The sequence below is a fragment of the Lentzea cavernae genome (genome assembly GCF_014653695.1).
GTDB classification, from domain to species: domain Bacteria; phylum Actinomycetota; class Actinomycetes; order Mycobacteriales; family Pseudonocardiaceae; genus Lentzea; species Lentzea cavernae.
This window is the reverse complement of the sequence record NZ_BNAR01000030.1, coordinates 1-55,061: the sequence shown is the minus strand read 5'-3', so window position 1 is coordinate 55,061 and position 55,061 is coordinate 1. Positions and strand designations below refer to the sequence as shown.

General features: G+C 69.1%; 61 protein-coding genes and 1 tRNA gene (1 of these 62 running past the window's edge). 26 read left to right on the top strand and 36 right to left on the bottom strand.

Annotated features, from left to right (window positions below; translation table 11 throughout):
- On the bottom strand, nucleotides 1-282 hold the 5' portion of the coding sequence (locus IE307_RS45630; RefSeq protein ID WP_191305752.1) for a HEAT repeat domain-containing protein. Its footprint begins 54 nt before the window's first position; only the first 282 of its 336 coding nucleotides appear in the window; it begins with the start codon at nucleotides 280-282; its stop codon lies beyond the left edge, outside the window.
- 72 nt (nucleotides 283-354) lie between these two features.
- Complete coding sequence (locus tag IE307_RS45625; RefSeq protein WP_191305751.1) at nucleotides 355-1,161, bottom strand: Bax inhibitor-1/YccA family protein; 807 nt, start codon at nucleotides 1,159-1,161, stop codon at nucleotides 355-357.
- A 318-nt stretch (nucleotides 1,162-1,479) separates the two neighbouring features.
- Between IE307_RS45625 and IE307_RS45620 the strand changes: the two genes are divergently transcribed.
- The 3 genes from IE307_RS45620 to IE307_RS45610 all read left to right on the top strand — a co-directional run bounded on the left by IE307_RS45620 (nucleotide 1,480) and on the right by IE307_RS45610 (nucleotide 4,797).
- Nucleotides 1,480-2,868, top strand: a complete 1,389-nt coding sequence (locus tag IE307_RS45620; protein ID WP_191305750.1) for an MSCRAMM family protein — start codon at nucleotides 1,480-1,482, stop codon at nucleotides 2,866-2,868.
- On the top strand, nucleotides 2,853-3,575 hold the full coding sequence (locus tag IE307_RS45615; RefSeq protein WP_229905678.1) for a class F sortase: 723 nt from the start codon (nucleotides 2,853-2,855) through the stop codon (nucleotides 3,573-3,575). Before IE307_RS45620 ends, IE307_RS45615 begins: the two co-directional genes overlap by 16 nt.
- Before the next feature lie 70 nt (nucleotides 3,576-3,645).
- Nucleotides 3,646-4,797, top strand: a complete 1,152-nt coding sequence (locus tag IE307_RS45610) for a polysaccharide deacetylase family protein (protein WP_229905677.1) — start codon at nucleotides 3,646-3,648, stop codon at nucleotides 4,795-4,797.
- 6 nt (nucleotides 4,798-4,803) lie between these two features.
- On the opposite strand, the gene IE307_RS45605 is transcribed toward IE307_RS45610, so the two are convergent.
- Nucleotides 4,804-5,796, bottom strand: coding sequence for a PQQ-dependent sugar dehydrogenase (locus tag IE307_RS45605; RefSeq protein ID WP_229905676.1), 993 nt, complete (start codon nucleotides 5,794-5,796; stop codon nucleotides 4,804-4,806).
- A gap of 331 nt (nucleotides 5,797-6,127) precedes the next feature.
- Here IE307_RS45605 and pqqA point away from each other — a divergent pair, with 331 nt between their 5' ends.
- From pqqA to IE307_RS45575, 6 genes are all read left to right on the top strand, one after another.
- Nucleotides 6,128-6,250 (top strand): pyrroloquinoline quinone precursor peptide PqqA, encoded by a 123-nt coding sequence (gene pqqA, locus IE307_RS45600; RefSeq protein ID WP_191305747.1) that lies wholly within the window; start codon nucleotides 6,128-6,130, stop codon nucleotides 6,248-6,250.
- 78 nt (nucleotides 6,251-6,328) lie between these two features.
- Nucleotides 6,329-7,024, top strand: a complete 696-nt coding sequence (pqqC, locus tag IE307_RS45595; protein ID WP_191305746.1) for a pyrroloquinoline-quinone synthase PqqC — start codon at nucleotides 6,329-6,331, stop codon at nucleotides 7,022-7,024.
- Nucleotides 7,021-7,293: a pyrroloquinoline quinone biosynthesis peptide chaperone PqqD gene (pqqD, locus tag IE307_RS45590; protein ID WP_229905675.1), complete on the top strand. Its 273-nt coding sequence runs from the start codon at nucleotides 7,021-7,023 to the stop codon at nucleotides 7,291-7,293. The genes pqqC and pqqD overlap by 4 nt, the downstream gene beginning before the upstream one ends.
- Nucleotides 7,286-8,365, top strand: a complete 1,080-nt coding sequence (pqqE, locus tag IE307_RS45585) for a pyrroloquinoline quinone biosynthesis protein PqqE (protein WP_191305745.1) — start codon at nucleotides 7,286-7,288, stop codon at nucleotides 8,363-8,365. Before pqqD ends, pqqE begins: the two co-directional genes overlap by 8 nt.
- A complete protein-coding gene (gene pqqB, locus IE307_RS45580; protein WP_191305744.1) occupies nucleotides 8,362-9,234 on the top strand; it encodes a pyrroloquinoline quinone biosynthesis protein PqqB in 873 nt (290 codons plus the stop codon). Before pqqE ends, pqqB begins: the two co-directional genes overlap by 4 nt.
- 18 nt (nucleotides 9,235-9,252) lie before the next feature.
- A complete protein-coding gene (locus IE307_RS45575; protein WP_191305743.1) occupies nucleotides 9,253-10,398 on the top strand; it encodes a PucR family transcriptional regulator in 1,146 nt (381 codons plus the stop codon).
- Nucleotides 10,399-10,888: 490 nt separating this feature from the next.
- Here the strand turns inward: IE307_RS45575 and IE307_RS45570 are convergent, their stop codons facing one another.
- Nucleotides 10,889-11,707 (bottom strand): SGNH/GDSL hydrolase family protein, encoded by an 819-nt coding sequence (locus tag IE307_RS45570; RefSeq protein WP_229905683.1) that lies wholly within the window; start codon nucleotides 11,705-11,707, stop codon nucleotides 10,889-10,891.
- A 149-nt stretch (nucleotides 11,708-11,856) separates the two neighbouring features.
- Here IE307_RS45570 and IE307_RS45565 point away from each other — a divergent pair, with 149 nt between their 5' ends.
- The 7 genes from IE307_RS45565 (at nucleotide 11,857) to IE307_RS45535 (ending at nucleotide 18,306) form a co-directional block, all read left to right on the top strand.
- On the top strand, nucleotides 11,857-12,597 hold the full coding sequence (locus tag IE307_RS45565) for an inositol monophosphatase family protein (protein ID WP_229905674.1): 741 nt from the start codon (nucleotides 11,857-11,859) through the stop codon (nucleotides 12,595-12,597).
- Nucleotides 12,594-13,277, top strand: coding sequence for an SDR family NAD(P)-dependent oxidoreductase (locus tag IE307_RS45560; protein ID WP_191305740.1), 684 nt, complete (start codon nucleotides 12,594-12,596; stop codon nucleotides 13,275-13,277). The genes IE307_RS45565 and IE307_RS45560 overlap by 4 nt, the downstream gene beginning before the upstream one ends.
- A 373-nt stretch (nucleotides 13,278-13,650) precedes the next feature.
- Complete coding sequence (locus IE307_RS45555; protein ID WP_191305739.1) at nucleotides 13,651-14,634, top strand: YncE family protein; 984 nt, start codon at nucleotides 13,651-13,653, stop codon at nucleotides 14,632-14,634.
- Nucleotides 14,635-14,653: 19 nt separating this feature from the next.
- Nucleotides 14,654-16,021, top strand: coding sequence for a hypothetical protein (locus tag IE307_RS45550; RefSeq protein WP_191305738.1), 1,368 nt, complete (start codon nucleotides 14,654-14,656; stop codon nucleotides 16,019-16,021).
- A 16-nt stretch (nucleotides 16,022-16,037) separates the two neighbouring features.
- The gene (locus IE307_RS45545) at nucleotides 16,038-16,898 is read left to right on the top strand and encodes a tachylectin-related carbohydrate-binding protein (RefSeq protein WP_191305737.1); all 861 of its coding nucleotides are present in this window, start codon (nucleotides 16,038-16,040) and stop codon (nucleotides 16,896-16,898) included.
- A 167-nt stretch (nucleotides 16,899-17,065) separates the two neighbouring features.
- Entirely contained in the window at nucleotides 17,066-17,563 is a 498-nt protein-coding gene (locus IE307_RS45540; RefSeq protein ID WP_191305736.1) for a SigE family RNA polymerase sigma factor, read from the top strand.
- The gene (locus tag IE307_RS45535) at nucleotides 17,560-18,306 is read left to right on the top strand and encodes a hypothetical protein (protein WP_191305735.1); all 747 of its coding nucleotides are present in this window, start codon (nucleotides 17,560-17,562) and stop codon (nucleotides 18,304-18,306) included. Before IE307_RS45540 ends, IE307_RS45535 begins: the two co-directional genes overlap by 4 nt.
- A gap of 226 nt (nucleotides 18,307-18,532) precedes the next feature.
- Here IE307_RS45535 and IE307_RS45530 read toward each other — a convergent pair.
- The 12 genes from IE307_RS45530 to IE307_RS45480 form a co-directional block, all read right to left on the bottom strand.
- A tRNA-Leu gene (locus IE307_RS45530) sits at nucleotides 18,533-18,609 on the bottom strand.
- Nucleotides 18,610-18,727: 118 nt separating this feature from the next.
- Entirely contained in the window at nucleotides 18,728-19,831 is a 1,104-nt protein-coding gene (locus tag IE307_RS45525) for an ATP-grasp domain-containing protein (RefSeq protein WP_229905673.1), read from the bottom strand.
- On the bottom strand, nucleotides 19,828-19,950 hold the full coding sequence (locus IE307_RS47385; RefSeq protein WP_256238980.1) for a hypothetical protein: 123 nt from the start codon (nucleotides 19,948-19,950) through the stop codon (nucleotides 19,828-19,830). The genes IE307_RS45525 and IE307_RS47385 overlap by 4 nt, the downstream gene beginning before the upstream one ends.
- Before the next feature lie 199 nt (nucleotides 19,951-20,149).
- Nucleotides 20,150-21,475, bottom strand: a complete 1,326-nt coding sequence (locus IE307_RS45520; RefSeq protein WP_191305734.1) for an NAD(P)/FAD-dependent oxidoreductase — start codon at nucleotides 21,473-21,475, stop codon at nucleotides 20,150-20,152.
- A gap of 142 nt (nucleotides 21,476-21,617) precedes the next feature.
- Nucleotides 21,618-22,079: a hypothetical protein gene (locus IE307_RS45515; RefSeq protein WP_191305733.1), complete on the bottom strand. Its 462-nt coding sequence runs from the start codon at nucleotides 22,077-22,079 to the stop codon at nucleotides 21,618-21,620.
- Nucleotides 22,073-23,302: a DUF58 domain-containing protein gene (locus IE307_RS45510; protein WP_191305732.1), complete on the bottom strand. Its 1,230-nt coding sequence runs from the start codon at nucleotides 23,300-23,302 to the stop codon at nucleotides 22,073-22,075. The genes IE307_RS45515 and IE307_RS45510 overlap by 7 nt, the downstream gene beginning before the upstream one ends.
- Nucleotides 23,299-24,240, bottom strand: a complete 942-nt coding sequence (locus tag IE307_RS45505) for an AAA family ATPase (protein WP_191305731.1) — start codon at nucleotides 24,238-24,240, stop codon at nucleotides 23,299-23,301. Before IE307_RS45505 ends, IE307_RS45510 begins: the two co-directional genes overlap by 4 nt.
- Entirely contained in the window at nucleotides 24,237-24,587 is a 351-nt protein-coding gene (locus IE307_RS45500) for a hypothetical protein (protein WP_191305730.1), read from the bottom strand. Before IE307_RS45500 ends, IE307_RS45505 begins: the two co-directional genes overlap by 4 nt.
- Nucleotides 24,584-25,183: a DUF4129 domain-containing protein gene (locus tag IE307_RS45495; protein ID WP_191305729.1), complete on the bottom strand. Its 600-nt coding sequence runs from the start codon at nucleotides 25,181-25,183 to the stop codon at nucleotides 24,584-24,586. The genes IE307_RS45500 and IE307_RS45495 overlap by 4 nt, the downstream gene beginning before the upstream one ends.
- 50 nt (nucleotides 25,184-25,233) lie before the next feature.
- The gene (locus tag IE307_RS45490; RefSeq protein WP_191305728.1) at nucleotides 25,234-25,698 is read right to left on the bottom strand and encodes an SMI1/KNR4 family protein; all 465 of its coding nucleotides are present in this window, start codon (nucleotides 25,696-25,698) and stop codon (nucleotides 25,234-25,236) included.
- Between the two features lie 10 nt (nucleotides 25,699-25,708).
- Nucleotides 25,709-26,488 (bottom strand): hypothetical protein, encoded by a 780-nt coding sequence (locus IE307_RS45485; RefSeq protein WP_191305727.1) that lies wholly within the window; start codon nucleotides 26,486-26,488, stop codon nucleotides 25,709-25,711.
- Entirely contained in the window at nucleotides 26,488-27,183 is a 696-nt protein-coding gene (locus tag IE307_RS45480; protein WP_191305777.1) for a uracil-DNA glycosylase, read from the bottom strand. Before IE307_RS45480 ends, IE307_RS45485 begins: the two co-directional genes overlap by 1 nt.
- Between IE307_RS45480 and IE307_RS45475 the strand changes: the two genes are divergently transcribed.
- From IE307_RS45475 to IE307_RS45465, 3 genes are read left to right on the top strand one after another with little or no spacing between them, the layout of a single operon-like run.
- A complete protein-coding gene (locus IE307_RS45475) occupies nucleotides 27,139-28,596 on the top strand; it encodes a S10 family peptidase (protein ID WP_191305726.1) in 1,458 nt (485 codons plus the stop codon). The two genes, IE307_RS45480 and IE307_RS45475, sit on opposite strands and share 45 nt — an antisense overlap.
- On the top strand, nucleotides 28,593-29,021 hold the full coding sequence (locus tag IE307_RS45470; protein WP_191305725.1) for a GNAT family N-acetyltransferase: 429 nt from the start codon (nucleotides 28,593-28,595) through the stop codon (nucleotides 29,019-29,021). Before IE307_RS45475 ends, IE307_RS45470 begins: the two co-directional genes overlap by 4 nt.
- On the top strand, nucleotides 29,018-29,584 hold the full coding sequence (locus IE307_RS45465; protein ID WP_191305724.1) for a chloramphenicol phosphotransferase CPT family protein: 567 nt from the start codon (nucleotides 29,018-29,020) through the stop codon (nucleotides 29,582-29,584). Before IE307_RS45470 ends, IE307_RS45465 begins: the two co-directional genes overlap by 4 nt.
- A 6-nt stretch (nucleotides 29,585-29,590) precedes the next feature.
- Here the strand turns inward: IE307_RS45465 and IE307_RS45460 are convergent, their stop codons facing one another.
- The 14 genes from IE307_RS45460 to IE307_RS45395 form a co-directional block, all read right to left on the bottom strand.
- Entirely contained in the window at nucleotides 29,591-30,586 is a 996-nt protein-coding gene (locus tag IE307_RS45460) for an ABC transporter ATP-binding protein (RefSeq protein WP_191305723.1), read from the bottom strand.
- Nucleotides 30,579-31,529 (bottom strand): ABC transporter ATP-binding protein, encoded by a 951-nt coding sequence (locus IE307_RS45455; protein ID WP_229905672.1) that lies wholly within the window; start codon nucleotides 31,527-31,529, stop codon nucleotides 30,579-30,581. The genes IE307_RS45460 and IE307_RS45455 overlap by 8 nt, the downstream gene beginning before the upstream one ends.
- A gap of 45 nt (nucleotides 31,530-31,574) precedes the next feature.
- The gene (locus IE307_RS45450; protein ID WP_191305721.1) at nucleotides 31,575-32,549 is read right to left on the bottom strand and encodes an ABC transporter permease; all 975 of its coding nucleotides are present in this window, start codon (nucleotides 32,547-32,549) and stop codon (nucleotides 31,575-31,577) included.
- Nucleotides 32,542-33,471, bottom strand: a complete 930-nt coding sequence (locus IE307_RS45445) for an ABC transporter permease (protein ID WP_191305720.1) — start codon at nucleotides 33,469-33,471, stop codon at nucleotides 32,542-32,544. The genes IE307_RS45450 and IE307_RS45445 overlap by 8 nt, the downstream gene beginning before the upstream one ends.
- A 120-nt stretch (nucleotides 33,472-33,591) precedes the next feature.
- On the bottom strand, nucleotides 33,592-35,217 hold the full coding sequence (locus IE307_RS45440; protein ID WP_191305719.1) for a peptide ABC transporter substrate-binding protein: 1,626 nt from the start codon (nucleotides 35,215-35,217) through the stop codon (nucleotides 33,592-33,594).
- A gap of 178 nt (nucleotides 35,218-35,395) precedes the next feature.
- Entirely contained in the window at nucleotides 35,396-36,337 is a 942-nt protein-coding gene (locus tag IE307_RS45435) for a Ppx/GppA phosphatase family protein (protein ID WP_229905671.1), read from the bottom strand.
- A 22-nt stretch (nucleotides 36,338-36,359) separates the two neighbouring features.
- Nucleotides 36,360-36,917 (bottom strand): GNAT family N-acetyltransferase, encoded by a 558-nt coding sequence (locus tag IE307_RS45430; protein ID WP_191305717.1) that lies wholly within the window; start codon nucleotides 36,915-36,917, stop codon nucleotides 36,360-36,362.
- 49 nt (nucleotides 36,918-36,966) lie between these two features.
- Complete coding sequence (locus tag IE307_RS45425) at nucleotides 36,967-37,410, bottom strand: SUKH-3 domain-containing protein (RefSeq protein ID WP_191305716.1); 444 nt, start codon at nucleotides 37,408-37,410, stop codon at nucleotides 36,967-36,969.
- Between the two features lie 79 nt (nucleotides 37,411-37,489).
- Nucleotides 37,490-38,770 (bottom strand): lytic transglycosylase domain-containing protein, encoded by a 1,281-nt coding sequence (locus IE307_RS45420; RefSeq protein WP_191305715.1) that lies wholly within the window; start codon nucleotides 38,768-38,770, stop codon nucleotides 37,490-37,492.
- A gap of 152 nt (nucleotides 38,771-38,922) precedes the next feature.
- Nucleotides 38,923-39,420: a DUF501 domain-containing protein gene (locus IE307_RS45415; RefSeq protein ID WP_191305776.1), complete on the bottom strand. Its 498-nt coding sequence runs from the start codon at nucleotides 39,418-39,420 to the stop codon at nucleotides 38,923-38,925.
- Nucleotides 39,402-39,767 (bottom strand): FtsB family cell division protein, encoded by a 366-nt coding sequence (locus IE307_RS45410; RefSeq protein WP_191305714.1) that lies wholly within the window; start codon nucleotides 39,765-39,767, stop codon nucleotides 39,402-39,404. The genes IE307_RS45415 and IE307_RS45410 overlap by 19 nt, the downstream gene beginning before the upstream one ends.
- A gap of 142 nt (nucleotides 39,768-39,909) precedes the next feature.
- Entirely contained in the window at nucleotides 39,910-41,196 is a 1,287-nt protein-coding gene (eno, locus tag IE307_RS45405; protein WP_191305713.1) for a phosphopyruvate hydratase, read from the bottom strand.
- A 168-nt stretch (nucleotides 41,197-41,364) separates the two neighbouring features.
- A complete protein-coding gene (locus tag IE307_RS45400; protein ID WP_191305712.1) occupies nucleotides 41,365-42,195 on the bottom strand; it encodes a hypothetical protein in 831 nt (276 codons plus the stop codon).
- 24 nt (nucleotides 42,196-42,219) lie between these two features.
- Complete coding sequence (locus IE307_RS45395; protein ID WP_191305775.1) at nucleotides 42,220-42,858, bottom strand: GntR family transcriptional regulator; 639 nt, start codon at nucleotides 42,856-42,858, stop codon at nucleotides 42,220-42,222.
- A gap of 74 nt (nucleotides 42,859-42,932) precedes the next feature.
- Here IE307_RS45395 and IE307_RS45390 point away from each other — a divergent pair, with 74 nt between their 5' ends.
- Entirely contained in the window at nucleotides 42,933-43,448 is a 516-nt protein-coding gene (locus IE307_RS45390) for a YbhB/YbcL family Raf kinase inhibitor-like protein (RefSeq protein WP_191305711.1), read from the top strand.
- Here IE307_RS45390 and IE307_RS45385 read toward each other — a convergent pair.
- On the bottom strand, nucleotides 43,445-44,662 hold the full coding sequence (locus IE307_RS45385) for a cytochrome P450 (RefSeq protein WP_191305710.1): 1,218 nt from the start codon (nucleotides 44,660-44,662) through the stop codon (nucleotides 43,445-43,447). The genes IE307_RS45390 and IE307_RS45385 overlap by 4 nt on opposite strands.
- A gap of 15 nt (nucleotides 44,663-44,677) precedes the next feature.
- On the opposite strand from IE307_RS45385, the gene IE307_RS45380 reads away from it, so the two are divergent.
- Nucleotides 44,678-45,367 carry an alpha/beta fold hydrolase gene (locus tag IE307_RS45380; RefSeq protein ID WP_191305709.1) on the top strand — a complete coding sequence of 230 codons (690 nt, stop codon included), beginning with the start codon at nucleotides 44,678-44,680 and terminating at the stop codon, nucleotides 45,365-45,367.
- On the opposite strand, the gene IE307_RS45375 is transcribed toward IE307_RS45380, so the two are convergent.
- Nucleotides 45,364-46,104, bottom strand: a complete 741-nt coding sequence (locus IE307_RS45375) for an SDR family NAD(P)-dependent oxidoreductase (RefSeq protein ID WP_191305708.1) — start codon at nucleotides 46,102-46,104, stop codon at nucleotides 45,364-45,366. The two genes, IE307_RS45380 and IE307_RS45375, sit on opposite strands and share 4 nt — an antisense overlap.
- Before the next feature lie 50 nt (nucleotides 46,105-46,154).
- On the bottom strand, nucleotides 46,155-47,672 hold the full coding sequence (locus IE307_RS45370) for an AfsR/SARP family transcriptional regulator (protein WP_191305707.1): 1,518 nt from the start codon (nucleotides 47,670-47,672) through the stop codon (nucleotides 46,155-46,157).
- A 108-nt stretch (nucleotides 47,673-47,780) separates the two neighbouring features.
- On the opposite strand from IE307_RS45370, the gene IE307_RS45365 reads away from it, so the two are divergent.
- From IE307_RS45365 to IE307_RS45350, 4 genes are all read left to right on the top strand, one after another.
- Nucleotides 47,781-48,416, top strand: a complete 636-nt coding sequence (locus tag IE307_RS45365) for a type IV toxin-antitoxin system AbiEi family antitoxin (RefSeq protein ID WP_191305706.1) — start codon at nucleotides 47,781-47,783, stop codon at nucleotides 48,414-48,416.
- On the top strand, nucleotides 48,409-49,170 hold the full coding sequence (locus IE307_RS45360; protein ID WP_191305705.1) for a nucleotidyl transferase AbiEii/AbiGii toxin family protein: 762 nt from the start codon (nucleotides 48,409-48,411) through the stop codon (nucleotides 49,168-49,170). The genes IE307_RS45365 and IE307_RS45360 overlap by 8 nt, the downstream gene beginning before the upstream one ends.
- Nucleotides 49,171-49,286: 116 nt before the next feature.
- Entirely contained in the window at nucleotides 49,287-50,180 is an 894-nt protein-coding gene (locus tag IE307_RS45355; protein ID WP_191305704.1) for a DMT family transporter, read from the top strand.
- Nucleotides 50,181-50,190: 10 nt separating this feature from the next.
- A complete protein-coding gene (locus IE307_RS45350) occupies nucleotides 50,191-50,562 on the top strand; it encodes a tetratricopeptide repeat protein (RefSeq protein ID WP_191305703.1) in 372 nt (123 codons plus the stop codon).
- Between the two features lies 1 nt (nucleotide 50,563).
- Here the strand turns inward: IE307_RS45350 and efeB are convergent, their stop codons facing one another.
- From efeB to efeU, 3 genes are read right to left on the bottom strand one after another with little or no spacing between them, the layout of a single operon-like run.
- A complete protein-coding gene (efeB, locus tag IE307_RS45345; protein ID WP_191305702.1) occupies nucleotides 50,564-51,808 on the bottom strand; it encodes an iron uptake transporter deferrochelatase/peroxidase subunit in 1,245 nt (414 codons plus the stop codon).
- Nucleotides 51,805-52,923, bottom strand: a complete 1,119-nt coding sequence (gene efeO / locus IE307_RS45340) for an iron uptake system protein EfeO (protein WP_229905670.1) — start codon at nucleotides 52,921-52,923, stop codon at nucleotides 51,805-51,807. The genes efeB and efeO overlap by 4 nt, the downstream gene beginning before the upstream one ends.
- 17 nt (nucleotides 52,924-52,940) lie before the next feature.
- A complete protein-coding gene (gene efeU, locus IE307_RS45335) occupies nucleotides 52,941-53,765 on the bottom strand; it encodes an iron uptake transporter permease EfeU (protein ID WP_191305701.1) in 825 nt (274 codons plus the stop codon).
- Nucleotides 53,766-53,894: 129 nt separating this feature from the next.
- On the opposite strand from efeU, the gene IE307_RS45330 reads away from it, so the two are divergent.
- On the top strand, nucleotides 53,895-54,713 hold the full coding sequence (locus IE307_RS45330) for a lysozyme family protein (protein WP_191305700.1): 819 nt from the start codon (nucleotides 53,895-53,897) through the stop codon (nucleotides 54,711-54,713).
- Nucleotides 54,714-55,061 lie beyond the last annotated feature (348 nt).

Below are 55,061 nucleotides of genomic sequence, written 5' to 3'. Positions count from 1 at the left end.
GTCGAGCTGTTCCAGACCGCTGACGGCCCAGCCCACCAGCGACTCGTCCTCGTGGTCCAGGTGCTCGACCAGGATCGGCAACGCCTCGGGCGCGCGGGCGTGACTGATGAGTTCGAGCAACCAGGCGCGGAGGCCGCGGTCGTCCTGCTCGGCCCTGAACGCCTCGATCAACTCGTCGAGGTGCTCCGCCGCGTGCGGTTTCAGCAGCCAGAAGCCGTCTTCGTTCTTCTGAGGATCGTGGCGGCGCATCAGCCACATGGCCTCGTCGAACCTCTTCGTCATCCCCCGTCTCCCCCCACAACGCCGAAGGGGCGTCCCGCCGCAGCGGAACGCCCCTCCAGCACACCCGATGCGTCAGTCCGAGTTGAAGTACGACAGCAGGCGCAGGATTTCGGTGTACAGCCACACCAGGGTGACCGTGAGACCGAACGCGATCTGCCACGCGAACTTGGCCGGCACGCCGGCGCGGATCGCCTGGTCGGCGGCGTCGAAGTCGATCAGGAAGCTGAACGCCGCGAGGCCGATGCAGACGAGGCTGAAGATGATCGCGAGCGGGCCGCCGTCGCGCAGGCCGAGGCCGCCGTCGGTGAAGAAGCTCATGATCAGGTTGAAGAGCATGAGGACGCCGACACCGATGATCGCGCCGACGATCCACTTGGTGAACTTCGGCGTGACGCGGATCGCGCCCGTCTTGTAGACCACGAGCATGCCGGCGAAGACGCCGATCGTGCCGATGATCGCCTGGCCGATGATCACCACGCCCTGACCGGGGGTGCCGGTCATGCGGTCGACCATGTTGCCGATGATGCCGCTGAACGCGCCGAGGAAGACGCCCTCGACGGCCGCGTAGGCGATGACGAGCGGCGGGCTGGGCATGCGCTTGAACGTGATGATCAGCGCGAGCACCAGGCCGATGATCGCGGCCGGGAACAGCAGGACCCACGCCTGCATGAGGTAGGTCACGACGGCGGTCGCGGCCACCACGGCGAGCGTGATGCCCGTCTTGGTGACGACGTCGTCGATCGTCATGGGCCGCTCGCTGGTCAGCGGCGGCGGGGCCTGCTGGTAGCCGGCCTGGTCTTGCTGGCCGAAGCCTGCGTAGCCTCCGTACCCGCCGCCGGTCGGCAGGTTACGGAAAGCCGGGTTGCTGCTCGAGCGCACCTGGTCCTCCTGGGGCGTTGCTTTACGCCGTCACGGGGTACAACGAGCACGCTCTGTGCCATGTTCCCCATCGGTAAAGGCGACTTTACCCCCGACGACGATCACACGTGCGCAAATACTGCGCTAACTCCGGAGCGTTATGAGACTGCGGCGTGTCGCGGCGTGTCCTTCCCGATCCGCGTAAGCCCCGTCACATTCCATTCACAGTCACACGCTCAGTGACGAGACACTTCCCCCTCGTGGCGGCTTGTCCCCGGTGTGGGGGAACGAGAAGCTCGCACACGGGATCTCACAGGTCAGAGGGGATGACAATTCACCATGGGCTGGAAACGTCTGGCCGCCGCGGCGATGGTTTCGGGGCTCGTGCTCCTGACCGTTCCCGCGACGGCGTCCGCTGTCGGCGTCAAGGGCATCGGGCACAACGCGACAGAGGTCCAGCCCAACGCCACACCGGGTAGCGAGTGGCACGGCTCCTACATCTGGCAGGACAAGCAGGTGTGGTGCGTGCAGTACGCGCTGCCCGCGCCGGACAGCAACGTCGGGTACAAGGAAGGCGACCTGCTGCGCACCAAGGCGGGCAAGGAACTCGCCCCCGACATCGCGGCGAACATCTCCTACCTGCTGCTGCGCTACTCGACGACCAAGTCCCCGGACGAGGCCGCGGCGCTCGCGCACCTGTTGCACAGCTGGACGTCGGCGCCCGACGGCGAGGTCAAGTACGACACGACCGACGCGAAGTACCTCGCCTACAACGCCGAGTTCTACGCCGCGCGCCTGCCGAAGTCCGTCCTGGACACCGTCACGCGCATCAAGGCCGACGCCGAGGCCAACCGCGGGCCGTGGGAGCTCACCGCGACCGCGCCGAAGGAACCGGTGATCGTCGACACCGAGTCCACCTGGACGCTGTCGCTGGTGAAGGCCGACAAGAAGGGCGTGACGAACGCCCCGATCAACTTCACGCTGACCGACGCGAAGCTCGCCGACGGCGCGACCAGCGGTACGGCCACCACGGGTGCGGACGGCAGCCCCGCCGCCGTCAAGCTCATCGCGACCGGCCCCAAGCCGTCGATCGCGGCCGTCGCGGACTCCCCCGCGCTCAAGCCGGTCGTGCACTTCCCGATCCAGACCGAGAACATGCAGCGCATGGTCACGACCGGTGGCGAGCTGAAGCTGAACGCCGCCGCGAACACCACCGCGAAGACCGCTCCCGGCGCCGTGAAGATCACGAAGATCGACTCCGAGACCAAGAAGTCCATCGCGGGTGTCGCGTTGCGCGTCACGGCCAAGGACCAGACGTCGGCGGCGAAGAAGCAGGACGACTCGGACCTCGTCGGCACGGACGGCAAGCCGCTGGTGCTGCAGACCGGTGCCGACGGCACGGTCGAGGTGCCGGACCTGCGCACCCCGCAGGAGATCTGCCTCGTCGAGGTGACCGCCCCCAAGGGGTACGAGGAGTTCTTCGACCCGAAGGCGCCGCCGTCCGCGTGCGGCACCGTCGCGGCAGGACAGACGCTCGCGCTCGAGCTGGTGAACAAGCCGAACAAGCCCGTCGTGCCGAGCACGATCCCCGCCGGTGCGGACGGCCAGACGCCGGTCGCGACGGCGTCGTTCGCCACGGAGCTGCGTCCGGGCCTGATGCTGGGAGCGGGCGGCCTCGTGCTGCTCGGCGCGGCGCTGGCAGGCTTCCTGGTGTGGCGCAGGCAGTGAGTGGCAGGGCTTTTCTGACCGGTGCGCTGGTGGCGGGTGTGGCCGCCGCCAGCGTGCTGGTCGGCACGTCCGAGACCGCGGTCGTCAAGGGACGCGCGGTCGCGGACGAGATCCCGGTCGTCGGACCGGGACCCGTGGCGGACAGCCTGAGCACCGGCCGCGGTCCCGACCTGACCGGTCTGGTCGGTGGTGCGAACACGGCCAACGCCAGGCCCGCCGACCCCTCCCCGCCGCAGCAGCAACCTCAGCAGCAGCCCGCGCCGCCCAAGGCCGGTCCGGGTTCCGTGCGGCTGCCCGCGGGCGGTTCGGCGACGTTGGTGCGCAAGGAGGTCAAGGACGGCGTGCTGCCCGTGCCCGACGGCATCGGCGAGGCGACCTGGTGGGGCACCGACCTCGGTGGCGCCGAGGGCGCGACCGTGCTGGCCGGGCACGTCGACTGGAAGGGCGCGAAGGGCCCGTTCGCGGAGCTGTGGCAGGCGCAGAACGGCCGTGAGGTCATGATCGCCGACAGTGCGGGCAAGGAGTTCAAGTTCCGCATCAAGCAGATCGAGACCGTGCGCAAGGAGGAACTCCCGGCGCGCGCGGTCGAGTTCTTCGGTCCGCGCGGCCCGCACCGGCTGGTCCTCGTCACCTGCGGCGGCACGTGGATCGGCGGTCAGCAGGGGTACGAGGCGAACAGAGTGGTCATCGCCGAACCCGTTCAGTGACCAATCGCGCACCTCACGCAACCCGTTCGGGTAACCAGTCGTCTCCTTTAGTGTGAAACGGTGGGGATGGTTGACCACGGGTGTGGCACTGGGGCTTGTTCTCGCGATGGTGATGACCCTCGGGCCGAACAACGATCAGGTGCCTCAGGCGGACTCCGGTCCCCTGCCCATGGCGCCCAGACTGCCCGCCGCCAAAGACGCGGGGCCGACGCCCACGGTGCCGATGCCCACGCCCGAGCAGGTCGCCAGGCAGCCGTGGATGCACAAGCTCGGGCCGACCGAGAAGCCGCCGCAGTTCGTGCTCTTCTCCTTCGACGGCGCGGTGTCGAAGAAGCACTGGGACAAGGTCCTGCCGATCGCGAAAGCCAAGAACGCGCACGTCACGGGCCTGTTGTCCGGCGTGTACATGCTGGCGGAGCAGGACGGCAACCAGTACCAGCCGCCGGCGGGGCTCAAGCGGGGCCTGTCCGACATCGACTTCGGCGGCACCAAGCAGGACGTCGCGTCCCGGATCGGCTACCTGAACCAGGTGATCGCCGACGGCCACGAGATCGGCACGCACTACAACGGCCACTTCTGCTCCAACGGCACCCAGCCGTCGGTCGACAAGTGGGACACCGCGGCCTGGAACGCGGAACTCGCCCAGTTCAAGCAGATCGTCGACAAGTCGCGCGCCGCCGGGCTGAACCTGCCGGCCGACGCCGTCCGGGGTGGACGGACGCCGTGCCTGGAGGGCAACTGGGACCAGGCCTTCCCGGCGATGGCCGCGAACGGACTCGTCTACGACACCAGCAAGGTCGCGCTCGGCGTGCAGTGGCCGACCGTCCAGAACGGACTGTACGAGTTCCCGATGCCCGAGGTGCGCGTTCCCGCGCTGGGCAAGCAGGTCGTCATGATGGACTTCAACCTCTGGTACTCGCTCAACAAGGCCGTCGAGGAACCGCACCGCGCCGCCGACTTCGCCCAGATCGTCCTCGACACCTACAAGTCGGTGCACCAGGCCGCCCTGAACGGCAACCGCGCGCCGATCGTCGTCGGCAACCACTTCAACGAGTGGAACGGCGACGCGTTCTCGACCGCGATGGAGCAGTTCATGGAGTTCGTGTGCGACAAGCCGGAGACGGTGTGCGCCACCTACACCGAGGTGATCCAGTGGATGCAGCTGCAGGACCCGGCGGTGCTGGACCAGCTCCGCCGGATGCCCGCTGCTCGCAACTGGTAGTGGTTCCTAGCCGTCGGTGGAGATGATCCGGTCGTCGTTCGCACCGGGTGAGCCGTTCGCGTCCTGGTTGGACGTTCCCAGCCACAGCGTGCCGTCCGGTGCCGGAGCCACCGAGCGCACCCGGCCGTAGCTCGTGAACACCGACTGCGCGGTGCCGAGCGCGGTGCCGTTGAACGGGATCTTCCACACGCGCTTGCCGGTGACCGCGCCGACGTACAGGGCGTTCTTGTAGAAGGCGATGCCGGACGGCCCGGCCTGGCTGTTGGGCCACGTCTTGACCGGGTTCGTCATGCCGGAGACGCTGCAGTTGCCCTCGCACGTGGGCCAGCCGTAGTTCTTGCCGGCCTCGATGCGGTTGATCTCGTCGGTCGTGTTGTTGCCGAACTCGGTGGCGTACGCGGTGGTGCCGTTCCAGGTGATGCCCTGGACGTTGCGGTGGCCGATCGAGTAGACGACGCTGCCGGCGCGCGGGTTGCCGGTGGCGGGCTTGCCCGCGGTGTCGAAGCGGAGGACCTTGCCGCCCAACGAGTTCCAGTTCTGGGCGTTCGCGGTGTTCTGGCCGTCGCCCGTGGTGGCCCACAGGAAGCCGTCCGGACCCCATTCGAGGCCGCCGCCGTTGTGGTAGCGGTTCTTGGGGATGCCGGTCACGATCGGCTGCGGCGTGCCGCCGAGCTGCAGCTTGGCGACGCGGTTGTCGCTCGCGGTCGAGTAGTAGATGAAGACCGAGTTGTCGGTCGCGAAGCTCTTGGAGACGGCGAGGCCGAGCAGTCCGCCCTCACCGCCCGTGGTCTGGGCCTGTTCCACCGTGTCCAGTTCGGTCACGGTCGTGCCCGAGATCTTCTTGATCTTGCGGGTGTCCCGCTCGGTGAAGACGCCGCTGCCGTCCGGCAGGAACTCGATGTCCCACGGGATGTCCAGCTTCGTGGCGAGGGTCCGTTCGGCCAGGGCTGAGGGATCGTCCTGGGCCGAGGCGGGCAGCACGCACAGGGAAGCGGCCATGGCAGTGCAGGCTGCCGCCGCTGCGATTCGACGAGCACGCATCTGTGCTCTCCTTCGGGTCCGCTCGGAGTTGGGTGCGGCGGCGGAGTTGCAGGGTGTGTTCACGCAATCACAGATCGAAAGCCCCCGCAACAGTCGTCGGAGGTCCCGGTATTCCCGGTTGTCGGGCAGGCGAAACGGCTGGCGATCCCTCCGATGACTTCAGGTCACCTTCTGTACGGTCTAGACCGCGGCGTCCGGACCACCTACCGTGTGGTTCGCCGCCGCGCCCCCACGGAAAGCGCTTGCACGCCCATCTCGGGCACGCAGGCAGGAGACCGAGGAGTTGCGCATGAACGTTGCCGTCACGACCACCGAGACCAAGCTCCCCGAGGTCAGGCGCGAGTGGGTCAAGCCCGACTTCCGCGACTTCGAGACGCCCATGGAGATCACCGCCTACGCGGCTCGCAGCTGACGTCAGGCGGTGGGCCGGGGTTCCCGCGCGGAGCCCCGGCCCCTCCGCGCGTCCTTCCCGGCCGACCGAGGAGTTCCCATGTCCGCCGTTCCTCCCGCGGAGTTCGTCGCCGAGCTGCGCGCCCTCGCACCCCGGTACTGGGACAGCCACCCGTTCCACCTGCGCATGCACGCCGGGCAGCTGGGCAAGCACGAGCTGCAGGCGTGGGCCGCGAACCGCTGGTACTACCAGCGGTGCATCGCGCAGAAGGACGCCGCGATCCTCTCCAACTGCCCGTCACCGGAGGTCCGCCGCCAGTGGCGCGAGCGGATCGTCTGGCACGACGGCACCCGGCCGGGCGAGGGCGGTGCGGAGAACTGGATCCGTCTCGCCGAAGCCGTCGGGCTGACCAGGGAGGAGGTGCTCGACGAACGCCACGTGCTGCCCGGCACGCGGTTCGCCGTCGACGCCTACGTGAACTTCGCGCGCACCAAGCCGTGGGTCGAGGCCATCGCCTCCGGTCTCACCGAGATGTTCTCGGGTGCGCTGATGCGCAAGCGCCTGGCGGCCCTGCGGGAGCAGTACCCGTGGATCGCCGAGGAGGGGTTCGCCTACTTCACCGACCGGATCGAGGCCGTCGCCGGTGAAGGTCAGGCCACTGTGGACATCGTGGTGACGCATTCCCTGACCCGCGAACAACAACTGGCCGCCGTCGCCGCGCTGTCGTTCAAGTGCGACGTGCTGCGGGCCGTGCTGGACGCCGTCGACTACTACTCGGGCAAGGGCAAGCCGTGACGATCGCGTTGGACGCCGTGCCGCGGATCCGGCGTGGCGTGAAGTGCACCTACGACCAGATCCGGGAGGCGCACGTCGTGCTGTTCCCCGAGGGCGTGCTGGTGCTGAACGAGACGGCGGCTTCCGTTGTGGCGCTGTGCGACGGCGTCCGGTCCATCGGCGACATCGCCGTCGCGCTGGCCGACGAGTACGCCGGTGTCGAGCCCGGGGACGTGACGTCGCTGGTCGCCCGCATGGTCGAACGAAGGGTGGTGGACGTGGATGGCTGACGCTCCTTTCGGTCTGCTGGCCGAACTGACGCACCGGTGCCCGTTGCAGTGCGGTTACTGCTCGAACCCGCTGGAGCTGGTGCGCCGCGACGCCGAGCTGGCGACCGAGGACTGGCGGCGGGTGTTCGACCAGGCCCGGTCGCTGGGGTGCCTGCAGATCCACCTGTCCGGCGGCGAACCGTTGCTGCGCCCCGACCTCCCCGAGCTCGTGGCGCACGCGAACAGCCTCGGCTGCTACGTCAACCTCGTCACGTCCGGTGTCGGTCTTTCGCGCGACCGGTTGCGCTCACTGGCTTCTCTGGGCGTCGACCACGTGCAGTTGTCCCTGCAGGACGCGACACGGGAGGGCAACGACCGGATCGCGGGCATCAAGGCGTTCGACCGCAAGGTGGAGGCGGCGGCGCACGTGCTGGACGAGGGCCTGCCGCTGACGGTGAACACCGTGCTGCACCGGCAGAACCTCGACAACATCGCCGGGATCATCACGATGGCGGAGCGGATGGGCGCCGAACGCCTGGAGCTCGCCAACACCCAGTACTACGGCTGGGCGCTGCGCAACCGCGCGGTGCTCCTGCCGACGCGCGAACAGCTCGCCGTCGCCGATCCGATCGTCGCCGCGGCACAGGAACGCCTGCGCGGGCGGATGGAGATCGTCTACGTCATCGCGGACTACCACGAGGCCCATCCCAAGCCCTGCATGTACGGGTGGGGCGCGCGGCAGCTGACGGTGGCGCCGAACGGCGACGTCCTCCCCTGTCCCGCCGCCACGGTGATCTCGTCGCTGGAGATCGAGAACGTGCGCGACTCGTCGTTGCACGACATCTGGCACCACTCGCCGTCGTTCAACGCCTTCCGCGGGTTCGAGTGGATGAAGGACCCCTGCCGGTCGTGCCCGCGCAAGGAGGTCGACTTCGGCGGGTGCCGCTGCCAGGCGTTCCAGCTGACCGGGGACGCCGCCACCACCGACCCGGTGTGCTCGCTGTCGCCCGACCGGTCCACTGTGGACCTGATCCTGGAGACCGAGATGAAACCGGCCGAGGTGCCCGCGATGGCGATGAGGAAGATGCAGTGAAGGCGGTTCTGCTCGGCACGACCGCGGGTGGCGGTTTCCCGCAGTGGAACTGCGCCTGCTCGTTGTGCGTGCGCGCACGGTCCGGTTCGCTGCCGTCGCGGTCGCAGGACTGCCTGGCGATCAGCGGCGACGGCACCGGCTGGTGGCTGGTCAACGCCTCCCCGGACATCCGCACGCAGATCACCTCGTGCCCGTTCCTCGACCCCGGCCCCGGCGCGCGGGAGACCCCGTTGCGCGGCGCGCTGTTCACCGACGCGGAGCTCGACCACACCCTCGGGCTGCTGACGTTGCGCGGGGGCGCGGGCCTGACGGTGTGGGCGCCCGGACCCGTCCTGCACGCGCTGAAGGACCAGTTCGACCTGCGCTCGGTGATCGACGGCTACGCACCGGTGCAGTGGCGGGAGGCCGGCCGGTTCGACCTCGGTGGCCTGCGGGTGACGGCGATCCCGATCAGCGGCAAGCGCCCGAAGTACGCCCGTGCGTCCACTGTGGACGGAGACTGGGTCGTCGCGTACCGGTTCGAGGACCCGGTCTCCGGCGGTGTGCTGGTCTACGCGCCCTGCCTGGCCTCCTGGCCCGACGGCTTCGACGAGGTGGTGGCCGGGGCCGACTGCCTGGTGCTCGACGGCACCTTCCACGCGGCCTCGGAGATGGGATCGGCGACCGGCAGCTCGTCCGGGCAGGCCGCCATGGGCCACCTGCCGATCACCGCGAGCCTTCCGCGGCTGCGGCGGTTTCCGGGCGTTCGCCGCATGTACACGCACCTCAACAACACCAACCCGGTGCTCGACCCGTCGTCCCCGGAATCACTGGAACTGCGCGAGGCCGGTGTGGAGGTTCCTCTCGACGGCACTGTGATCGAGCTCTAGATAGGCCAGAATCGGCGGATGTCCTACGTGATCGGCGGACGCCCGCTGGCAGAACGGCTGGTCGCGGAGATGCCGTCGTTCGTGCGTCAGGTGATCGCGGCACTGGTGCAGCGCGTGCCCGCCTACGCCCAACTGCCCGCGGAGGAGCTCGCGGGCGACATCCACCGCGTGACCGAGCACGCCCTGCGGGCCTTCGCGGCCGTGCTCGCCACAGGCGCCCTGCCCTCGGCCGACGAACTGCGCTTCCTGCGCGAGTCGGCAGCCCGCCGAGCGGAGGAGGGCGTACCGATCGACGTGGTGCTCACCGCGTACCACGTGGGCATCGAGGTCGTGTGGGAGACGCTCGTGCCGGAGGCGCGCCCCGAGGAAGTCTCGGACGTGCTCGCCCTGAACGCCCTGGCCGTGCGGTACCTGCAACTCGTCACCCCCGTGGTGAGCGCCGGGTACCTCGACGAACGCCAGACGATGTTCGACGACGAGCGCTCGGCGCGCGCCACCCTCCTGACCGGCCTGCTGGCCGGCACCGCGCAGGCACCGGGCCCCTTCGTGGTGTGCGCCCTGGACGTACCACCGCATCCCGACGAGCTGTCGCCCGGCGTGGACGCCGCTGTCGCGTCGCGGCGCAAGCTGCGGCGGCTGCGCACCGAACTGGAGCGGCACAGCCGGGAGCCGGTGCTGTCGTCGCTCACGTCCGACGGCGGCCTCGCCCTGCTGCCCGGCGAGGACCTGCCGCTGGAACGCGTCGTGGCGGACGTGACGCGGGCGGCAGGCGTGCCGTTGACGGTGGCGGCGGTCGCGGCCGATGCCTCCGGGGTGGCCGCGGCCGCGGTGCTGGCGCGGGAGGTGCTGGCGATCGCGGTGCGGTCGGGGCCCGGCCTGTACCGGCTCACCGACGTGCTGCTGGAGTACCAGCTCTCACGACCCAGCGCCGCTCTGGAGCCCTTGGCCTCCGTCGTCGCACCGCTGACCGACGAGTTGGTGCAGACGCTGGAGGTCTACCTGCGGCGGGGGTCCCGCCGGCCGGCCGCTTCGGAGCTGCACGTGCACCCGAACACTGTGGACTACCGGTTGCGACGGGTGGCGGAGCTGACCGGGCTGGATCCGACGCGGATCGAGCACGTCACGCTGCTGGCCGCTGCTCTGGTGGCTCGGCGGGCGCGCTGACGGCGGGTCGGGGGCGCGGCCAGCCACGCTGCCAGCGGGTCTAGCGGTACGGAACTCACGCTTTGCCGCAGCCCTGACGGCCGGCAGGCGGTGACAGCAGGTCGGGGGTGCGGCCAGCCACGCTGACCGCGGCTGCGGCGGACCGGTAGGCGCTGACAGCGGGTCCAGGTCGTGCGGCGGGCGCTCACGGCGACTCCCGCTGTGTGGCAGTCACACTCACCGCGGCCCTGACGGCCCGGCCAGCACTGACGGCGTCTCTAGTTGTGCGGGCGGGCACGCCAACCGCGGCTCTCGCGACCCGGCAGGTCGGGTGACGCGGCAAGCACCGACCGGGTCGGGTGACGCGGCAGGCACCGACCGCGGGCTCTGACCGCCTTGCAGGCGCTCACAGCGACCCAAATCGTGTGGCAGCCATGCTGACGCAGGGGTCCCCCCGAACCGGGAACCCCTGCGTTTCAACGTGCTCAGCAGGTCCGACAAGATCGGATCGTCACACCCCCGACGACTGCCGCACCGCCGCCGACGCCGCCTTCGCCACCGCCGTGCCGAACGCCGCCATACCCGCCGCGTTCGGGTGCAGCGGCGCCGCGATCGTCGTCGGGACCAGCCCCTCCAGGTACCGGTCGGCGGGCCTGGCGCAGGTGTCGTGGCCGACGCTCACGGCCGCGAGGTCCACGTAGGTCGCGCCGCGCTTCTCGGCCTCGGCCTTGCCGGTGGCGCTGAGCAGGTTCACCGAGCCCTGCAGGTAGTCGGCGTCGCGCGCCCAGATCGGCTGGACCGGGTAGCAGCCGCCGGGACGGATGTAGGTGCCGTAGCCGGTGACGAGGACCTTCGCGTGCGGCGCGTGGCGCTTGACCTCGTCGAGGGCGGCGCCGAACTCGGGCGCCCACTTCGCGATGGCCGCGGCGACCTGGTCGCCGCCCGAGGTGAGCCGGGCCTTGCAGGAGAGGCCGACGGGCTCCGGGAGGAGGTTGATGCAGCCGAGCGCGGTCTGCACGAGCCCGACGTCGTTGCCGCCGATGGTGATCGACACCAGGTCGGTGGTGGGCTTGAGCGCGTCGTACTGGGGCTTCACGAACCCGAACTGGCGGCCGGCGAAGTCGTCGGTCGTGGCGCCGGAGCAGGTGACGTCGGTGAGCTTCGCGCCGAGCAGCTTCGCGGCGATCTGCGGGTAGTTGCGGTTGCTGCTGCGCAGGCACCACAGCGCCGGGTCCTGGTTCGGGATCAGCGGTCCTGCCGCCGCCGAGTCGCCCAGTGCGACGTAGTCGAGGGTGTCCGCCTGTGCCGTGCTTGTTCCGGCGACCAACATCGCCACGACTGCCAACCCGGCCGCAATTCGCATCCCTATCCTCCAACGTCGTTGTCAGGTCAGCTCATCGTGGTGGCTCAGGTCACCGGCGCGGGTGGGACGTTGCCCAGAGTCATCCGGTCGTGTTTGTGACCGATCACAATGGGGCCGTGACTCCCGGGGATCTTCTCTCGCTGGCCGCGCAGTCCTGCGTGGACGCCGCGGCGCTGTTGCGCGACATCCGCGTGGACGTGTCGGCGAAGGGCTCGTTCGACCAGGTCAGCAATGCCGACCTGGAGCTGGAGGCGTTCCTGCGGGCGCGCCTGACCGGAGGCGTCCCAGGCTCGGCGGTGGTCGGCGAGGAGCTGGGCGGCGCGTCCGCTCGGATCACCTGGTTCGTCGACCCGATCGACGGCACGCGGAACTTCGTGCGCGGCCTCCCGCTGTCCTGCGTCTCGGTGGCGGCGGCGGTCGACGGCGTGCTGGTCGCGGGTTGCGTGCTGGACCCGTTCCGCGACGAGCTGTTCACGGCGGCCGTCGGTGTGCCGTTCCGCGTCCGGTCCGGTGGGCTCACGATCCCTCCCGGCACGAGCCCGCGGCCGCTCGTGCTCACGGACATCCCGCTGCCCGGCAGCCCGTACGAGGGCGAGATGGACCTGCTGGCCGAGCTCATGGCCAAGGCGGACGTGCGCCGCGTGTACTCGACCGCGCTGTCGCTCGCGTGGGTCGCCGCGGGCAGGGCGGACGCGGCGGCGAACATCGGCATCCACCCGTGGGACGTCGCGGCGGGCGCGGTGCTCGTGCGCGAGGCGGGCGGGGTGTTCACCGGGATCGGCCACAACGCGTTCGCGGCCGGCCGCGGTGAGATCGTCGGCTGGCTCACCGAACGACTGGAAGGCATCGTCTCGTGATCGATCTCAGCGGCAAGGTCGTGCTCGTCACCGGAACCGGCGGCGGGATCGGCAACGGCATCGCGGACCGGTTCGCCGACGCGGGCGCCACCGTCGTCCGCCACCGCGGTCTCGAGGACGGCGACCTGCGCACCTCGGCCCAGCGCGTGGTCGACGACGCGGCCGCCCGGCACGGCAGGCTGGACGCGGTCGTCAACAACGCGGGCGTGCAACCCGTGGAGCCGCTTCCGGACATGACGGCCGCGCAGTGGCAGTCCGTCGTGGACGTCAACCTGCTGGGCCCGTTCGCCGTCACCCAGGCGGCCGTCGCCCACCTCCCCGAGGGCGGCTCGGTCACGCACATCGCGTCCATCGAGGGCACGCACCCCGCTCCGGGCCACGCCCACTACGCGGTCTCCAAGGCGGGGCTGATCATGCACGCGCGAGCGGCCGCACTGGAGTACGGACCGAGGGGCGTCCGGGTCAACACGGTCTCGCCCGGCCTGATCGCCCGGCCCGGCATCGAGCAGGACTGGCCGGACGGCGTCGCGCGGTGGCGGGAGGCCGCTCCGCTCACCCGCCTCGGCACGCCGCAGGACGTCGGAAACGCGTGCGTGTTCCTCGCGAGCGACCTCGCGAAGTGGATCACCGGGCACGACCTCGTGGTGGATGGCGGAGTGACCGCTCGGCCGACCTGGTGAGCCCTTTGAGACACATGCCACTACACAGTTGACATGTTTACGTCACAGTACGTAGTCAATCACGGCAGTACACCAGTTCGTCCAGAACCGACCAGGGCCCAAGGACCCGACAGCGGCTTTTCTTGTCAGGTGACATATGGCCAGATCAGACGCGATGCGTTAACTGCTGAGCACAGTGCGTATCAATCGCCTATGGAATGTCTCAACTGGATCACAGCTTTGATCTGAGCTACCCAGCGTGATAACACCCGCGTCCCCTTCGTCGAAAGGTCAACCAGTCGACCTGGACCGGAGGGGGACGGACGACATGTCATCCGAGCACCGACCGATTTCCCGACGCACGCTCCTGACCGCCGCACTAGGCGGCGCCGCGGTGAGCGTCGTCGGCCAAGGCCTGTTCGCGGGAGCCGCCGGCGCGGCGCCCAAGGCGGGCCGCAAGAAACTCCTGATCGGCAGCGTGGACCGGCTCGGCAGCGGGTTCCTGCAGCTGGTCGACCCGAGCCTGACCGGGGAGCAGAAGCTCCTCGAGATCAACGGCCAGCCGAACGGGATGGTGGGCTCGCCCGACGGTCTGCGCGCTTACGTGGGGACGGTCTTCGGGCCGGGTCTGAGCGTCGTGGACGTCGACGGCGGCCGGGTCACCGGTGAGATCGCCGTGGGCGGGTTCGCCAACGACGTCCTCGTCTCGCCCGACGGCAGGACCGTCTACGTCGCCACCGGGTCGAGCGGCGCCGGCGGTTCCGAAGGACACGTGGCCGTCGTGGACACCGCGAACGGCGAGGTCCGCGCGCGCATCAAGACGGGTCCGCTGCCGCGCACCCTCGCGCTCTCGCCGGACGGCAAGCAGCTGTTCGTCGGTGACGAGCGCGCCAAGGGCGTCACGATCATCGACACCGCGAAGAACGCGGTGTCGGGCAAGTTCGAGACCGACAAGACGCCGCTGCTGCTCGCGATCGACCCCAAGGGCAAGAACCTGTACGTGGCGCAGTCGCGCGAGCTGGCCACGTTCGGCCTGCGCGGCGGGAAGGCCGGTTCGACCGCGCTCGAGGGCGTTCCCTGCGGTCTGGCGGTGCACCCGAACGGCACCTTCGCGGCCGTCAGCCTCTACGCGGGCCGCAGCGCCGACTCGCAGCTGGTCACCGTGAACATCAACTCGAACAAGGTCAGGACGAAGGAGAACAACGGCAAGGCGAACGGTCCTCTGACGCTGAGCAAGGACGGTGAACGGGCGTTCGTGGTGGACAAGAAGAACCGCAAGGTCCTGTCCGCGGACACGAACTCCGGCAAGCCGGACAACTCCCTGTCGACCCCCAACTCGAACACGCCGACCTCCGTCGCGTTCGTCGAGACCGCCTGAGCGCCGGAGGGAATCCACGATGCCCATCTCCATGTCCGTGAAGACCCTGGACTACACCCCGGCGTACCCGCCCTACCCGAGCCTCTGGATGGCCGGCTACGGCGGCTCTCCGCGCGGCAACCAGGGCCTCGTCGACCGCAGGCTGCGCGCCCAGTGCATCGTCATCGACGACGGCGCCGGGCCCAAGGTGATGCTCCGGATCGACGTCGTCAGCATCCCGCGCTACGTGCACCAGGCGATCAGGTCCGGCGTGCTGTCCCTGGTGAACAACCAGAACGGCAACTTCCTGATCATCTGCAGCCACACCCACTCCGGCCCGTTCATCGGCACCACGCGCCCGAACCCGTACGTGATGATGAGCCTCACGCCCGCGGACGTCAGCGCGATCGAGGACACGACCAACGTGTTCATCGACCAGATGATCGACCTGGTGGAGCAAACCCTGGCGATGGCCCGCACGCAGGTCACGTTGTGGTACAAGGAAGGCAACGCCTCGATCGGCTACAACCGCGCCGGGGAACCCAACGTCCTCACCACGGTCAACGCGCTGATCGCCCGCCGCACGAGCGACAACGGCCTGCAGACCGTCCTCTTCGGATACGCCTGCCACGCCGTGTCGCGGGGCAACGACAGGACCTTCTGCAGCGACTTCCCCGGCGCCGCCACCGACGTGATCACCAACGCGCTCGGCGTGCAGGCGCTGTTCTTCCAGGGCGCCGCGGGCGACCAGGAACCCAACGACCCGGACGGCCCCAGCCAGGTCACGAACCTCGGCACGATCCTCGGCAACGAGGTCGTGTCGATGGTGAACTCGGGTGGCTGGACCGCTGTCACCGGCCCGATCAGCACGTTCTACCAGGAGCTCGAGCTCCCGCTCACCGTCGACCTGGGCGACCCGGCCGCGGTGATCCGCGCCCGCAACAGCTACAGCGACCGGCTCGACAACCTCGCTCCCGGCGACTTCGCCTACCGCCACGCGGAGGTCATGCTCGAGGAGATCGCGGGCCCGGGCCTTCCCCGCGTGTTCCCGATGCCCATCCAGCGCTGGAAGATGGGCGGCCTCAACATCTTCGCGATGTCGCACGAGGTCCTCTCGGAGTACGCGGTGACGTTGCGGAACCAGACCGCCGGGAAGCTGTGGGTCATGGCCTACGCCAACGAGACCGAGGGCTACGTCGCGGCCAACGGCATCCTGGCGGACGGCGGAGCGGTGCGCTGGGGTTACGAAGCCGGCTGGGTCGACGACCCGGAGATCTCCGGCGAGTCCACGTGGACGACGTTCTACCCCTGGCCCGCACCGCTCAAGTTCAGCCCGAGCGGTCCCGCCGCACCGGGGACGACCGAGCGCGTCGTCCTCGACGCCAGCACAGCCATGCTGAACCTCTGAGGGGTGGATCGAAGAAATGCCAGGACCCAGCACCACATTGTCGGCCCGTTACGGCCTCACTCCGGTCTACCCGTGCGGCACGACCGGCGACCTGTTCCTGTTCGAGCACATGACGCCGACCACCGGCACCTTCGCCTGGAACCAGAGCTACCAGATCGGTGCCGGCTGGCAGGGCCGCGTGATCGCCGGACCGAGCGGCTGGATGTTCAGCATCACCACCACCGGTGAGCTGAGACTGCTGCACTACAACGGATCCGGCTGGGACGACCTCAACGGCAGCCAGTACCTGGTCCTCGGCCAGGGCTGGAACTACACCGCCGCCAACACCCGCAACCGGATCTCGGTGGACGAGGACGGCGTCATCTACACGCTCGACGCCGCCGGCAACCTCAAGGCGCACTACTTCAACTTCACGACCAAGCAGTGGGCGGTGCAGGGCGCCCTGCTCGACACCGGCCTGACCCAGTACAACGCCATCGTGGCAACGAGTCGCGGCGTGGTCTACGCCCGCAACGCCGCCGGCGCGATGTACCGCTACTACATCGACTTCTGGACCGGCGCCACCGCGACGTGGGTCAAGCCCGTCAGCACGGTCACCACGGGCTGGCAGAACCTGAAGAACCTCAGCTCGGTCGGCGGCGAGACGTTCTACGCCGTGAACCAGAACAACGGCAACCTGGTCTGGTACGGCTACAACCCGGTGACCAAGGTGTGGAAGAACAACAAGATCATCGGCAACGGCTGGAACAACGAGCAGGACGTCGTGGTGCAGTCCAACGCGTGCAGCCGGTTCCCCTGGGAGACCGCCTGCAACTCGTTCGGGATGCAGGACGGCGGGGCCGTGATCACGCGGCTCAACCAGGTGAAGAAGAACTGATCGACTGACTCTTGGGGCCCGCTCCCGGCTTCGTGCCAGGGGCGGGCCTTTTGCGTGCGCGGTGACGCAGGCCACAGACCCCTCGGCGGCTGTCGGAAGACCGGATGCAACGTTGGGGGTCACATCTTCATTGGGGGTGCGAATTCAAGGCCGTAGATGATCGGGAGTTGCATGTGGAGTTCACCGAGTACGTGGCAAGACAGCGTCCCGCGCTGATGCGGTTCGCCACGGTCCTGAGCTGCCGGACGTGGCTCGCCGAGGAGCTCGTGAGCGACGTGCTGGGCAGGGCGTTCGAGCGCTGGGAACGGATCTCGGAGATGGCCGAGCCCCACGCCTACGTGCGCCGGATGGTCGTCAACGAGTACCTGTCCTGGCGCAGGAGGCTGACCCGCACGTCCCCGCGCGCCGAGGTGGAACCGATGGCCGTCTCCGACGGCGCGGACGAGCGGGCCGAACGGGACGAGATGATCCACCGCCTCGCCGGCCTGCCGAGGAAGCAGCGCGCGGCGGTGGTCCTGCGCTACTACGCGGGCCTGTCCGACAAGGAGATCGCAGTACAGCTGGGGTGCCGGGAACCGACCGTGCGCAGCCAGATCCACAGGGCGCTCAACGCCCTGCGCATCGACCTCACCGCCAGCTCCCCCCACTTCCAGGAGACCTCATGAGCGACCTGCGCACCCTCCACGACGCCTTCGCCGAACTGGACCGCCGCGCCGACGCCGCGGCCGCGCGCACGGCCCCGGTCGTGCGCCCCCGGCGAACCGTGCGGCTGGTCCCCGTAGCGGCCACCGTCGTCGCCGTGGCGGGCCTGGTCGCCGGTGCGGCGTGGCTGGTACCGAGCGACTCCGGCACGCACACCGCCACCCCGCCGGCCACCTCGTCCACGACCCGCGCCCCGGCCTCGCCGGACGACCTGATCGCCCGGTTCGGCGCCGTCCTCGGCGACACCGCGACGTTCGAGGTGACCCAGAGGATCTCGGTGCCCAGGACCTCCCCGTCCAGGCAACCGGAACCGGGCGTCACGCCGCTGGACGGCCAGGACGGCAGCCCGATGGTCGTCGGCACCCTGACCTCCGCGGACGGCAGGGGAACCCTCGGCCTGATGATCTACTCCACCGACTCCGAGCCCGGCGAGTGGTGCAACCTTCCCCGCGCGGAGAACTGCACCGTCACCACACTGCCCGACGGCTCCCGCCTGGCGACCGGCACCCGGCAGCCGGCACCCGGCGCGGTGTCGTACCTGGCGTGCCTCAAGCGGCCCGACGGAACGATGATCCTCATCAACGTCAGCAACCAGGACGACCCGTCGGGCGCGGCGGCCACCTCACCGGCCGGCCGGATCCTCTCGCCGCAGTCACCACTGACCCCTGACCGACTGAAGGAGATCGTCACCTCCGACAAGTGGTGACGAGGTCTGCGGCGGCGTTCGCGGTCGTGACGAAGGCCACAGCTTGCGCGCCGCCATCACTCGGCCCGGCGTCCTCCTGAACGCTGACCAAGATCAACTCTTGGTCACTCTCCGCTACACGACGAATACCGTTCGGCGGCACCGATGGCAGTCCACTGAGACGCGGAACTGACTGGGAGAACGATCAAAACGCCTGCTCAGGCACCACGACGAGGCTGTTCGCAGATGGTGCCCCCGACGGGATTCGAACCCGTACTGTGATCCTTTTAAGGGACCTGCCTCTACCGATTGGGCTACGGGGGCGCGGTGAGCCTAGGCCTTGATCGTCGGCTTGTGTGAGCGGATGGTCGTTTCTCGCCCGTGCGGCCCAGCGAATTGGACTAGAGCGAGCATCCGGGTAAGCGTCGAACGGTCCCGAACATCAGCGTCCCCTCCCCGCACCGAGCAGCTCCTTGAAGCGCAGCGCCACCCAGTCGTGCACGGCCGCGGAGACGCTGTCGTCGCCTGCCCTGTGTTCGAACCAGCGCCAGTCGCAGTTGACGTTGATCTCGAGGAACACGTGGTCACCGCCGGTCACGAGGAGGTCGAACGCCGCCACCTGCACGCGCCAGTGGCGGGCGAGGGCGAGCAGCTTGTCCGAGAGGGACGCGGGGACCTCGGTCGGCGTGACGCGGACCGCGTCGGGATCCACCCAGAGCTGGGCCGGGTCGAGCTTGTCGACCTGGAAGGCGATGCACTGCTCGCCCACGACGAACACGCGCAGTTCCGTCTCGGACGGCACGTACTCCTGGACGATCACCGGGGCGGGTTCGGGGGCGTCCGAGGCGCGCGAGGTCTCCAGCGGGCGCGGGAACAGGCCGTGCTGCACGCCGGGGCGCGGTTCGAGGAGGTGCCTGCCGGCCGTTTTGACGATGCAGCGGCCGCCGCCGGGGCGGGTTCGGCCCGGGCGGGTCGTCACGGCCGTGCGGGGGATGCGCAGGCCGAAGGCGGCGGCGTCGGAAAGCTGCGTCAGGCGGTCCAGGTGCGTCGAGAAGCGCGACGGGTTCACGTGGGCCCAGTCGGAGCGCGAGGACAGCCAGTTGGCCACTGAGGCCCACTGGTCGACGGCGTAGGCGCCGGCGAGGGTGCCGGGTTCGACGGGGACGGCCGAGAGTTCGAAGTGGCGGCGCCAGACCAGCAACGGCCTGAGGAGCCAGCGGTCCAGTTCGACCAGCGGCTGGTCGGTGTAGACCGACAGGGGGAGGTCGACGCAGCGGTCGGCGTCGATGCGGGCCATCCGGATGCCGCGCTCGGCCAGGGCGATGGAGAGCTCGTTCATCTCCATGTCGGCGGCGCGGGCGAGGACGAGCACGCAGGGTTGCGGGTTGCCGTCGCCCTCGTCGACCATGCCGAGGCGGTGCACCTGCTCCTGGAAGTCGAGGCACTTGGGCGGGGAGCGGAAGAGGTACTCCTGGCCCTGGAGGAGGAGCGGTCTGGCAGCCTCGGACGGGGCGCCTGGCACCCGCCCGTCAGCCGACCTGCTCAATCGTCCTTCTTGCTGCGGAAAACTTGCCCCGCCTGCGCGTACTCTGCGGCGTACTGCGCCAACGCGGGGTCCTCGATCTCGCCGCGACGAAGCTGTGCGGCCAGCTCCTCGAGAGACATCGGGATCACCTCTCTCCCCACATGGCGAATCACGCATTCAGGTGATGCACCAGCCGTAGTCTCCGAAACACGTAACGCAATGTCAAGACGACCCTCGGAGCTTACTCCGATTGGGGGCTCAAGTTCCGCCCCTGAGTCAACGAAATGCCCCGAACGAGGAGATCGTCCGGGGCATGCCGTCACTTACAGAGAGTAGTGCTCAGCTTTGCACTGCGCGGTCGAAGTCCGACTTCGGGTCGTTGATCTGGCCGAGCGCTACGATCTCGCGGCCGTAGAACAGCGCCTGCGTCCAGTCCATCAGCACGCGGAGCTTGCGGTTCACGGTCGGCATGAACGCGACGTGGTAGCTGCGGTGCATGAACCACGCCGGCAGGCCCTTGAAGCGCAGGCCGAACACGTCCGCGACGCCCTTGTAGAGGCCGAGGCCCGCGACCGAGCCGAGGTACTTGTGGAAGTAGTCCTTCGGCTTCTGGCCGCGCATCTGCGCCACGATGTTCTTCGAGAGCAGCTTCGACTGGCGGATGGCGTGCTGCGCGTTCGGCACGCACGTCGCCGTCGGGTCCTCCTCTGTGCGCGAGAGGTCCGGCACCGCGGAGCAGTCACCGGCGGCCCACACGCCGTCGAGGCCCTGGACCTGCATGGCGGCGGTGCACCGGACGCGGCCGCGCTCGTCGAGCGGGAGGTCCGTGTTGCGCAGCACCGGGTTCGCCTTCATGCCGGCGGTCCAGATGATCGTGTCGGAGTCGAACTCGGTGCCGTCGTCGAGGACGACGTGGCCGCCCTCGAGGGACTTCACGCGGGTGTCGAGGTAGATCTTCATGCCGCGCTTCTCCAGCGCCTCGACCGTCCACGCGCCGAGCTTGGCGGACACCTCGGGCATGATCCGCCCGGCGGCCTCGACCAGGACCCAGTTCATCTCCTCGGGCTTGATGCCCTCGTAGTACCGAAGCGCATACCGCGTCATGTCCTCGAGCTCGGCGAGCGTCTCGATGCCCGCGAAGCCACCACCGATGACGACGAAGCTGAGCAGCTTCTTGCGCAGTTCCGCGTTGTTCGTGCTCGCTGCCTGGTCCAGGCGCGACAGCACGTGGTTGCGGACGTAGATCGCCTCGCCGATCGTCTTCATGCCGATGCCGACCTCGGCCAGGCCGGGGATCGGGAGCGTGCGCGAGATCGCACCCAGCGCGGAGACGAGCACGTCGTACTCGATCTCCTCGACGTGGCCGTCCGACAGCTCGGCGGTCACGATCTTGCGCGCGTGCTCGATCTTCGTGACGCGGCCGGTGACGACGTGGCAGCGCTTGAGCACCTTGCGCAGTGGAGCGACGACGTGGCGCGGCTCGATCGAGCCGGCCGCCGCCTCAGGCAGGAAGGGCTGGTAGGTCATGTGCGGCTGCGGGTCGATTACCGTCACGGAAGCCTCACCGGAACGCAGTTTCTTCTGCAGTCCGAGAGCCGTGTACATCCCGACGTATCCACCGCCGACGATGACAATCCGAGTGGGGTGCGACTTCACAGCAGCCATACACACATGGTCGCACCAGGACCCCCTTTTTCGCGCGTCCGGAGGGGCCGTTGTGACCGCCGTCGCGCGGTGATGCCGGACACGATCCCCACTGACCTGCGCGTCCACCGGAATCGGACACGTTCTCCCTGAGAGTGTCGATTCAGATCCTCAGCGCGACGACCCCGATCACCACCGTCAGAGCCCCCAGTCCGAGCACTTCCACGAGGCCGATCTCCGCACCCGACGGGATGACGGCGGCGAACGCCGTGACGCCGAACGTGATCGCTTGGACAATGGCGAACCGGCGTGCTGGTGCTTTCAGCGCAGCGAGCTCGACTTTCGTTTTCACCGGAACGACCGCCGCGAGCGCGGACGTCACGTGAATGAGGTGCAGCGCCGGAATCACGACCAGCACGCCGAGCCGCAGCGGGTGCCCGTCGGCGAACGCCATCGCGAGCGCCGCGTAGCCGATCAGCAACGCCGCTCCCGCGCTCCCCGGCATCAACGCGGTGAGCACCGTCAGCGCCGTGACGATCAGCAGCGGCGCGATCGACGAGGCCTCCAGGTGCAGGACGAGCGCCACGGGCATCGCCGCGAGCACGATCGCCAGGCGGATCAGCATTCGCGCGTCACCGCCACCCCGTGCTCGGCCATGCGCCGCAGCCGCAGCCGGTGCTCCGCGGCGATCATCTCGGCCGCCACCTCGCCCCAGGGCGTCTCGCGGTCGGGCTTCAACGGCATCGGCAGCGTGTTGATCGCCAGCACGACGTGGCCGTGCTTGCGCGTCTGCACCGCCAGTTCCGCGACGTCGTCGTCGAGGAACGGCGACAGCAGCACGACCACGCTGCCGTGCGGGAGCTTGCGCAACGTCACGTACGACGACCACCCGGCGGCCTGCACGCAGACGACGAGCTGCGTGCGGATGCGCATCAGGTGCCGCCGTCCCACGCCGGAGCGGACGTTGAGCTGCGGGCGTGACAGGTCCGTCAGCGCCACGCGGTCGCCCTGCCGCAGGTAACCGGCGGCCATCGACGCCGCCTGACGCACCGCGCGGTCCAGGCTGCCACCGGGACGCGTCGTGGCCCCGCGGTGCGGCGACGACCAGTCCGCCACCTCCGCACCGACGTCGGCGCGCGTGTCGAGGGCCAGCACGACCTCCGCGTCGGCCTCGGCGTGCCGCTCGCGGACGTGCAGGACGCCGGTGCGGGTCGTGACGCGCCAGTCGACGCGCTTGAGCCTGTCCCCCGGCTGGAACGCCCTGATGTCGCGCAGCTCGGTCGAGTCGCCGGCGCGGGGCGAGCGGTGGATGCCGACCAGCCCGGCGGGCCGCGGCGGCAGCGGACCGGACGGGTGGTGCTCGACCGGCGGCAGGATCGTGCGGACGTGTTCGACGCCGACGATCGGCCCGTAGACGTGCATGCCGTCCGGTCCGGCGAACAGGTGGTCCAGCCGCAGATCGACGCCGGGACCCCACGCGTCGCGGCGGATCTCCACGGGCAGGTCGGGCGAGTGCGCCGGGACGGCCTTGACGCCGCCGGGCAGCTTGACCACCGCGATCTCGGCGTCCGCGCCGTCGACGTGCGCGACGGTGTGCACGGTGCCCAGGCCGGCACCACGGGGCACGGGGCGGACGCTGACCGTGGGCGTGCCCTTCGGCTTGTGGGTCAGCAACACGGACAGGACCAGCGGCACGCCGAACAGCACCAGTTCGACCTGGTGCAGGAACATCCCGCCGACGACGAGCCCGACACCCAGCCAGACGGCGCGCGAGTACGCGTCCGCGGGGTGCCAGTGCGCGCCGTGCGACTGGGCGAAGGCCTCCCTGATCTTGTCCGCTCTGCTCATGAGCTGGGCGGGCCCGGGACCTTGCCGAGCAGTTCGGTGACGACCTGCACGCCGTTCACGCCGGACGTCCACGTCTCGGGCTTCATCACGAGCCGGTGCGCCAGCACGGCGACCGCGCACTCCTTGACGTCCTCGGGCGTCACGTAGGCGCGATCGTCCAAAGTGGCCAGTGCGCGGGCGACGAGCACGAGCGCCTGCGCGCCGCGCGGTGAGGCGCCGACCTCGACGGACTGGTGCCTGCGCGTGGAGACGGCCAGATCGACGCAGTACCGCAGGAGATCGTCGTCCACTGTGGTCTTCTCCAGCTCGGCCTGCAGCTCGGCGAGCCGCCCCGCCGCCAGCACCGGCGAGACCTCGGCCTCCTCGCGCTGCCGGGCGATCCGGCGCCGGAGCACCTCGACCTCCTCCTCGGCCGGCGGGTACCCGATGTCGAGCCGCACCAGGAACCGGTCGAGCTGCGCCTCGGGCAACGGGTAGGTGCCCTCGTACTCGACGGGGTTCGAGGTCGCGAGCACGTGGAACGGCTTCGGCAGCGGGAAGGTGCGCCCCTCAACCGTGACCTGCCGCTCCTGCATGGCCTCCAGCAACGCCGACTGCGTCTTCGGCGGCGTGCGGTTGATCTCGTCGGCCAGCAGCAGCCCGGTGAACACGGGCCCCTGGTGGAACTCGAACTCGCGGCTGCCGGGGTCGTAGAGGAACGACCCGGTGACGTCCGCGGGCAACAGGTCCGGCGTGCACTGCAGGCGGCGGAACTCGAGGCTCAGCGCCTGCGCGAGCGACCGCGCGATCAACGTCTTGCCGAGGCCCGGCACGTCCTCCAGCAGCACGTGCCCGCCCGCCAGCACGGCCGCGAGCGCGAGCCGCACCGTCCGGGTGCGCCCGACGACGACCTTGCCGATCTCGTCGAGAACGGCCTCGGCCTCCCGTGCGATCGTCACTCGACCCTCCTGAGCCTTTCCGCGAGTTGCTTCGGACCGGGCATCTCGGACGCCTCGATCCCCAGTCGTGCGAACCGGGCGCGGAACCGCTCCTGGTAGCGCCTCGGGTCCTCCGCCGCCTCGGCCAGCCTGCCCGCGAGCGTGCTGGCGTGCGCGGTACTGATCGACCCCGGAGGCGGCGGCGCCGAGCTCCAGACGACGTCGGTGGCCCGCGGCAACCTGCTGACCAGCACGCAGAACGCGGCGGGCGGCACGGCCAGCGCCGCTGCCCACTGCGGCGAGGCCCCGAGCAGCCAGATCACGACCCCGATGACCACCCCGACCAGGAGTGCCAGCGCGGTCCTCACGCGAGCTCCCGGACGATGCGGCTCAACTCTTGCTGCGCTCTTCTCGCTTGCGTCTCCGTCACGTCCTCGTGCCCGAAACGCGCGCGCTGGTACAGGTCTTTGAGCACCACCGCGTCCACCCCAAGCTTCTCCGTGAACTCGGTGGGCGTCTGGTGCGGCAGCCGTTCCTCAGTCGCTTCTAGCGCGAGCCAGGCGGCGATCACGGCGTCGCGCGGCGGCCGGTCGGGGTGCGCGGTGAACTCCTGCAACGCCTTCTCGACGCGCCGCACCACCGCCGTCTCCCCGACCTCCCCGCTCTCGACCTCCACCCCGCGCACACCCCTGCTCCGCCGCCACCGGGGCAGCTCGAACGCGAGAATGATCCCGACCAGTCCGAACAGCACGAGCCCCGCGAGGAGCAGCAGGTACACGGTCAGCGGCACGGCCAGGGCGTCCGGCAGCTCGGTAGGCAGCGGGATGTCGGTCTGCGGCCCGGAGTCCTGCGGGGGCGGGCGGTCGTCGAGGCGGTTGACGAACGTGATCGGCGACGTGCCGCCGGCCGCGACGACGACGATCAGCAACGCCGCCACCGCCACCCCAGCCCGCCACCACTTCATGCCGAGCAGCCTCGCACGCGGCGGCGGACTTCGGATGATCCTTTGGTCGGTTACTCGAAGCTCTCCGCGGGCACCAGACCATCGAGGAACGTCCGCAGGTCCGGCGCCAGCGGCAGCTCCGACTCGTTGTCGGCGTCGAGCCACACGACCGACGGCTCTCCGCCCGCCCGGTAGTCCAGGGCGATCCACGTGTGGCCGTCACCGGTCAGCAGCACCACCGGGGACGGCAGGCCCCACTCCTGCACCAGGTAGGGCGTGTCGAGCAGCGACAGACTGCCCTCCGCGGTGCCGATGCCCATCACGCTGTCGAACGGCACGTGGTCCGAGGCCCACGAGGTCCGCTCGGTCGTCGGGAACGCGGCCAGCTCGTCCACGACCGTGCCGCCGTTCTGGGTGCGCAGCAGCTCCAGGAGGGTTTCGGGCAGGCGGACGCCCAGCAGTGCTTCGGCCTCTCGGACGGCTTCGTCGGTGAGGGGCGTTTGGACGCCGTAGGTGCCGTCGGCCCAGAGGTTCATCCGGCGGATCCTAAGTGGAGCTGAAGGGGTACGTCCGGAAATCGGCGCCGCAGCGGAGCGCCTGCTCCTGGTGGCGGTCCTCCCAGAACTCGACCTTCCAGCCGGGCCAGCGGGCGGTGATCTCCTCGACGGTGCCGGTGAAGCTCGCGGCCGTCCAGAACCCGAACTCGCGGTTCGCGACTTCGAGGTGCAGCCCGAGTTCGGGTCCGGGGTCGTCGGGGCTCAGGCGATCCCAGGCCCGCACCGGGGTCCAGGTCGCCAACGAGTCCAGCAGCCCGGGCCCCGCCCACAACGGCTCGCAGTGCAGGTGGCACAGCCGGTGCCCGAGCACCGACCCGTCCGCCTGCCGGATCGTCACCAGGGTGTTGGTGATCTCGGGCGGGTCGCCATCCCCCTCCCGCAGCACGGGGTGCGGACGGTCGCCGGCACGGACCAGGGCCCGGTCGAGACCGAGGTGCGCCACCACGTCCCCGATCCCGCCGTACGCCCAGCGGACCTCCCAGCCGGTCCAGGCGGCCCTGATGGCGGCCAGGCGGCGTGCCCTGTCGTCAACGCCGTCGTGGTGCCAGGTGAACAGCAGCAGGACGTGGTTCACGGTGTCCATGAGCGCGGCGCCTTCGCACCACACCTCGTCCAGCCAGTGCTCGGCCCGCTGTTCTCCGCGCACCACCTCGATCATGTCCGCCGGCCCGTCCGCGAGGGTGCTGAGCAGCAGCTCCGCGCCGCCGTTCGAGAAGTGCAGCTCCCAGCCGCGTTCGTCGACGATCACGTAGTCGGCCCTGCTCCCCATCAGCCCTTCGCCCTCTTCAGCACGTCCTGCAGCATCTCCTGGGTCAGTCGTCCGGTGTAGGTGTTGTGCGGCGACACGTGGTAGCACCCGAACACCCGCAACCCACCGGCGAGCACCTCCACCCCGTGCCCGAACTTCGGCACGCGCTCCACCCCCACCAGCGGCAGGAACGCCTTCCACCCGAACCCGCCGAGCACCATCACCGACCGCAGGTTCGGCATCGACCCGATCTCCTCGCGCAGGAACGGCGAGCACCGGTCCCGTTCCTCGGCGGTCGGCTTGTTCGCGGGCGGCGCGCACCGCACGGGCGAGGCCATCCGCACCCCGTACAGCTCCATCCCGTCGTCGCGGGACACGGCCGTGGGCTGCGAGGCGAGCCCGACCTCGTACAACGCCCGGTACAGGAAGTCGCCCGACGGGTCGCCGGTGAACATCCGCCCGGTCCGGTTGCCGCCGTGCGCGGCGGGGGCGAGGCCCACGATGAGCAGCGAGGCGTCGAGAGGCCCGAAGCCCGGGACGGGTCTGCCCCAGTACTCCTGGTCCTTGAAGGCCGCGCGTTTCACGGACGCGGTCGACTCGCGCCACGCGACCAGGCGCGGGCACGCTCGGCAGGCCGTTATCCGTTCGTCGAGTTCCGTAATGTTGCTCCCATGTCCGAGGAGAAGACCGAAGAGAAGCCCGAGTCTCCCGCTGATGATCTGGTCACCACCCAGCACAGCATCACCGTCAAGGGCCGCGAGCTGAACTACACCGCCACCACGGGGCGGATCGTGCTCAAGGAAGAGGTGATGAAGGACGGCGTGTTCGAGGGTCACAAGCCCAAGGCCGAGGTGTTCGTCACCACCTACACCCTCGACGGCGCCGACCCGTTGAAGAGGCCCGTGACGTTCGCGTTCAACGGCGGGCCCGGTTCCGCGAGCGTGTGGCTGCACATGGGGCTCCTCGGGCCGCGCCGGGTGCTCAGCGGAGACGTCGGCAACCTGACCGCGCCGCCGTACGGGATCGCGGACAACGAGGAGTCGCTGCTCGCCGAGAGCGACCTCGTGTTCATCGACCCGGTGTCGACCGGTTTCTCGCGGGCCGCCCAGGGTGAGAAGGCCAGCAGCTACCACGGCTACCAGCCCGACATCGAGTCCATCGCCGAGATCATCCGGCTCTGGACGGCGCGCAACGGCCGGTGGATGTCGCCGAAGTTCCTCTGCGGCGAGTCGTACGGCACGCTCCGCGCGGCCGGCCTCGCCGAGCACCTGCAGAAGAAGTACGGCATGTACCTCAACGGGCTCATGCTGATCTCGAGCGTGCTGGACTTCGCGACGCTCGAGTTCAACGAGGGCCACGACCTCGCCTACACGCTCTTCCTGCCGACGTACGCGGCCATCGCGCACTACCACGGCCTGCACGGCGACCGTCCGCTGAAGGAGGTGCTCGCCGAGGCCGAGGAGTTCGCGGTCCGCGACTACCCCTACGCCCTCGCGCGCGGCAACAGGCTCAGCGACGTCGAGCGCGCCGCCACGATCGAGAAGCTCGCCCGGCTCACCGGTCTGTCCGAGGAGTACGTGGACGCGGTCGACCTGCGCATCGAGCACATCCGGTTCTTCACCGAGCTGCTGCGCCGCGACCGCAAGACCGTCGGCCGCATCGACGCCCGCTTCACCGGCTGGGACACGGACTACGGCCGCGAGGGCATCTCCGCGGACCCGTCCATCGACGCCATCCTCGGCCCGTACTCGGCCGTGCTCAACCACTACGTGCACGCCGAGCTCGGTTACAAGAGCGACCTGCCGTACGAGGTCCTCGCGCGGGTCATCGAGAACTGGTCCTACAAGGAGTTCGAGAACCGCCACGTCTCCACGGCGGGCAAGCTCTCGGCGGCGATGCGGGCGAACCCGCACCTCAAGGTCCACGTCGCGTTCGGCTGGTTCGACGGCGCCACGCCGTACTTCGCGGCCGAGCACCTCATCGCGCACCTGCAGATCCCGAAGGAGCTCACGGCGAACATCGAGTCGGCCTACTACCCGGCCGGCCACATGATGTACGTCCACGAGCCCTCGCGGGTGCAGCAGTCCGAGGACCTGGCGGCGTTCGTGCGGAACTCCTCAGGCACGTGATCCTCGACCTGTCCGACGACGCCGTCCTGCGCGAACTCCGGACGGTGCAACGCCTGGCGTATGCCGTCGAAGCCGAGCTCATCGGCTTCGACGGCATACCGCCGTTGCACGAGTCGCTCGAAGAACTCCGCGCGTGTGGGGAGACGTTCCTCGGGATCTACGACGAGGAAGGCCTTGTCGGCGCGGTGTCGTACCGGCTCGACGGGTCCACTGTGGACATCCATCGGCTGGTCGTGCACCCGCGGGCGCACCGCCGCGGCATCGCCTCCCGGTTGCTCGACGCGCTGCCGGAGGGGCCGCAGGTCGTCAGCACGGGCACGAAGAACGAGCCGGCGCTCGCGCTCTACCGCAGGCGCGGGTTCGCCGAGACCGGCACGCGCGAAGTCGCTCCCGGCGTCTCGCTCACCGACCTGGCCCGGCCGTGATCATCTTCCTCAACGGGACGTCCAGCTCCGGCAAGACGAGCATCGCCGCGGAGCTCCTGCAGGTGCTGGACCCCTCGTACTTCCACATGAGCATCGACGCGTTCAGCGAGATGTGCGACGGCGACCGGGTGACCAAGCTCGACCCCGCCGAGCTGTCGGAGTTCCTGCACCGCATGAGGGCGGGGTTCCACCGCGCCGTCGCGGGCATGGCGCGGGCCGGCAACGACGTGATCGTCGACCACCTGCTCAGCGAGCCGTGGCGCCTGCAGGACTGCCTGGAGGTGATGGAGGGCCTGGACGTCGTGCTCGTGGGTGTGCAGTGCCCTTCAGACGAGCTGGACAGGCGCGAACGGGCCAGGGGTGACCGGGTGGAGGGGACGGGCGCCGCGCAACGGCTGAGCGTCCACCAGCACGGGCTTTACGACTTCGAGGTCGACACCGCCACGAGCAGCCCGCGCGAGTGCGCGGAGGCCATCAAGGAGTTCGTCGACCAGGCACCGGCCACGAGGGCCTTCGACGAGTTGAGGGGCCGCGCCCGCGGGCACGACCCCTCAACCAGCTGACAACGGTCAGACGACCGCGCGCTCCTCCGCGAAGTGGCACGCCGCGGGGTGGCCCCCGTTGCGCGACACCAGTTCGGGAACCTCGGTGGCGCAGATGTCCTGCGCCTTCCAGCACCGCGTGCGGAACCGGCAGCCCGAGGGCGGGTCGATCGGCGACGGCACGTCACCGGTCAGGCGGATGACGTCGCGCCGGCCGCGCTGGGTCGGGTCCGGCACCGGCACGGCGGACAGCAGCGCCTGCGTGTACGGGTGCATCGGGCGCTCGTAGATCTCGTCCTCGGTGCCGATCTCCACGATCTTGCCGAGGTACATCACCGCGACGCGGTCCGACAGGTGGCGGACCACCGACAGGTCGTGCGCGATGAAGACGTACGAGAGGCCGAGCTCGTTCTGCAGGTCGCCCAGCAGGTTCATGACCTGCGCCTGGATCGACACGTCCAGAGCGGACACCGGCTCGTCGCACACGATCACCTTGGGCTTCAGCGCGAGCGCGCGGGCGATGCCGATGCGCTGGCGCTGACCGCCGGAGAACTGGTGCGGGTACCGGTTGATGTGCTCCGGGTTGAGGCCCACGGTCTCCAGCAGTTCCTGGACCTTCTGCCGGCGCGAGCCCTTGGGCGCGACCTCGGTGTGGATCTCGAAGGGCTCGCCGACGATGTCGCCGACCGTCATGCGCGGGTTCAGCGACGTGTACGGGTCCTGCAGCACGATCTGGATGTCGCGGCGCAGCTTGCGCAGCTCCGCGCCCTTCATGCCGAAGATGTCGCGGCCCTCGAAGCGCGCGACGCCCGCGGTCGGCGGCTCCAGGCGCATCAGCACCTGGGCCAGCGTGGACTTGCCACAGCCCGACTCGCCCACGACGCCGAGGGTCTCGCCCTTGTTGAGCGAGAACGAGACGCCGTCGACTGCCTTGACGTGGCCCACGGTGCGCTTGAACAGCACGCCGACGCGGACCGGGAAGTGCTTGACGAGGTTCTCCACCTCGAGGATCGGCTCAGCCACGAGCGACGACCTCCTCCGCGATGTGGCACCGGCTGGTGCGGCCCATGCCGAGGTTGTGCACGGCAGGGACCTCGGTGACGCACCGGTCGAACACGCGCGGGCAGCGCGGGTTGAACGGGCAGCCGGGCGGGATGTTGGTCAGCGACGGCGGCAGACCCTTGATCGTCTTGAGCTCCTGGCCGCGCAGGTCCACGCGGGGCAGGGACTCGAGCAGCGACTCGGTGTACGGGTGTCCCGGCGCGCGGAACAGCTCGTAGACGTCGGCGTGCTCGACGATGCGGCCCGCGTACATGACCGAGATCCGGTCCGCGACGTCGGCGACGACGCCGAGGTCGTGGGTGATCAGGATCATGCCCATGTCGCGTTCCTTCTGGATCTCCGCGAGCAGGTCCATGATCTGGGCCTGCACGGTGACGTCCAGCGCGGTCGTGGGCTCGTCCGCGATCAGCAGCTCCGGGTCGAGCGCCAGCGACATCGCGATCATCGCGCGCTGCCGCATGCCGCCGGAGAACTGGTGCGGGTAGTCGGAGACCCGTCCCTTGGCGTTCGGGATCTTGACCTGGTCGAGCAGCTCGACCGCCCGCTTGCGGGCGTCCGCCTTGGACATGCCGCGGCGGACCTTGAGCTGCTCCTCGATCTGGAACCCGACGGTGAAGACCGGGTTCAGGGCCGACAGCGCGTCCTGGAAGATCATGGCGATGCCCTCGCCACGAACCTGGCGGCGCGCGTCCGCCGACTGGGTCAGCAGGTCCTCACCGCGGAACTTGATCGTGCCGTTGGTGATGAACCCCGGCGGCGTGTCCAGGATGCCCATGATCGTCTGGGCGGTCACGGACTTGCCGGAACCGGATTCACCCAGCACCGCAAGGGTTTCGCCCGCCGAGACGTGGTACGAAACGCCGTTGAGCACCTTCGCGACACCGTCGCGGGTGCGGAATTCCACGTGGAGATCCTCGACCTCCAGCAATGGCTGAGTCACAGGATTCCCCTATCGGGACTTGGGGTCGAGGGCGTCGCGCACGGCGTCACCGAGCATGACGAAGGCCAGCACGGTGATCGTGACGAAGCCCGCGGGGAACAGCAGCATGTGCGGAGCCGACTGGAAGTAGTCGCGCGACTCCGAGATCATCACGCCCCACGACACGACCGGCGGACGCAGGCCGATGCCGAGGAACGCGAGCGTCGCCTCGGCGCCGATGAAGGCACCCAGGGCGATCGTCGCGTACACGAGCACGGGCGCCACGGTGTTCGGCAGCAGGTGCCGGAACACGATCCGCAGCGGCGAGGCGCCGAGGCCGCGGGCGGCCTTGACGTAGTCCTGCTGCTTCGCCACGAGCGTCGCCGAACGCATGATGCGCATGGCCACCGGCCACGACAGCACGGCGATCGAGAGCACCACCTGGGTGATGATCCGGGCCACGCCGGGGTTCTCCGTGGGCGCGTTGAGCGTCGTCAGGATGACGATCGCACCGAGCACGAACGGGATGCCGGCGAAGATGTCGGCGAACCGCGAGAGCACCGAGTCGAGCCACGTCTTCGCGTAGCCGGCGACGATGCCGACGGCCGATCCGATCAGCACGGTCAGCAGCGTCGCGAAGATGCCGACGAGCAGCGACGCGCGGGCGCCGTGCATCGCACGGGCGTAGACGTCGTAGCCCTGCAGGTCGTAGCCGAACCACGCGCTGCCCGACGGTGACTTCAGCGAGTTGTCGAGGTTCGCGGCCCGCGGGTCGACCGACGTGAACAGCGTCGGCCAGATCGCCATCAGCACGATGATCGCGATGATCACCAGCGAGATGATGAACGTGGGCTTGCGCCGCAGCTCGCTCCACGCGTCGCTCCAGAGCGAGCGGGGCTTGCGCTGCTTCTGCGACGAGTCGTCGAGGTGGCTGGCCTGGTCGACGCCGGCCGCCGCGGACGCCTCGAGTCCGGCTCCACCGGACACGGATCCTGGGTCACTCATAGCGAATCCTCGGGTCGAGAACGGCGTACAGGAGGTCGACGAGCAGGCTCATCAGCAGGTACACCAGCACCAGCAGGGTCACGATGCCCGTGACCATGACGCCTTCCTTCTCCTGGATGCCGCGGAAGATCAGGCCGCCGATGCCGTTGATGTTGAACACGCCCTCGGTCACGATCGCGCCGCCGAGGAGGCTGCCGAGGTCGGTGCCGAGGAACGTGATCACCGGGATCAGCGAGTTGCGCAGCAGGTGGATGCCGACGACACGGCTCTGCGGCTGGCCCTTGGCGATGGCCGTGCGCACGTAGTCCGACCGCCGGTTCTCGACGATGCTGCTGCGGGTCAGCCGGGCCACGTAGGCCATCGAGAGGCTGCCGAGCACGAAGCCGGGCAGGATCAGCTCGCCGAACGACGGATCGGAGCTGACCGAGGTGTCCATCAGGTCGAAGCCCTGCGGGCCGAGGTAGAGCCGCAGCACGAAACCGGTGACGAAGACCGGCAGCGAGATCAGGAACAGGGTCGAGACCAGGACCAGGTTGTCCAGGAAGCCCGACTTGCGCAGACCGGTGAGGACACCGGCGATGATGCCGATGACCGCTTCGATGATCAGCGCGATGATGCCCATCTTGAGCGTGATCGGCCACGACGTGGCGATCTGCTCACCGACGGAGATGCCGTTGAAGGTGGTGCCGAAGTCGCCGACGACCAGGTTGCCCAGGTACTTGAAGTACTGGACCACGAGCGGGTCGTTGAGGTTGAGCTTCTGGCTCATCTCGGCGATGTAGGCCGGATCGCACGGCCGCTGGCCGCACTTGCCCGCGAAGGGGTCCTGCGGGATCGCCCAGACCAGGGCGTAGATCAGGAAGGTGGTCCCCAGGAAGACCGGTATCAGCTGCAGCAGACGGCGCAGCACATAGCGACCCATTAGGTCGGCTCCTTGCGTGGTGGGGGGCGCCCAAGGTCCTGGACACCGGTCCGGCCCCGCGCCCGTAACGCTCGAGGGACGCGGGGCCGGACGGGTGTTTCAGAACTCAGGTGTCAGAGATCAGGCCTTGACGCGGAACGACTCCAGGGCGCCCTGACGCTTGAACGACATCTTGGCGTCGAGCAGGTTCTTGGAGCGACCGCCGATGCCCTTCTCGTTCCAGGTCGGCATGGAGGGCAGGTCCTTGGCGATGATGTCCTCTGCCTGCTGGTAGAGCTTGATCGCCTCGTCCTCGTTGGCCGTCTGGTCGGCCTTCTTGAGGAGCTCGTCGACCTCGGGCTTCGAGTAGTTCGAGTCGTTGGACGACCCACCCGTGCGGTACAGCGGGTTGAGGAAGTTCTCGATCGACGGGTAGTCGGCCGACCAGTCCGAACGGCTCATGCCGGTCAGCTGCTTGCCGTCGACGATCTGGCGGAACGCACCGAAGTTGGTGGCACCGACGAACTCGCAGTCAACGCCGAGCGTCTGCTTGATGCTGTTGCAGGCGGCCTCGAGAGGCTCCTTGCGGCCACCGTCCTGGTTGGACTGGATGGTCAGCTTGCCGGTGAAGCCCGACTCGGCGAACAGCTGCTTGGCCTTCTCCGGGTTGAACTTGCAGAACTCGCCGCAGGTGTCCGCGCGGTAGCCCTTGATGCCGGGCGAGACGAAGCTGGTGGACGGCACGTAGGAGCCGGCCAGCACGGTCTTCGTGATCTGCTCCCGGTTGATGGCCATCGAGACGGCCTGGCGCAGCTTGACGTTCTGGAACGCCGGGATGTACTGCGGGAACGCGATGGCGCTCTGGCCGAGCAGGTTCGCGGTCACGACGGCGTCACCGAGGTCGGCCTTGTACTTCTCGCCGACCTTGGCCGACGGGGGCAGGGCCTCCATGAAGTCCAGCTTGCCCGCGACCAGGTCCTGGTACGCGGTCTCCTGGGAGGAGTAGATCTTGTAGTCCAAGGTCTTGAAGTGGACCTTGTCCTCGCCCTTGTAGTCGTCGAAGCGCTCCATCTTGATCAGCGCGTTCGGCGTGCGGGAGACGAACTTGAGCGGGCCGTTGCCGATCGGCTTGGCCTCGGCGGCCTTCGGGTCCGCGAAGAACGAGTCGGCCATCGGCGAGAACGGCGTGTAGCCGATCATCGTCGTGAAGACCGAGGTCGGACCGTTGAGGGTGACCTTGAACTCGTAGTCGCCCACGAGCTCGAGACCGGACATCTTGTCCTTGGCCGGCTTGGCGTTCTCGTCGGCCGGGTGGACGTCCTCGAAGCCCGCGATCGGGGCGAAGAACGATGCCGCCTGCTGCGCGTTCGGCGCGTACGCGGCCCAGTTCCAGGCGTCGACGAAGTTCTTCGCCTTGACCTCGGTGCCGTCGTGGAACTTCCAGCCCTGCTTCAGCTTGATGCTGTAGACCTTGGCGTCACTCGAGGTGATCGACTCGGCCATCAGGTTGTAGGGCGCGCCGTCCTCGGTCTTGTAGCCGACCAGCCGCGAGAACAGGGAGTCGGTGACCTTGCCACCGCCCGCCTCGGTCGTGTTGGCCGGGAACAAGGTGCTCTTGGGCTCGGTGCCGTAGATGGACACCGTGCCTTCCGGGTTGTCCTTGCCATCAGCAGCGTTGTTGCTCCCGCCACCGCCGCCGCCGCATGCGCTGAGCGTCATGGCGAGCGCGGCTGGCAGAGCCACCCACGCAACCCGTGATCGCGACATCAGTCTCTCCCGCCTTTCCCCGGCGCCGCTCCGCAGATATTGCGTGCGCGCGCCTCCCCGGGAGGTCTCGTCCACCTCCCAAAACGTGAGAGGACGTTAACCGGGGCGTCCAGTACTACGCGCACCGAAATCGGTCACAAAATTGTCACGATCAGCTCAAGCGGACCTTAATTCGGCCTTAGACCAGCGAAAACGCGATGCCGTCGAGGATGTCGTGCTCGCTGCACACGAGCGTGCGAATTCCCGCGCGATTTTCGAGCTCCTCGGCAATCGCACGCAGTACCACTGCTCCACCGCAGATCACGTCCACCCGACCGGGATGCATGGGTCCCAGCGAGGCACGCTCATCATGCGTCATGGAGAGGATACGGTCGGTGATTTCACGAACATTGTCAAGTGTGATGCGGCTCAGGTGAATATCGTCGCTGTTGTACACCTCCAGCCCCTGGACCAGGGCTGACAATGTCGTAACCGTCCCGGCGACCCCGATCCACGTCTTCATCTTCTCGACCGGGACCACTTCGAATGCCTCTTTGATGGCCGCGCGCGCAAACGCTTCCGCCTTCTCGATTTCGTCCTTCTCGGGCGGGTCGGAGTGCAGGAAGCGCTCCGTCAGCCGCACGCAGCCGATGTCCATCGACCTCGCGGCCTCGACCTCCGCCCCCGTCCCGAGGACGAACTCGGTGCTGCCACCACCCAGATCGGTGACGAGGAAGGGCCCCTCGTCCGGGTCGAGATCGGCCACCGCCCCGAGGTAGGACAGCCGCGCCTCCTCGTCCCCGGTGATCACCTCCGCGGGCGCGCCGAGGATCTGCTCGGTCATGCCGAAGAACTCGTCGCGGTTGCTCGCGTCCCGCGTGGCACTCGTCGCGACCATCCGTGCGGTCTCCACGCCCTTGCGTTGCATCGTGCGCGCGTAGTCGAGGAGGGCTTGCCGGGTCCGTTCGATGGCGTCGGGGTGCAGCCGCCCGGTCGCGTCCACGCCCTGACCGAGCCGGACGATCTTCATCTCGCGGTGGACGTCCCGCAGCCAGGCGGTGCCGTCCTCGCGCTTGGTCACGTCCGCGATGAGCAGACGGATCGAGTTGGTCCCGCAGTCGATGGCCGCGACCCGCGACATGAGCACTCCTCAGTGGTTCTTCTCAGTGGTTCCGATGTTCTTCGGCAAGCATCGCGTACACGAAGAGATCGCCCCACTCGCCCTTGAAGACCTCCAGCTCGCGGAAGTGGGCCTCGCGGCGCATGCCGAGCCGTTCCATCAGCCGCCACGACGGCTCGTTGCGCGGATCGCACTCCGCCACGATCCGGTGCAGGCCGAGGCCGTCGAACCCGAGTTCGAGCATCTTCCCCGCTGCCTCAGAGGCGTAGCCGCGGCCCTGGAAGTCGGGGTGGAGGCTGTAGCCGATCTCGCCCTGGCGGTCTTTCACGCTGCGCCACTTCAGGAAGGCGCTGCCGATGACCCTGTCCGCTTCGGGCAGGTGGACGGCCAGCGCGAGCCGTTGGCCCTCGCTCCTCAGCTCGCTGTCGGCGACCAGCTTGGTCAGCAGCTCCGCGCACTCCTCGCGGGTGACGGACTCGTCGTAGAGGTAGCGGAAGACGTCCGGGCGGGACCGGTAGGCGTAGAAGTCGTCGAGGTCGCCCGGTTCGAAGGGGCGCAGGAGCAGGCGGGCGGTCTTCAGCGGGTAGTCAGGCTTGAGCACACCCGCACCCTGCCAAGGACCGCGCTCCGCGCCACCTGATTTACGGCCGTCAGAGCGGGAGCTCCTCGCCGCTGTGGCCGAGCAGCAGCCTTTCCAGGCCGGCGTCGCCGACGCCGTACCGCGCCACCCAGTTGCTGACGTGGTAGATCTCGCCGGTCTCGTCCATGCCGAGGAAGAACTGGCCACGCTCGAACTCGCCGAGTGGCGCGATGGTCCGGCCGACGTCCGCTCCCCATTCCGCGAACCTGTCGGCCTCGCCGACCGCGAGAACGGGGTTGAACTCGACCGGGTACCGTCCGACGTCGGCCGCTGGTCCGTCGTGCTCGATGTAGAGGCCGTCGAACTCTTCGAGGAACCGCAGGACCGCTTGGGGAAAGACGAAGCCCTCCTCCTCCAGCCGGCCACGCCACGACTCGGTGTCGACCTTGCGGCCGGGGAACCAGCCGGCGCGCGTCAGCCTGTTCTCGACGTCCGGGGCGAACCTCGGGCTCATGGTGCTTTCACTCCAACGTTTCTGCCCGAATCGTGCCGCAGGAGGTACGGGTTGGAATCGTTCCAACCCGGCACGCCGTCTAGCTGGGCGTGCTCGTGATGATCGCCGGCGGGTTCGACGCCACGGAGCTGCTGTTGCTCGACGGGGCCTGCGACGACGACTGGACCGGAGTCGAAGACGACGTCTGCGCCGGCGGAACCGTCGTCGTCGTGGTGGTGGTGGTGGTGGTGGTCGTGGTCGTAGTGGTGGTCGTAGTGGTCGGCGTCGTCGTGGTCGTCGTCGTGCAGGTGGACGGCGGCGGCGTCGTGGTTGTGGTGGACGTCGGCGTCGTCGTGGAGGTGGTGGTCGACGTGGACGTCGTCGTGGTCGGGCAGTTCGGCGTCGTCGTGGTGGTCGTCGTGGTCGTGGTCGTCGGCGGCGTCGTGGTGGTCGGCGGGTTCGTCGGCGTGCCGGGGTCGGGGGTGCCCGGCGCCGGGTTCTGCTGGTCGTTGCCGATGTCCGTCAGCGGCGGCAACGTGTCGACGTTCTCGCTGTACTCCTTGGCCCACTTGAGGACCGTCTCGACGTACGACGTGGAGTGGTTGTAGCGGAAGACGGCCGCGGCCCTGTCGGCCTGCTTGGTCAGGTCGCCGCCGCCCGCGCAGAGGTAGCGGCCGGCGCCCAGGGCGGCGTCGTAGATGTTGTTCGGGTTGACGTTGGCGTCGTCGTTCAGGTCGCCGCCGAAGCTCGCCCACGTCGACGGGATGAACTGCATCGGGCCGACCGCGCGGTCCCAGGTCGTGTCGCCGTCGAGGCGGCCGCCGTCGGTGTCGCGGATCGCGGCCATGCCGGGGGCGCCGTTGAGGACGGGGCCGAGGATCTTGGGGGTGGCGTCGCCGACGGCGTTGACGCGGCCGTTGTTGGCGTGGTTCGACTCGACCTTGCCGATGCCCGCGAGCAGGTACCAGTCGAGGTTGCAGCCGGGCACGAGCTCGGCCATCTTGTCCTCGGCGCGGAGGTAGGCCTCCACCATGATGCCGGGAATGCCGTGCTGGCCGGGGAAACCGTCGAGCAGGTTGCCCTCGTCGATGTCGCCGAGGTCGAGATCGCCGTCCTCGAGGTCGGCGAGCAGCGCGGCGCTCAGCTCCTCGGACAGCGGCAGGCGGCCTGCGGCACCGAGCTCGGCCGGGTCTCGGTGCAGGGCGCTGAAGACGTCGGCGGGGCCTAACGAGACAGCGATGTCGTTGTGCTTCGAGAGGTTGACCCAGTCGACGAGCTTGGTCCCGACGATCATCGCGGGGGCGAGCATCGCAGCCAGCGCAGCGACGGCGAAGCCCTTTTGCCTAGGGCTCAACGCCGACGGTCCACGCAGTTTGGCCATTGCCACGAATACTCACCTCTCGTGTGTCATCGCGGCTCGCCGTCCTGCCATTACGGCGAATGCCCCAGTCGGTGACCTGTCCCACCCTGCCCCACTACGAAGCCTAGGTGTACCCAAGACGGAGTGAAGCGTGTGTTCGGTTCCGTTGACCGTTAACTCGCCGAGCATTCACCTGCCGGCCACAGCCCCTGCTCGCCCAGGATCGCCAGCGCCTCGTCGCCCATGGGGTTCACGCCGGGGCCCTTCGCGAGGGCGTGCGCGACGTGCACGTGCAGGCACTTGACCCGCACCGGCATGCCGCCCGCGGTGACCTGGGTGCCCAGCGACTCGATGGCGTCGCGCTCCGCGAGGTACGCCTCGTGCGCGCGCTGGTAGGCGGCGGCGAGGTCGGCGTCCGTCGCCAGGCGCTCCTGCTGCTCCTTCATCAGCCCGCCGCCTTCGAGCGTGCTGACCAGCGAGTTCAGCTTGGGGCAGGTCAGGTAGTACAGCGTCGGGAACGGTGTCCCGTCAGGCAGCCGCGGGGCCGTCTGCACGACGTTCGGGTGCCCGCTGGGGCACCTCGAGGCGATCGCACGTGTCCCGCGCGGCGTGCGGCCGAGCTGCTGAGCGACCGTTTCCAGGTCAGCAGCACTTACTTGTGCGTCACCGATTCCCACAGTTCCTCGTACCAAGACCCTTGTGCCGCCTGCTTGCCCGACGGCCTCTCCGTTTCTGTGTTGCGACTCTCGTCACCCGGCAGTTGAACGATGTAGGGCGTCTCGCCGGGCCGCACCCAGTGCAGCCGCTTGCGCGCCTCGATCTCCACGTACGCCGGGTCGCTCAGCTCTGATTTGCGCTTCTCCAGCGCGGCGACCGTCTCGCGCAGCTTCTGCTGCTCGGCCCCCACGTCCCGCAGCTCGTCGCGCTGCGAGAGGTAGGTCCGCAACGGGACCGCGATGCTCAACGCCAGTGCGCACAGCACCATCGCGAACATCGCGGCCCGCCGCGTACCGGTCATCCCGAAGGCCCCACCCGTGCCCTCACTGCGCCGAGACGGCGCCTTCGGACGGGGTGGTTTGCGCGCGCGTGCGGGTCGCGCCTCCCGCTCTTCGCGGGGGCGACGGGGACGACGCGCGCGCTCGGCCATGCTCTACAGCCTCTCAGCTCTCCGGCGTGTAGCGCGGGAACGCGAGCTCGCCCGCGTAGCGCGCCGCGTCGCCGAGGCTCTCCTCGATGCGCAGGAGCTGGTTGTACTTCGCGGTGCGCTCACCACGCGCCGGAGCACCGGTCTTGATCTGGCCGGCACCGGTCGCGACGGCGAGGTCGGCGATGGTCGTGTCCTCGGTCTCGCCGGAACGGTGCGACATCATCGACTTGTAGCCGTACGACGTGGCCAGCGAGACCGCGTCGAGCGTCTCGGACAGCGTGCCGATCTGGTTGACCTTCACCAGCAGCGCGTTGGCGGCGCGGCGGGAGATGCCCTCCTCGAGACGCTCCGGGTTCGTGACGAACAGGTCGTCGCCGACGATCTGGACCTTCTCGCCCAGCTCGGCGGTCATCTGGACCCAGCCGTCCCAGTCGTCCTCGGACAGCGGGTCCTCGATGGAGACCATCGGGTAGTCGCGGACGAGCTCCGAGTAGTAGCCGATCATCTGCTCGGCGGAGCGCTTGGTGTTCTCGAACGAGTAGGCGCCGTCCGAGAAGAACTCGGTGGCGGCCACGTCGAGCGCGAGCGCGATGTCGCGACCGGCGCGGTAACCGGCCTTCTCGATGGCCTCGAGGATGAGGTCGAGCGCGTCGCGGTTGCTGCCGAGGTTCGGCGCGAAGCCGCCCTCGTCACCCAGGCCCGTCGCGAGACCCTTGCTCTTCAGCACGGACTTCAGCGAGTGGTAGACCTCGGTGCCCCAGCGCAGGCCCTCGCGGAACGTCTCCGCGCCGATCGGCGCGATCATGAACTCCTGGATGTCCACGTCGGTGTCGGCGTGTGAGCCACCGTTGAGGATGTTCAGCATCGGCACCGGGAGCACGTGCGCGTTCGGTCCGCCGATGTAGCGGAACAGCTCCAGGCCGCTCGAGGTCGCCGCCGCCTTCGCGACCGCGAGGCTCACACCGAGGATCGCGTTGGCGCCAAGACGCCCCTTGTCCGGCGTGCCGTCCAGGTCGACGAGCTTCTGGTCGACCACGCGCTGCTCGACGGCCTCGATGCCGACCAGCTCGGGCCCGATCTCGTCCAGCACCGCGGTGACCGCGCGCTCGACGCCCTTGCCCAGGTACCGCTTGGCGTCGCCGTCCCGCAGCTCCACCGCCTCGTGCTCACCGGTCGAAGCACCCGACGGAACAGCCGCACGCTCCAGCGTGCCGTCGTCCAGCGCCACCTCGACCTCGACGGTGGGGTTGCCGCGAGAATCCAGGATCTCGCGTGCTCCGACCTGCTCGATGACCGCCACTTGCGCTCCCTGTTTCTCCTGCGTCTCGTCTCGCGACGAGCCTACTTGGGCCAGGTGACCGGCTGGGGCTCGACACCGTCAGATCACAGTGGTGCCCCCGCGCCTGTCGTCTGAATCGTGCCAGACGCCCTACCTGCCGCACATCCCTCCCGGAACATCGGTGTGCGATCAGAACAGGCCCTCGTGCTCACCAGTGTCGTCCCGGAAGACGAACTCGGGTGCGGAACGACTCGCGGCGGCGTGCAAGCGGCTCAGCAACACGTCTTGCGCGGGGAGGTCGAGGGAGAGGAGCTCCGCGGCCTCCCGAGCCGCAGGCGACACCTGGCCGGATTGCCGGCGTCGTGCCGCATCTGCCATCGCCTCAAGGCTTCCGCCGTTCGCGAAGGTCAAGCAGTCGCGCCAGGCGGGCAGTCCTACGATCAACTGGAGAGCTTCACGGAGGTTGCTCGCGATGAGACCGGCTTGCCCTTCCGAACTCGCGTAGAGGACCTGCCGCTCCCCGCCCGCGTCGCCGCACAGGTAGAAGCGCCCTCCGGTGAAGTCGCCGGCCACGGGTTCGAGCGCCAGCCCCGACTCGATCGACACGGGGCCTTCGACCTCGGTGCGAGCCACGTCGAACTCGATGATCGCCAGCAGTTCACGCAGGCGCGCGCTGTCCCGCACGACGTCGAGAAGGCCCGCGGAACGCACCGCCCAGCCGATGTCCGAACTCGTCAGCCCGAACTCGCTCACCACAGTCCGGTGGGACAGTTCGAGATCAGCGGCGTCCTCGACGAACACGGTCGTTCCCGCGAACGGCGAGTCGGCGTACCTGATCAGGCCCGCGATCCCGAACGAGCCCTGCACCACGGCGAGTTTCAACGGACCGAGGTCGTCGGCGTCGTCGACGAAGGCGAGCCCGAACCGCTCCGCCAACTCCTCCGGACTGAAGAGCATCACCAGCAGCGGCCTGTTCCCACCGGTCGGCCATCCCGCGTCGGACAGTTGATCGATCCCCATGGCACATCTTCACAGGCGGGTCGATCAGCCGGCGTCGACCAGTCCCGCCGCCGTCAGCGACAGGTGCCGGGCCAGCACCGCCGCGGCCGCGTCGGCGTCCCGCGCCAGAGCCGCCTCCTCCAGCATCCGGTGCTCGCCGACGTGGTCCCGCTCGGCGGTGCGCCGAGCCGAGAACCGGCGGGCCAGTTCACTCGCGGTCCACAGCCGGTCGAAGGTCTCCAGCAGGACCTGGTTGCCGCACCCCTCCAGCAGTGTGCGGTGGAAGGCGCGGTGGGCTTCGGACCACGCGTCGCTGTAGTACTCGCCTTCACCCTCCACGAACGCCGGCGTGCGCGCGAGGCGGTGGTGGGCAGCCCGGACGCGCGCTTCCCAGTCGACGTCGCCGCGCTCGATCGCCATGCGGAGCAGGACGGGTTCGACGGCGAGGCGCGCCTCGGTGATCTCCTGCCAGCGGCGGTCGGAGAAGGCGGGGACGGCGAAGCCGCGGTTGGGCAGGCGGTCGGCCAGGCCCTCGCCGACCAGGCGGACCAGCGCCTCGCGCACGACGGCCAGGCTCACGCCCTGTTCCTTGGCCAGGTCCTGCGGCTTGAGGGCGTCACCGGGTGCGTGGGCTCCATGCATGATCGCGTCCCGCAAACGCCCGTACACCTGCTCGGAGAGCATCGGCTTGCCTGTCGTCACCTCTGGAGCATAGACGATCCATCAGATAATCGATTATCTGTGTTATCGTCGATCACATGAGCAACGACCCGTTCGCCCGCCTCCCCGAGGCCGCCAGCTTCACCGTCACCAGCACCTCGGTCGCCGACGGCGCCGCCTGGCCGCCCGAGCAGCTCTCCGGAAAGGACGTCTCCCCACAGCTGAGCTGGAGCGGAGCGCCCGAGGGCACCAAGAGCTACGCCGTCACCGTCTACGACCCCGACGCCCCCACCGGGTCCGGGTTCTGGCACTGGGCGGTCGCCGACATCCCCGCGACCTGCACCGAACTGGCCGAGGGTGCGGGCGACGACATCGGGTCCGGCCTGCCGGAGGGCGCGTTCCAGCTGCCCAACGACGCCCGCCTCGCGCGGTTCGTCGGCGCCGCGCCGCCCGCCGGGCACGGCGAGCACCGCTACTTCGTCGTCGTGCACGCCCTCGGCGTCGAGTCGATCGGGGTGCCGGCCGACGGCACTCCGGCGCTGCTCGGGTTCCTGATGTGCGCGCACGTCCTCGGCCGCGCGGTGCTGGTCGCCACGGCGGAGACCCCTGCCTAGCGCACGGGCAGGTGTTTCACGCCGTTCTGGAAGTTCGACCGGAGCCTGCTGACCTCGCCGTCGAGCTCCAGCAGGCCAGGGAGGTCCAGCACGGCGTCGAACACGGCCCGCATCTGCGTCCGCGCCAGCTGCGCCCCCAGGCAGAAGTGCGGGCCGTGCCCGAAGCTCAGGTGATCGGCCTCCCGCCGCCCCACGTCGAAACGGTCGGGCGAGCTGAACACCCGCTCGTCGCGGTTGGCGGACGAGAACCAGACGACGACCTTGTCCCCCGCCCTGATCTCCTGGCCGGACAACGAGGTGTCGCGCACGCAGGTCCGGCGGAAGTGCATGACGGGCGTCCACCACCGCAGCATCTCCTCCACCGCAAGGGGGAGGAGCGTTCGGTCGGCGCGCAGCCGTTCGTACTCGCGAGGGTGCGAGAGCAGGGCGATCATGCCTCCGGGGATGCCGTTGCGCAGGGTTTCGTTGCCCGCCACGGAGAACAGCCAGAAGAGGTTCTCGAACTCCTCCAGCGAGAGGTCTTCCCGCATGAGGTTGCTGACCACGTCGTCGGACGGGTGCGCGCGTTTGTGGGCGCCCAGGGCGTGCGCGTAGGCGTAGAGGTCGGGCATGCCGTCGCGTGCGCGCGGGTCGCGGCCGTCGTCGGGGCGGAGCGACAGAGCCTCGAGGGCCATGTCGGTCATGCCGGCCGTGGAGCTGGACGACAGCGCGTACTCGGGGTCCTGGAAGCCGATCACGCGGTTGCTCCAGTCGTAGAGCAGTGCGCGGTCGCGGCGCGGCACGCCGAACACGTCCGCCAGCGTCAGCAGCGGCAGGTCGGCGACGTCGTGGGCGAAGTCGCCGGACGGCGAGGCGATGATGGCACGGGCGTTCGCGCGGACGCGGTCTTCCAGCAACGCCACTGCTCGCGGGGTGAACGCCCTGGTCAGCATGCGTCGCAGGCGGGTGTGCGAGGGCGGGTCCTGGTTGAGCATCATGCGCTGGACGTAGGCCAGGTCGGCCGGCCGCGGGTCGCGGATCTGGGTGGCGCCGCGGTGCGAGGAGAAGACGGCGGGCGTGCGCAGGACCGTGCGGACGTCCTCGTGGCGGAACACCGCCCAGAAGTCGTCGATGCGCACCACGTCCTTCTCACGCAGCCGGGTTAGTGCGTCGTGCGGGACTCCCGATGTATACGTGTCCGGGTCGACGATGAGGTCGGCATCGGTCCTGGGCATAGAACGGATTCTGACGTGCTTCATGTCGAACGTGGTGGGAACGGGCCGTTGCTGGTGCTGCTGCACGGGCTGGGCGCTACCGGCGAGGTGTGGCAGGACGTCGTGAGCGAGTGGCCCGGCAGCTGGCTGGTGCCCGACCTGCCCGGTCATGGGCGGAGCCCCCGGATCGACCGCTACTCGTTCGGCGCGATCGCGGCGGAGGTCGCGAAGGTCGTCCCGCAGGAGCCCGTCGTGGTCGTCGGGCACTCGCTGGGCGGTGTCGTCGCATTGACGCTGGCGAGCGGGTGGTTCGGGGTCGACGTCACCACGTGCGCCGGTGTGGGGATCAAGGTCCAGTGGACCGACGAGGAGCTGGCGAAGGCCGCCGCGCTCGCCGGGAAGCCGGGCAAGGTCTTCGCCACCAGGCAGGAGGCCGTCGAGCGGGCGTCGAAGATGGCGGGGGTGCCGATCGAGCACGGCGTGTCCGAAGTGGACGGTGGATGGACGCCGTCGCTGGACATGAGGGCCTTCGGCGTGGGCCGGCCGGACATGGCCGGGCTGATCATGGCCTCGCAGGCCCACGTCGTGCTGGCGGCCGGCGAGAACGACCCGATGTGCCCCCAGGACCACCTGAAGGAGCTGGTGCCCGAGCCGGTGGTGTTCCCCGGCGCGGGCCACAACGTGCACGTCGAGTCGCCCTCGTCGATCAGCCTGCTGTTCCCCTAGACCACGACGAGCCCTCCGTCGACGTTGAGCACGGCGCCGTTGACGAAGCCCGCCCTGTCGGAGGCCACGAACACCACGGCCTCCGCGATCTCGTCGGGCTCGCCGGGGCGGCCGAGCGGCACGACGTTGGCGAACTCCTCGAACAGCTCGCTGTCGCCGTTCATGGCCGCCTCGGTGCGGATGGGACCGGGGGCGACGGAGTTGACGCGCACGCCGGAACCACCGAACTCGCTGGCCCACGACCTGGTCAGGCCGTCCATCGCGGCCTTCGAGGCGTGGTAGACGGACCCGATCGGCGAGCCGAGCTGGCCCGCGACCGACGAGACGTTGACGATCGAGCCCCTGCCCTTGGCGACCATCGCCGGGGCGAGGGCGGCGGTGAGGAAGTACGTGCCGCGGACGTTGACGCCGAACACCCTGTCGTAGGTCTCGACGGCCTGCTCAGCGGTGGGCGAGAACGGGAAGATGCCCGCGTTGTTCACGAGGACGTCGACCTCGCCGACCTCCCGTGCGAGCTTGCGGACGTCGTCGAGGTCGCCGACGTCCGCGACGACGAAGTGGCCGGTGCCGCCGGCCTTCTCGATCAGTTCGACGGTCTCCTTGCCGAGCTCGGCGCGGCGGCCGGTGACGTAGACGGTGGCGCCCTGCTCGGCGAGCTTGACCGCGATGGCGCGGCCGATGCCCGAGGTGGCGCCGGTGACGAGTGCCGTCCTGCCTTCGAAATCCTTGGTTGACATGTCCACGAAGGTGCCGCAGCCACGTCGTCACGCCATGAATTCCGGATGAATCAGCTGGTCAGCACGGCAAGGTTGAGTCCGAAGTACATCCTCACGAACTTGGGCACGCGGTAGCGGCCGAGCTCCAGCGGTTCGATCAGGTGGACGTCGGCGATCGACTCCAGCAGGACCTCGATCGCACCGATCTCGCCCCCGCTCATCTCCGCGGCCTCGCACACGTTGATCACTTCGGTGTCCCGCCGGGCGAAGCAGGCGAGCAGGTGCCGTTCGTCCTCCGTCAACTCCTGGTAGGCCTTGCTCATCGACGACAGCACGGCCTGGCAGTCGGACGGGACGGCCTGGCCGAAGAGGTTCTCCCGTCGCATCTGCCGCAACAGCATCGCGATGGTCCAGCTCGGGCGGGAGCTGAGCTTGCCGCCGAGCACGCGGATCGGGTTCGGCATGTACGACACGTGGGCGAGGACGTCGTCCGCGTGCTGCGGCTCCGCCGCGATCCTGGCCGGGTCCAGGACCTTGCCGAGGAACTCCCGCGCCTCGGGTTCGGCCAGCCCCGCGATCTTCAGCCACGTCACGCCCGGCAGTTCGTTCCAGCGGCGCACGCTCGTCAGGACCATCGCCGAACCGGGCACGTGCAGGTCCCTAACCGAGGCCGGGTCCCGCAGGTCGTCGACGACGACCAGGAATCGCTTGCCGCGCGCCTTCTCCCGCCACAGCGCGGCTTTGTCCCCCGCCGGGTTCTCCACGCCGACCGCGCGCAGCAGCTCGTTCGCGACGTCGTTCCCGCGCACGAAGATCTGCCCGTCGGGGAACCGGTCCCCGGCGAGGTGCCCGATGCGCACGGCCAGCGCGGTCTTGCCGCTGCCGTGCATCCCGGCGATGCCGACCGTGCGCGGCAGCGCCCGCAGCGCCTGCTCGATCTCCGTGGCACGGCCGGTGAAGTCGTCGATGTCGGGCGGCAGCTGCTCGGGCCTGCGCTGGACGGTGAGCTCGCCGCGCAGGATCTGCGCGTGCACCTCGCGCAGGTCGGGGCCGGGTTCGAGGCCGAGCTCGTCGTTCAGCAGTGCGCGCACCTCGTGGAACTGCTCCAACGCCTCGGCCTGCCTGCCCTCGCGGTAAAGCGCGCGCATCAGGAGCGCACGCGAGCGTTCCCGCAGCGGGTGGGCGGCGACGTGCTTCTGCAGGTCGAGGACGTCCATCTCCCGTTCGAGCAGGATCTCGCGGCACTGGAGCCGCTCGTTGGCCACGCGCACGCGCTGCGCCTCGAAGTAGGTGCTGGTCAGACCCACGAACGGCTCGTCGCGGCAGTCGTCGAAGACCTCGGCCCTGAGCAGGTAGCCGCCGTCCTTGGCCTTCAGGTCCAGCTCCGGCATCAGCTTGCGGAGCTTGTAGGTGTACGTCCGCAACGCCATGACCGCGCTCGGCGTCGGGTCGTCCCAGACCATGCCGATCAGCTGGTCGTTGGCCAGCCGGATGCCGTTGTTCAGCAGCAACGCCGCCAGCACCGCCCGCTGCTGGCGCGGGCCCAGATCGATCTCCTCGTCGTCGCGCCAGGCTCGTACCGGACCCATCAGTGAGAAGCGCAGGCTCATGCAACGGGACAACGCCTGTGCGCATTCCTCGCATGCCCCGATCGGAATGAGTATCATGAAAGTAGGCTTCAAGCCTACGGAGGTTGTATGAATGACCGCGTCACCATTCCGACCAGCCTGGCCAGGCGAGCCAACAAGGTGTTGCGTCCAAGAGACGCCGCAGATGTGTACGCGCATCCTCGCGGGGAGTTCGAGAGGCTGGTCGAACAAGCCGTGCTCAGCCACATCAGCACCGGCTACTACGCGCTCGCTCCGCTGGAACGGCTCGGCGACCCGCGTTGGCGCCCCGATCTCGCGGCGGCGGCGCTCGGTGTGGCCCAGGCCGACTACGGCAGAGACGCGGTGGCCCTCATGAGCATCACCGCGGCACATCGGCACGGCACCCTGCCGCGTGCGATCGGAACAGCGGTGGTCGCGGTGCCCAAACAACGGCCGCTCATGCACACCAACGTGGGCAACGTGGTCTTCGTCAAGCGCGACGTCCACCGTCTGGACCTCGAACGCGTGGAAACCGAACTCACGACGGGCTGGATGACCACACCGGAACAGACAGCCCTCGACATCTCGGCCCGTCCGCAACTCGGCGGCATGGGGGAGACCGATGCCAAGTCGATCCTGCAGGCCCTCATCCGCAAGATCGACTGGACTGTCACCGAAGGACTCGCACGTGATCAGCGCAGACCGGGAGCTCTCGCGCGACTGAAGGAGATGACGGTTGCTTGACCTGGAGGAACTCACCGAGGTCGCCGATCTGTTCGGCGTCGCGGAGGAGCAGGTCCGCCGGGACCACCTGATCAGTCACGTGCTGGCCGGCCTGCCGGAGATCGCCCCCGACGTCCTCTTCGTCGGGGGAACGGCGCTGGCGAGAACGCATCTCGCGGATCCTGCAGCAGGTGGGCGCCTGTCGGAGGACATCGACCTCTGGACGCCGGATCGTTCCTCGGTCGCGACCGCGCTGGACGAGCGGCTTCCACGGCTCCTGGGCCGCGAATTCCCCAGGACCTACTGGGACCCTCCACTGCGGGCCACGAGGTCTGCGGTCGAGCCGGCCGTTCTCGTCGCGGCGAGCAATCTCCGCGTCCGAGTCCAACTGCTCGACCACGGGGACTGGGCCAGTTGGCCGAGCGAAACGGTTCGCATCGAGACCAGGTACAGCGACATCACGTCGGTGGTCATGCTCAAAGTTCCTACGTTGCAGGCATTCGCGGCGATGAAGACGCTCGCGTGGGCGGACCGCCACGCCGCCCGAGACCTCTACGACCTCGCCCGCCTCGCCGAGTTGGGTGCGCTCACCTCAGAGGCGGCCGAACTGGTCCGCAGCGCGACGGGCGTCTCCGTTCAGAAGTACGAGTTCGCCTCTCTGCCGTCCGGACTGGGCTGGAAGTCGCAGCTGGCACACCAGACCAGCGAACTTCCACCACCACAGTGGTGTCTGCAAGCGGTGCGGGATGCGTACGGAAAAGCTGTCGGCTGGTAACCGTCTCACGGGTCAGCAGGCTGCTCGTGAGCAGCGCTGATCCGTTGCGTCAGCAGCACTGGACTGTTGAGGCGCGGACCTCGCCCTGAACGACTGCGGCTGGTAGTGCTTGGTCCGTGCGGATCAAACCCGGCTTCGCGGCCACGACGGTGCTGGTCTGGGCCTCCGGTTACCCGGTCGGCGCGCTCGCCGTGGCCGTGGCGCCGCCGTTCCTGATGACCACGATCCGGTTCGCGATCGCCGCGGCCCTGATGGCGGTGGTCGCCCTCGTCACCACCGCGAGCTGGCCGCGCGGGCGGCAGCTCGCGCACACGTGCGTGGCCGGGTTGCTGGTGCAGGCGTGCCAGTTCTCCGGCGTGTACCTCGGGCTGCGGATGGGGGTGCCGGCGGCGACGACGGCGTTGGTGATCTCGTGCACGCCGGTGCTCACGGCCGTGGTGGCCGCCTGGGTGTTCCGCGTCCGAATTGGACCGAGGCAGGTCGCCGGACTGGTGCTCGGCGTCGCGGCGGTGCTGGCGGCGTTGTGGGACCGGCTCGGGTCGTTCGGGACCGGTGGAGCGTTCACCGTGCTCGGCATGCTGGGGTTCGTCGCGGGTGGCGTGTACCAGCAGAAGTTCTGCCGGGACACGGACTTCCGCAGCGCCAACGCCGTGCAGCACGCCGTGTCGGCGCCGGTGGTGGGGCTGCTGGCGCTGACCGAGGGCTCCCCCGTGACCGACTGGCGGCAGCTCTGGCTGACGCTGGTGTTCCTGGTGCTGGTCAACTCGATGGGCGGGGCGTCGCTGTTCCTCGTCGGCGTCCGGGAGGGTGGGGCGGCGGCGATGACCGCGCTGTCCTCTGTGGTCCCGTCCGTCACGGCGTTGATCGCGTGGCCGTTGCTCGGGCAGGTGCCGGCGGCCGGCGTGGTGGCCGGGCTGGTGCTCGGTTTCGGAGCGTGCTGGCTCGGCACCTCCACACCTTCGAGTTCTGTCGCCCGGACGGCAGTCGAAGAACGCGCAGGCGGTGGGTAACGTTGATCGAATGACGGACGGCACCTTCGAGGCGTTCCGGAAGGCCGAGGCGTTGATGGCGCAGCGCCGGCCCCTCGACGCGCTGCGCGAACTGAGGCAGGTGCTGGACGAGGCAGGCGAGGCGCCGTCCGTGCAGCTGCTCGCCGGACGGGCCTATCTCGGGTCCGCGCAGCTCAACCGGGCGGAAGAGGCGTTCCGCAAGGTCCTCGACCTCGATCCGAGCGACCACTACGCGCGGTTCGCGCTCGGCAAGACGCTGCAACGGCAGGGGCGCCTGCCCGAGGCGCTCGCCCAGCTCCGGATGGCGGTCGCCATGCACCCGTCGCCGGAGTACCAGGAAGCGCTCGGAGAGGTCAAAGCCCGGCTGGCGCTGGGGAACTAGATCACCGGAAGAGCCCGTCTCCCCAGAACCCGCCCTCCCGGACGCCCGGCGGCACCGCGAAGTGCCCGGAACCGGTGTGCTCCACGTACTCCATCATGTCGTCCTTTGTGGACAGAGCTTGCTGCATCGGCACGAACTGCGTGCGCGAGTCGCGGTTGAACGCCACGAAGAACAGCCCCGCGTCGAGGTGCCCGAGCCCGTCGGAGCCGTCGGTGAAGTTGTAACCGCGGCGCAGGATCCTCGCCCCGTTCAACGCCTCCGGCGACGCGAGCCGGATGTGCGCGATGTCGCCGATCAACGGCACCCCGCCCGCGCCCTTGACGTGCAGGTCGGGTTCGTCGAACTCCCTGCTCTGCCCGAGCGGCGCGCCCTCGCCCTTGGTGCGGCCGACGATCTGCTCCTGCTCGACCAGCGACGTGCGGTCCCAGATCTCGATGTGCATGCGGATCCGGCGCGTCACCAGGTACGTGCCGCCGACGAGCCAGTCCGGTCCGTCCTCCTCCGAGACCCAGACGTGGTTCCTGAGGTGGTCGGTGTCCTCGGCCTTGATGTTGCGGGTGCCGTCCTTGAACCCGAACATGTTGCGCGGCGTCGCCTGGTCGCGCGTGGTCGAGGACGTGCGGCCGAACCCGAGTTGCGACCAGCGGACGGCCACCTTGCCGAAGCCGAAGCGCACCAGGTTGCGGATCGCGTGCACGGCGACCTGCGGATCGTTCGCGCAGGCCTGGATGCAGATGTCGCCGTTGCTGCGCGCGGGGTCCAGGTCGTCCTTCGGGAACCGGGGCAGGTCGATCAGGCGTTCCGGGCGCCTCGGCGCGAGCCCGAACCGGTCGTCGAACAGCGACGGCCCGAAGCCGATGGTGATCGTCAGCGCGGACGCGGGCAGGTCGAGCGCCTCGCCGGTGTCCTTGGGCGGCGCCTCGGCGTTGCCGCCGACAGCGCCGTTCTCCGCGGCCTCCTGGCCGGCCGTCATCCGTTCCGCGGCGACGGTCCACTGCTTGAGCAGCTCGACCAGCTCGTCACGGCTCTTCGTCTTCACGTCCAGCGCGACGAAGTGCATGTGGTCCTGGGCGGGCGTGGTGATGCCGGCCTGGACGTCACCGCGGAACGGCACCTTCGCCGCGGCGACGTTCTCGACCTCCGGCGACGCCTTCGTCGCGAACACACCGGCGGCGGCGCCCGCGCCCGCGAGCGCCACACCGGCGCCCGCGAACCCGAGCAGTCTGCGGCGGGGAACCCCCGTCACTTGGCCGACACCACTTCCGCGACCTTGCTGACCGGCTCGCCCAGCGCGTCGACGGCCTCGGCCAGCGCCTTGACCTCGTCCTGGGTCAGGTCGGTGTAGAGCTTGAAGCCGTCGCCCCTGCGCTGCTTCTCCAGGGCCTCGTCGAGCGCCTTGAACTTCTCGTCCAAAGTGGACACGAGCGCCTTGTCCCTCTGCTCCACCACGGGACGCAGCGCGGCGATCGCGGCCTGCGACCCGTCGACGTTCGCGCGGAAGTCCCACAGGTCGGTGTGCGAGTAGCGGTCCTCCTCACCGGTGATCTTGCCGGTGGCGACCTCGTCGAGCAGTTCCTTGGCACCGTTCGCGAGCTGCAGCGGCGTCAGCTCGACCGCCTTGGCCTTCGCGACGATCTCCTTGACGTTCGTCAGCAGGTCGTCCGCGATCTTGTCCGAGTCGGCCTGCAACCCGGAGGACCACAGGTCCTTCTCGAGGCGGTGGTAGCCGGTGAACGCCATGCCCTCCTCGATGACGTCCTCGCGGCCGTCGATCTTCGGGTCGAGGTCGCCGAAGCTCTCCGCGACGGGCTCGATGCGCTCCCAGTAGACGCGCGAGACCGGGAAGAGCGCCTTGGCGTCGTCGACCTTCTTGGCCTTGACGGCGTTGACGAACTCCTCGGTCTTGACGAGCAGCTGGTCGGCCTGCGAGCCGACGTAGCGCTGGTAGCTCTTGGTCGCCTCGGCCAGCAACGCGTTGCCGTCGGTCGACTTCTTGGCGTCACCGGTGACCGTGAAGTCGCCGCGGATGCCGTCGCCCTTCATGCCGGGCTTGCACGCGGTCTGGAACTTACCGGACTCCGTGACCTCGACGATCAGCTTGCGGCTGAGACCGGGCCCGATGTTCTCGACCTCGCCGAGGATCCGGTCGCCCTCGGCGTAGAGGTAGAACTCGGTGACCTTGGTGCCCTTGTTGGTCACCTCGAACGTGACGTTGCCGGTGCCCGCCTCGGTCTTCGCGACCTTGCACGCGTCGTCGCTCGCCTCGACCGCGATGTTCCCGCTCGCCCCGGTCGTGCCGCCGTTGCTGCTGCACGCCGCCAGCACAGCGAGAGAACCCAGGATGACTGCTGCCTTGCGCACGGTTGCTCCAGTGATCTTCAGTTGGCCACGGCGGCGCGACGGCGCGGCCGGATGAGGAACAGCGACAGAACGACCCCGACGTAGGCGACCCACGCGATGGCCTGCAGCACGGACGTGCGCTGCGAGTAGTTGAAGAAGCCCTTGAGCAGCGCCCCGTACCAGGAGTCCTCCGGCAGGGTGTCGCTCACGTCGAAGGCCAGCGTGTTCAGCCCCGGCAGGAACGCGGCCTCCTGCAGGTCGTGGATGCCGTAGCTGAGCACCCCGGCCGCCACGAACACGAGCAGCACACCCGTCACCGTGAAGAACTTGCCGAGGTCGAACCGGATCGCCCCCTGGTACAGCAGCGCGGCGATCACCACGGCGACCAGGATCCCGCCCAGAAAACCGATGAGCGGCTCCGCCGTTCCCCCTCCAGCGGCCTGCACACTGGAATAGAAGAAGACCGCCGTCTCGAGCCCTTCCCGACCAACGGACAAAAGGGACACGAGAACGATGGCAAATGGTCCGATTTTGAGCGCTTCGTCCATTTTGCCACGCAACTCGGCCGCAATCGTCTTGGCCGCCCGGCGCATCCAGAAGATCATTCCCGTGACGAAAGCGACCGCAATGATCGACATCGTCCCGCCGAACGCTTCCTGCTGCTCAAACGTCATGCCGGCAGCACTGAACGTGATCACGGCCCCAGCCGCTACGGACAGTGCCACAGCGGTTGCAACACCGACCCAAACCCATTTGAGGGCATACCTTCTGCCCGTCTTCACCAAGAATGCGACCAGGATGCTCACCACGAGCGCCGCTTCAAGCCCTTCGCGCAGCCCGATGAGCCCATTGGTGAACAACATCCCGGCGCCTCCGAAAATTAGGTCGCCCTATTTAAGGTAAGCCTCACCTGAATGTCCAGACGCCGCCGGTGCCGTCTTCGTCACGCTTCACGCGGCAAGCACCTCGGGAAAGCACGTAGCCTGGGTGCCGTGGTCCCGCCGCCGTCCGTCCAGGAACCCGCCCGCCGCAACCGCTCAGGCAACATCGCAGGCCGCATCGTCCTGGTGCTCCTGCTCATCGTCGTGGTCGCCGCAGGCGCCTGGGGCCTCGGCGCCCTCAACCGCAGGGACGCGGCCCCCCTGGGCCCACCCCCGTTCCTGGTCCCCATCCAGCAGGTGGAACCAGGCGCAGCGGCCCCGGGCAACGCCGCCACCCCGAACACCACGGAGACCGCCAACCCGCTCTCCGACTGGGCGACCCGAGTGGCGTCGAAGACCGACATCCCCACCCGCGCCCTCCACGCCTACGCCTCAGCAGACCTGGCGATGCAACAAGAAGCCCCGGCCTGCCGAATCAGCTGGGCCACCCTCGCGGGCATCGGCCGCATCGAGTCGCACCACGGCAACATCAACGGCGCCCGCCTCCAGGAGAACGGCCTGCCGTCCCGCCCGATCATCGGCATCCCCCTCGACGGCGGCCCCGGCGTCAAGGCGATCCCAGACACCGACGGCGGCCGCCTGGACACCGACACCACGTGGGACCGGGCCGTCGGCCCGATGCAGTTCATCCCGGGCACCTGGAACCGCTGGGCAAAACGCGCAGCAGGCGACGGCCTCCCCGCAGACCCCCAGAACATCGACGACGCGGCCCTCACCGCGGCCCGCTACCTCTGCGGGGGCGGCGCCCGCGACCTGGGCACGGGCCAGGGCTGGTGGGCGGCCGTGCTGGCGTACAACAACTCCGTGGAGTACGGCCAGAACGTGTTCAGCGGCGCTGACGCTTATGCACGGGCGAGCGTGCCGCAGTAGCCAGACAGACGGGCTCGCGCCGGGGTGCGCCAGCAACAGGGCGGCAGGGCTGGGCAGGCTCGCTGGCACAAGGCAGGCTCGGCTGGGCAAAGCAGGCTCGGCTGGGCAAAGCAGGCTCGGCTGGGCAAAGCAGGCTCGGCTGGGCAAAGCAGGCTCGGCTGGGCAAAGCAGGCTCGGCTGGGCAAAGCAGGCTCGGCTGGGCAAGGCAGGCTCGCGCAGAGGTACCCCCTGAAGTTGCATCCCCCGCGACCCAACCTAGCGACGAGGTCTGACACTCCCGCGAAGCCGAAGGCGAGCAGTCAGACCACAAGGTCACGGCCAGCACCCACCAGCCAGCGATGCCGAAGG

Coding starts and splice junctions, on each gene's coding strand:
- IE307_RS45440 (WP_191305719.1), bottom strand. CDS start 35,217: ATGTCGCGATCACGGGTTGCGTGGGTGGCTCTGCCAGCCGCGCTCGCC.
- IE307_RS45385 (WP_191305710.1), bottom strand. CDS start 44,662: ATGCCCAGGACCGATGCCGACCTCATCGTCGACCCGGACACGTATACA.
- IE307_RS45410 (WP_191305714.1), bottom strand. CDS start 39,767: ATGACCGGTACGCGGCGGGCCGCGATGTTCGCGATGGTGCTGTGCGCA.
- IE307_RS45475 (WP_191305726.1), top strand. CDS start 27,139: ATGTCCGAGGAGAAGACCGAAGAGAAGCCCGAGTCTCCCGCTGATGAT.
- pqqE (WP_191305745.1), top strand. CDS start 7,286: ATGGCTGACGCTCCTTTCGGTCTGCTGGCCGAACTGACGCACCGGTGC.
- IE307_RS45495 (WP_191305729.1), bottom strand. CDS start 25,183: ATGAAGTGGTGGCGGGCTGGGGTGGCGGTGGCGGCGTTGCTGATCGTC.
- IE307_RS45420 (WP_191305715.1), bottom strand. CDS start 38,770: ATGGCCAAACTGCGTGGACCGTCGGCGTTGAGCCCTAGGCAAAAGGGC.
- IE307_RS45545 (WP_191305737.1), top strand. CDS start 16,038: ATGCCAGGACCCAGCACCACATTGTCGGCCCGTTACGGCCTCACTCCG.
- pqqC (WP_191305746.1), top strand. CDS start 6,329: ATGTCCGCCGTTCCTCCCGCGGAGTTCGTCGCCGAGCTGCGCGCCCTC.
- IE307_RS45435 (WP_229905671.1), bottom strand. CDS start 36,337: ATGTCGCGGGTCGCGGCCATCGACTGCGGGACCAACTCGATCCGTCTG.
- IE307_RS45485 (WP_191305727.1), bottom strand. CDS start 26,488: ATGGGGAGCAGGGCCGACTACGTGATCGTCGACGAACGCGGCTGGGAG.
- IE307_RS45515 (WP_191305733.1), bottom strand. CDS start 22,079: ATGCTGATCCGCCTGGCGATCGTGCTCGCGGCGATGCCCGTGGCGCTC.
- IE307_RS45570 (WP_229905683.1), bottom strand. CDS start 11,707: ATGTTGGTCGCCGGAACAAGCACGGCACAGGCGGACACCCTCGACTAC.
- IE307_RS45445 (WP_191305720.1), bottom strand. CDS start 33,471: ATGGGTCGCTATGTGCTGCGCCGTCTGCTGCAGCTGATACCGGTCTTC.
- IE307_RS45450 (WP_191305721.1), bottom strand. CDS start 32,549: ATGAGTGACCCAGGATCCGTGTCCGGTGGAGCCGGACTCGAGGCGTCC.
- IE307_RS45510 (WP_191305732.1), bottom strand. CDS start 23,302: ATGAGCAGAGCGGACAAGATCAGGGAGGCCTTCGCCCAGTCGCACGGC.
- IE307_RS45395 (WP_191305775.1), bottom strand. CDS start 42,858: ATGCTCTCCGAGCAGGTGTACGGGCGTTTGCGGGACGCGATCATGCAT.
- IE307_RS45535 (WP_191305735.1), top strand. CDS start 17,560: ATGAGCGACCTGCGCACCCTCCACGACGCCTTCGCCGAACTGGACCGC.
- pqqA (WP_191305747.1), top strand. CDS start 6,128: ATGAACGTTGCCGTCACGACCACCGAGACCAAGCTCCCCGAGGTCAGG.
- IE307_RS45490 (WP_191305728.1), bottom strand. CDS start 25,698: ATGAACCTCTGGGCCGACGGCACCTACGGCGTCCAAACGCCCCTCACC.
- IE307_RS45370 (WP_191305707.1), bottom strand. CDS start 47,672: ATGGGTCCGGTACGAGCCTGGCGCGACGACGAGGAGATCGATCTGGGC.
- IE307_RS45390 (WP_191305711.1), top strand. CDS start 42,933: ATGAGCAACGACCCGTTCGCCCGCCTCCCCGAGGCCGCCAGCTTCACC.
- IE307_RS47385 (WP_256238980.1), bottom strand. CDS start 19,950: ATGTCTCTCGAGGAGCTGGCCGCACAGCTTCGTCGCGGCGAGATCGAG.
- IE307_RS45365 (WP_191305706.1), top strand. CDS start 47,781: ATGAATGACCGCGTCACCATTCCGACCAGCCTGGCCAGGCGAGCCAAC.
- IE307_RS45375 (WP_191305708.1), bottom strand. CDS start 46,104: ATGTCAACCAAGGATTTCGAAGGCAGGACGGCACTCGTCACCGGCGCC.
- IE307_RS45350 (WP_191305703.1), top strand. CDS start 50,191: ATGACGGACGGCACCTTCGAGGCGTTCCGGAAGGCCGAGGCGTTGATG.
- IE307_RS45620 (WP_191305750.1), top strand. CDS start 1,480: ATGGGCTGGAAACGTCTGGCCGCCGCGGCGATGGTTTCGGGGCTCGTG.
- IE307_RS45400 (WP_191305712.1), bottom strand. CDS start 42,195: ATGGGGATCGATCAACTGTCCGACGCGGGATGGCCGACCGGTGGGAAC.
- IE307_RS45575 (WP_191305743.1), top strand. CDS start 9,253: ATGTCCTACGTGATCGGCGGACGCCCGCTGGCAGAACGGCTGGTCGCG.
- IE307_RS45520 (WP_191305734.1), bottom strand. CDS start 21,475: ATGGCTGCTGTGAAGTCGCACCCCACTCGGATTGTCATCGTCGGCGGT.
- IE307_RS45550 (WP_191305738.1), top strand. CDS start 14,654: ATGCCCATCTCCATGTCCGTGAAGACCCTGGACTACACCCCGGCGTAC.
- efeU (WP_191305701.1), bottom strand. CDS start 53,765: ATGTTGTTCACCAATGGGCTCATCGGGCTGCGCGAAGGGCTTGAAGCG.
- IE307_RS45425 (WP_191305716.1), bottom strand. CDS start 37,410: ATGAGCCCGAGGTTCGCCCCGGACGTCGAGAACAGGCTGACGCGCGCC.
- IE307_RS45605 (WP_229905676.1), bottom strand. CDS start 5,796: ATGGCCGCTTCCCTGTGCGTGCTGCCCGCCTCGGCCCAGGACGATCCC.